Annotated in this window: 32 protein-coding genes and 1 tRNA gene; 19 read left to right on the top strand and 14 right to left on the bottom strand. The window is 40.8% G+C overall.

The annotated features are described in order from the left end of the window. Positions 1–237: 237 nt before the first annotated feature. Together ACT29I_RS22705 and larB are read left to right on the top strand one after the other, a co-directional pair. Positions 238–1,038 (top strand): exoenzyme S synthesis protein B, encoded by an 801-nt coding sequence (locus tag ACT29I_RS22705; protein ID WP_430932950.1) that lies wholly within the window; start codon positions 238–240, stop codon positions 1,036–1,038. 401 nt (positions 1,039–1,439) lie between these two features. Then, positions 1,440–2,180, top strand: a complete 741-nt coding sequence (larB, locus tag ACT29I_RS22700; RefSeq protein WP_430932951.1) for a nickel pincer cofactor biosynthesis protein LarB — start codon at positions 1,440–1,442, stop codon at positions 2,178–2,180. A 379-nt stretch (positions 2,181–2,559) separates the two neighbouring features. On the opposite strand, the gene ACT29I_RS22695 is transcribed toward larB, so the two are convergent. Together ACT29I_RS22695 and ACT29I_RS22690 are read right to left on the bottom strand one after the other, a co-directional pair. Further along, positions 2,560–4,602, bottom strand: coding sequence for a transketolase family protein (locus ACT29I_RS22695; protein ID WP_430932952.1), 2,043 nt, complete (start codon positions 4,600–4,602; stop codon positions 2,560–2,562). Between the two features lie 220 nt (positions 4,603–4,822). Further along, a complete protein-coding gene (locus tag ACT29I_RS22690; RefSeq protein ID WP_430932953.1) occupies positions 4,823–7,816 on the bottom strand; it encodes a basic secretory protein-like protein in 2,994 nt (997 codons plus the stop codon). A gap of 397 nt (positions 7,817–8,213) precedes the next feature. Here ACT29I_RS22690 and dnaE point away from each other — a divergent pair, with 397 nt between their 5' ends. The 3 genes from dnaE to ACT29I_RS22675 all read left to right on the top strand — a co-directional run bounded on the left by dnaE (position 8,214) and on the right by ACT29I_RS22675 (position 14,115). Then, complete coding sequence (dnaE, locus tag ACT29I_RS22685; protein WP_430932954.1) at positions 8,214–12,608, top strand: DNA polymerase III subunit alpha; 4,395 nt, start codon at positions 8,214–8,216, stop codon at positions 12,606–12,608. 201 nt (positions 12,609–12,809) lie between these two features. Further along, on the top strand, positions 12,810–13,604 hold the full coding sequence (locus ACT29I_RS22680; RefSeq protein WP_430932955.1) for a thymidylate synthase: 795 nt from the start codon (positions 12,810–12,812) through the stop codon (positions 13,602–13,604). 16 nt (positions 13,605–13,620) lie between these two features. After that, a complete protein-coding gene (locus ACT29I_RS22675; RefSeq protein WP_430932956.1) occupies positions 13,621–14,115 on the top strand; it encodes a dihydrofolate reductase in 495 nt (164 codons plus the stop codon). A gap of 183 nt (positions 14,116–14,298) precedes the next feature. Here the strand turns inward: ACT29I_RS22675 and ACT29I_RS22670 are convergent, their stop codons facing one another. Continuing rightward, entirely contained in the window at positions 14,299–15,093 is a 795-nt protein-coding gene (locus ACT29I_RS22670) for an ion transporter (RefSeq protein WP_430932958.1), read from the bottom strand. Positions 15,094–15,181: 88 nt separating this feature from the next. Between ACT29I_RS22670 and lpcA the strand changes: the two genes are divergently transcribed. The 3 genes from lpcA to ACT29I_RS22655 all read left to right on the top strand — a co-directional run bounded on the left by lpcA (position 15,182) and on the right by ACT29I_RS22655 (position 17,922). Continuing rightward, positions 15,182–15,760, top strand: coding sequence for a D-sedoheptulose 7-phosphate isomerase (lpcA, locus tag ACT29I_RS22665; protein WP_430932959.1), 579 nt, complete (start codon positions 15,182–15,184; stop codon positions 15,758–15,760). A 76-nt stretch (positions 15,761–15,836) separates the two neighbouring features. Next, positions 15,837–16,478, top strand: a complete 642-nt coding sequence (locus ACT29I_RS22660; RefSeq protein WP_444794488.1) for a hypothetical protein — start codon at positions 15,837–15,839, stop codon at positions 16,476–16,478. Positions 16,479–16,482: 4 nt separating this feature from the next. After that, on the top strand, positions 16,483–17,922 hold the full coding sequence (locus tag ACT29I_RS22655) for a DUF5723 family protein (protein ID WP_444794487.1): 1,440 nt from the start codon (positions 16,483–16,485) through the stop codon (positions 17,920–17,922). Between the two features lie 1,690 nt (positions 17,923–19,612). Here ACT29I_RS22655 and ACT29I_RS22650 read toward each other — a convergent pair. Beyond that, complete coding sequence (locus tag ACT29I_RS22650) at positions 19,613–20,938, bottom strand: cyclic 2,3-diphosphoglycerate synthase (RefSeq protein ID WP_444794486.1); 1,326 nt, start codon at positions 20,936–20,938, stop codon at positions 19,613–19,615. Positions 20,939–21,201: 263 nt separating this feature from the next. Between ACT29I_RS22650 and ACT29I_RS22645 the strand changes: the two genes are divergently transcribed. Continuing rightward, positions 21,202–21,783 carry an acyl carrier protein phosphodiesterase gene (locus tag ACT29I_RS22645; RefSeq protein WP_430932963.1) on the top strand — a complete coding sequence of 194 codons (582 nt, stop codon included), beginning with the start codon at positions 21,202–21,204 and terminating at the stop codon, positions 21,781–21,783. Here ACT29I_RS22645 and prmC read toward each other — a convergent pair. Further along, on the bottom strand, positions 21,780–22,634 hold the full coding sequence (gene prmC / locus ACT29I_RS22640; RefSeq protein WP_430932964.1) for a peptide chain release factor N(5)-glutamine methyltransferase: 855 nt from the start codon (positions 22,632–22,634) through the stop codon (positions 21,780–21,782). The genes ACT29I_RS22645 and prmC overlap by 4 nt on opposite strands. A gap of 93 nt (positions 22,635–22,727) precedes the next feature. On the opposite strand from prmC, the gene ribD reads away from it, so the two are divergent. Continuing rightward, complete coding sequence (gene ribD / locus ACT29I_RS22635; protein WP_430932965.1) at positions 22,728–23,780, top strand: bifunctional diaminohydroxyphosphoribosylaminopyrimidine deaminase/5-amino-6-(5-phosphoribosylamino)uracil reductase RibD; 1,053 nt, start codon at positions 22,728–22,730, stop codon at positions 23,778–23,780. A gap of 65 nt (positions 23,781–23,845) precedes the next feature. Next, positions 23,846–25,309: a cardiolipin synthase gene (cls, locus tag ACT29I_RS22630; RefSeq protein ID WP_430932966.1), complete on the top strand. Its 1,464-nt coding sequence runs from the start codon at positions 23,846–23,848 to the stop codon at positions 25,307–25,309. A gap of 331 nt (positions 25,310–25,640) precedes the next feature. Here the strand turns inward: cls and ACT29I_RS22625 are convergent, their stop codons facing one another. The 5 genes from ACT29I_RS22625 to ACT29I_RS22605 all read right to left on the bottom strand — a co-directional run bounded on the left by ACT29I_RS22625 (position 25,641) and on the right by ACT29I_RS22605 (position 32,150). Beyond that, positions 25,641–26,651, bottom strand: a complete 1,011-nt coding sequence (locus ACT29I_RS22625; RefSeq protein ID WP_430932967.1) for a hypothetical protein — start codon at positions 26,649–26,651, stop codon at positions 25,641–25,643. Between the two features lie 69 nt (positions 26,652–26,720). Further along, positions 26,721–27,953, bottom strand: a complete 1,233-nt coding sequence (locus ACT29I_RS22620; RefSeq protein ID WP_430932968.1) for a nucleoside recognition domain-containing protein — start codon at positions 27,951–27,953, stop codon at positions 26,721–26,723. 196 nt (positions 27,954–28,149) lie between these two features. Then, positions 28,150–28,653 carry a pyridoxamine 5'-phosphate oxidase family protein gene (locus tag ACT29I_RS22615; RefSeq protein ID WP_444794485.1) on the bottom strand — a complete coding sequence of 168 codons (504 nt, stop codon included), beginning with the start codon at positions 28,651–28,653 and terminating at the stop codon, positions 28,150–28,152. Positions 28,654–28,738: 85 nt separating this feature from the next. After that, positions 28,739–30,697 carry a DNA primase gene (gene dnaG, locus ACT29I_RS22610; protein ID WP_444794484.1) on the bottom strand — a complete coding sequence of 653 codons (1,959 nt, stop codon included), beginning with the start codon at positions 30,695–30,697 and terminating at the stop codon, positions 28,739–28,741. 310 nt (positions 30,698–31,007) lie between these two features. Next, positions 31,008–32,150, bottom strand: a complete 1,143-nt coding sequence (locus tag ACT29I_RS22605) for a sodium:calcium antiporter (RefSeq protein ID WP_444794489.1) — start codon at positions 32,148–32,150, stop codon at positions 31,008–31,010. A 383-nt stretch (positions 32,151–32,533) separates the two neighbouring features. Here ACT29I_RS22605 and ACT29I_RS22600 point away from each other — a divergent pair, with 383 nt between their 5' ends. The 3 genes from ACT29I_RS22600 to ACT29I_RS22590 all read left to right on the top strand — a co-directional run bounded on the left by ACT29I_RS22600 (position 32,534) and on the right by ACT29I_RS22590 (position 37,858). Beyond that, positions 32,534–34,819 (top strand): sodium-translocating pyrophosphatase, encoded by a 2,286-nt coding sequence (locus ACT29I_RS22600; RefSeq protein ID WP_444794483.1) that lies wholly within the window; start codon positions 32,534–32,536, stop codon positions 34,817–34,819. 220 nt (positions 34,820–35,039) lie between these two features. Then, entirely contained in the window at positions 35,040–36,719 is a 1,680-nt protein-coding gene (locus ACT29I_RS22595; protein ID WP_444794482.1) for a hypothetical protein, read from the top strand. Positions 36,720–36,913: 194 nt separating this feature from the next. Further along, positions 36,914–37,858 (top strand): pyridoxal-phosphate dependent enzyme, encoded by a 945-nt coding sequence (locus ACT29I_RS22590; RefSeq protein WP_430932974.1) that lies wholly within the window; start codon positions 36,914–36,916, stop codon positions 37,856–37,858. Positions 37,859–38,454: 596 nt separating this feature from the next. Here ACT29I_RS22590 and ACT29I_RS22585 read toward each other — a convergent pair. The 3 genes from ACT29I_RS22585 to ACT29I_RS22575 form a co-directional block, all read right to left on the bottom strand. Further along, positions 38,455–41,349 (bottom strand): TonB-dependent receptor domain-containing protein, encoded by a 2,895-nt coding sequence (locus ACT29I_RS22585; RefSeq protein ID WP_444794481.1) that lies wholly within the window; start codon positions 41,347–41,349, stop codon positions 38,455–38,457. Between the two features lie 97 nt (positions 41,350–41,446). After that, on the bottom strand, positions 41,447–42,634 hold the full coding sequence (locus tag ACT29I_RS22580; protein WP_430932977.1) for a hypothetical protein: 1,188 nt from the start codon (positions 42,632–42,634) through the stop codon (positions 41,447–41,449). Positions 42,635–43,166: 532 nt separating this feature from the next. Beyond that, positions 43,167–45,443 (bottom strand): inorganic phosphate transporter, encoded by a 2,277-nt coding sequence (locus ACT29I_RS22575; RefSeq protein ID WP_444794480.1) that lies wholly within the window; start codon positions 45,441–45,443, stop codon positions 43,167–43,169. 235 nt (positions 45,444–45,678) lie between these two features. On the opposite strand from ACT29I_RS22575, the gene ACT29I_RS22570 reads away from it, so the two are divergent. The 3 genes from ACT29I_RS22570 (at position 45,679) to ACT29I_RS22560 (ending at position 48,096) form a co-directional block, all read left to right on the top strand. After that, a complete protein-coding gene (locus ACT29I_RS22570; protein ID WP_444794479.1) occupies positions 45,679–46,716 on the top strand; it encodes a sensor histidine kinase in 1,038 nt (345 codons plus the stop codon). Between the two features lie 127 nt (positions 46,717–46,843). Continuing rightward, complete coding sequence (locus ACT29I_RS22565) at positions 46,844–47,545, top strand: response regulator transcription factor (RefSeq protein ID WP_430932980.1); 702 nt, start codon at positions 46,844–46,846, stop codon at positions 47,543–47,545. 134 nt (positions 47,546–47,679) lie between these two features. Further along, a complete protein-coding gene (locus tag ACT29I_RS22560; protein WP_430932981.1) occupies positions 47,680–48,096 on the top strand; it encodes an SPOR domain-containing protein in 417 nt (138 codons plus the stop codon). A 12-nt stretch (positions 48,097–48,108) separates the two neighbouring features. Here ACT29I_RS22560 and ACT29I_RS22555 read toward each other — a convergent pair whose 3' ends face one another. Beyond that, complete coding sequence (locus ACT29I_RS22555) at positions 48,109–48,762, bottom strand: HAD family hydrolase (protein ID WP_430932983.1); 654 nt, start codon at positions 48,760–48,762, stop codon at positions 48,109–48,111. Positions 48,763–49,023: 261 nt separating this feature from the next. Between ACT29I_RS22555 and ACT29I_RS22550 the strand changes: the two genes are divergently transcribed. Then, a tRNA-Ile gene (locus ACT29I_RS22550) sits at positions 49,024–49,097 on the top strand. Positions 49,098–49,558: 461 nt separating this feature from the next. After that, positions 49,559–49,744, top strand: a 186-nt coding sequence (locus ACT29I_RS22545) for a GIY-YIG nuclease family protein (protein WP_430932984.1), incomplete at its 3' end; no start/stop codon positions are given.

Here is a 49,744-nt window from a genome sequence, read left to right as displayed (position 1 = left end):
TGACTTAAGATTTAAATAGTGTAATGTATTCTTGCTAAATAAAATCGTTGATTACTTTCGGGAGCATCGTTCTGGTGAGTTGAAATGATGCAGCGAAGTGTCTTGTTTTAAAGTAATATTTCAATGTGTAATAGAATTTCTAATGCATATTGCGGGTTAAACCACGAATTAAGCTAATTTTAACCATGTTTGTATTATATATTTAATTATTGATCTTTGGAACCGGTTTTAAATACTATGCAAAAAATAAATAAACTTATAGAACGGATAAGAGAGATAGGAGAATGCTATCTCATGTTTTCCGGTGGAATGGATAGTTGTGCCATATTGGGTGCCGCGAAGATGGCCCATGTTACGGTAACACCCGTATGGATTGACAATGGATTTGGAAGAGCCAGTGAGTATTTAATCAGGAAACAAGTTGGCCTAATTAGCCATGAAGAATTAAGGATAATCCCGGTAAATCCTATTCCAAAAGCTATAGAAAACCCGACAGATAGATGTTATCATTGTAAAGGCCAAATAATTAAAGCTATACAAGACCTAGGCTCGGATGTGCTGATCATAGACGGAACAACAGGAAGCGATACAGGTTATCGTCCCGGGCGAAAAGCTTTGAGTGAGCACGGAGTTATTTCTCCCTTGGCAGAACTTGGCATTACATCAGCTGAAGCCAAAGAAATAGCAATAAAAATGGGCGCCGACCAAGATATAGCCGATCTGGAAAGTTGTTTGGCTACACGAATCAATTACAACGTTGCCTTATTGGAAAAAACGCTGGATGTAGTTAGAAATATAGAGCAGGCCGTTATTGCGGAAACCCAGGATTATAATGTGAGGTGCCGGGTTGATGATGCCGACCATATAAGGATTGAACTCTCCAATGAAGAAAGTTTTAAGGCCATCGCCAATCGTGAGTTTAGGAATAATTTGATTACTTTAGGTGAACAGTTTGCGATGTTTACTACCATCGATCTTAAACCATCAAGGCCTAATGCGTACGATAGTAGAATCTGCAATTTGGATACGGGAAAATAAAAACTGGAGACTGAAAGTTAGTAGATGGTAAGCTGGAAAACGGGATCCTGAGACCAGTATATTAAAAGTTGAGACCCATCCCTCCATCTTTGATGGAGTATTTCCTTTTTTCTTGAAAAAGGGGGAAAACAAAAACAAAGAGTGTTCATTAAACAGACTATTATTTTTTGAAGATATTTTTTCATTCCAGACAAGCTTTACAGACATGGCCATGGCTATGGCGGAAAAAGTTTAACAACGGACTAAGAAAAACAAGGCGAAAATTGGTTTGGGTATTAGATTCTTCCCATTGGTTTCGGTTCTATTATAGAGAGGTCTTAAAAATGTTCCGGTACCAAATATTAAAGACTTTTGGCCTATCACTATTGACAAATGACTAATTTTCTAATGACTATTTAAAAATGACTTTCGACGAAATTTTTAACAAGATACAAGCAGGGGAAATAACTAAGGAAGAAGCGCAAAAACACTTCTCATTGGATTGGATGGAAACAGCCAGTCGTTATATTTTGGACGTGAACCGAGGAATGCGCACGAATATTCCGGAAATCATATATGGTGAGTACAAATCGCTCGAACAAACCGTGGAGCTTATAGGGGACATCTTAAAAGAACATCCCCGTGTGGTAATCTCCCGCAGTAAATTTAACGATGAGGTGGCAGAACAATTCGAAGGCAGCTATCCTGTTATCAAAAGCGAAAATGTACTGTTCATCGGGGAATTGCCAGACCCTAAGGGACATATTTTGGTGGTAAGTGCCGGAGCCGCCGATCATCCCGTTTCTGAAGAATGTGAAATTATTTTAAAGGCGGTTGGCGTAAATCCTATTGTGTTTGAAGACCGGGGGATTGCCCATCCAACCCGGGTGCTGGAAGCGATTAAACAGGGTGTGGATAAAAATGCCAAAGCCGTTATCGTGGTGGCCGGAATGGAAGGTGCTTTGGCTCCCTTTGTGGCATCTTTGGTGGCGCTTCCGGTTATTGGAGTCCCTACCTCAGTGGGTTATGGCTTTAGGGCCAAAGAGGCGGCTCTAACGTCAATGCTGGCATCATGTGCTCCAAATCTTACCGTAGTTAATATTGATGGCGGTTTAAGGGCTGCCGTGGTCGCTGCCCTTATCGCTAAAAATAGTTCTTCGTAACGTTGCTCCGGCAACACATAAACCATGCGATGACAATATGTATTGATGTGCGGTTTTCCCACCATGTGATGGATGCGATGAACCACGATTAACCGGGATCTGTCATTAAAGGTTTGATAAATTACTTCATGTCAGTATGCATCCGCCGTATCGAGGTAATCGCGATTACAAAAATCTTACATTCCTGTGTTTAAGTAGTGATTATATTTTGATCATCGAATTGGCATTTAGATGAAATCTAATGACAATTTTGGGATTAAACCCGTAATATGTATTAGAAATCCTGTTGCGCACCCCTAGTATTAAAAAGAATAGCAAAAAAAAGCAAGCCTTTTACTAGCTTGCTTTTTTTAATATGATAATATAATAGAATCTACACCTATAAACTTTCAACTAATTTACTCATCATTTCCACTACTTTATTGAACACATTTTCCCCGGTAAAACCGAATTCCTCGTCCAATACAGTATAAGGGCTCGAGTATCCAAAGTGATCCAATCCCCAAACAGAACCTTTCGCACCAACCAAACCTTCAAGCGTTACAGGCAAACCGGCGGTCAAACCAAAACGAGGAACATTCACGGGAAGCACTTCTGCTTGGTAAGCTTCATCCTGGTTACGGAAAACACCTTCTGAGATAACGGAAACAATCTGGATTTTAAATCCTTTTTCTTCTCTTAATTTAGCTGCCCCCTCCACGAGAGTTGAAACTTCGGAACCACTTGCCAACAGAACGACATCCGGCGTACCGGCATCTTTTTCAACAATGTAAGCACCTCTTTTTGCTTGTAAAGCTTGCTCGTAGCTGCTTCCGGGTAAATTTTTAATGTTCTGACGCGATAGGATAAGGGCTGTTGGCGTTTTGGTGTTGTTCAAGGCCATTTCCCAAGCCACGGTGCCTTCTTCAGCATCCGCAGGACGAAGAACCATCATCGAGTTATCGCCGTGGTGGTTTTTCAATTTCTCCATTAATCGTATTTGTGCTTCCTGCTCAACAGGCTGGTGCGTAGGACCATCCTCCCCAACGCGGAAAGCATCGTGGGTCCAAACATATTTAACCGGTAATTGTTGCAGCGCGGCAATACGAACAGCCGGTTTCATGTAATCAGAGAAAACAAAGAATGTACCCACAACAGGGATTACACCCCCGTGCAAGGCCATACCGTTTGCAACAGCTGCCATTGTTAACTCGGTAACTCCGGATTGCAGGAACTGACCAGAGAAATCACCCTTTTCAAAAGCTTTGGTTTTCTTTAAGAAACCATCCGTTTTGTCCGAGTTTGCAAGATCGGCAGAAGAAACAATCATGTTCTCCACCTGGTCGGCAAATACACCTAAAACAGTTGCTGATGCGGCACGTGTCGCAGCTCCCGGCTTTTGCTCAATGGAACTGAAGTCAACTTCAGGGGCCTTACCTGAAAAGAACCTGGCAAACTTAGCCGCCAACTCCGGATTTGCTTTCTCCCACTCAGCTTGTTCTGCTTTTTTAGCAGCCACATAAGCTGCTTTTTTGGCGGTAACTGCAGCATAATACTCGGCAACTTCGTCAAAAACCACAAAAGGATTTTCAGGGTTGCCTCCTAAATTCTTTATAGTGCTATCAAAACACGCTCCGGCAGCGGAAAGAGGCTGGCCATGAGTGGAAACCATTTTTTCGAATGACGAACCATCCTCTTTAACAGCACCTTTGCCCATAATGGTTTTACCGATGATAAGGAAAGGCTTCTCGGTTTCGGCTTGAGCCGCTTCCAATGCCTTACGAATTTCATCCGAATCGTTGCCATCTATAGTCATTACCGACCATCCCCAGGCCTCGTATTTTTTAGCTGTGTCCTCTGTGGTTACAGCTTCCGTTTTTGTAGATAATTGGATGTCGTTTGAATCATAGAACATTACCAGGTTGTTCAAACCCAGATACCCCGCGATACGACCTGCTCCTTGAGAAATCTCTTCCTGGATACCACCGTCCGAAATAAACGTATAGATATTGTGGCTCATCCATTTTCCGAAACGTTCGGTCAGGAATTTTTCGGTGATGGCCGCTCCTACAGCCATGGTGTGTCCTTGCCCTAGTGGGCCGGAAGTGTTCTCCACACCTCTTTCAAAATCAACCTCCGGGTGACCGGGTGTCGGACTTCCCCACTGACGGAAGTTGGCCAACTCGTCCATGGTGTATGCGCCAGTCAAAGCCAACTGTGCGTATAGCATCGGCGACATGTGGCCCGGATCCAAAAAGAAACGGTCTCTGTTTACCCATTTCCTATCGTTAGGATCATAGTTAAGGTATTCAGAATAAAGAATGTTAATAAAGTCGGCACCCCCCATTGCTCCTCCCGGGTGTCCTGATTTTGCTTTTTCTACCATGGCAGCTGAAAGGACTCTAATGTTGTCAGCAGCTCTGTTCACAGTTACATTACTCATTTTTAAATAAAAATTACGTGTTTAACTTTCCATTTACAGTTTTTACCCCTATGATCCTTAAAATGAAATTGTGACAAAGGTAATTCTTTTTTGTAATTGAGGAATAATAAACTGCTCTATCTTAAGGTTAAGAATATATCATAATCAATATTTCACATCGAAACCTTGAAATTAGCGCCCTTGATTGGTTTCTATGAATTGTTTGAATACGACCGTGGAATTACCATCCCGACAAAATATTGATGCCAAAGTTACCTTCGTGTATTTTGCCCTGATGAATTGGGATAGCATAATACGGTTCAACAATCAAAGCACCTAAAAGATTGATGCGTAAGGCAGCTCCTGTACTCATTACCGGAATTCTGGAGTTCTCATTTAACGTGGTAAGGCTCCATACCGGTTCCGAATCACTGTTCCAGGCCAATCCGGCATCATAAAAAAAAGCCAGTTCCGAGAACAAAAAGTTAGACCTTATCCAACCGTATTTTCTAGGTCCGCTAAATGGTATTCTCATTTCAAAGTTAGAAACCATCACCTTCGAGCCCAGGAGTTGGTTGGTTGATATTTTTCCGTCTTCTTCGCTGCCATAAAAGTTGCCGGTTTCGTACCCTCTTACATACCAGGGATAACCAATATAAATGCCGAGTAATTTATCACTTTCACTTTCCTTTCCGTATCTGCCGTAGTGATAAAATCTGAAAGCAAAAGTATAAGGTTTAGCTCTAAAATATTTTCGGAAATCGAGTAAAAAAGTATTCATATTTACCCCGTGCAAGTACCGTTCGTAACCAAATCTTATTCTTTTACCTTCAATAGGTGAGGCCAACCCGTATTTTGAATTATCAATTACATATGCCAAATCCAGAATGCCAACACCAAAAGAAGAAGGAGAATCTACCAACTGTTTTTTTTGGGTAGTGGTGGAATAAAATGAGTTGGGGTTATTTATTCGTTCGGTTCTGTAACTGTAGTAGGCTGCCGAGATCCCTGCTTCAATCCGGTGCGCTTTGTTAATTGGATAGTAACCAAATAAACTTAGTTGATCTACAAAGGTTCGTTGAAATATATAGGATAGCTCATCTTCACCCGAACTTTCATTAGTCTCACTGCGGTAATATCCGGTTCGGTATGGAATATGCGATAGGCTGGTGCCTAATTTAATGGGGCGTTTTTGATTGACATAGGCCACCTGGGCACCAAAATCATAAATCTCTCCGTTTACATTTAATCCGGTATATAGCACATGTTCGCTTAAGATATCACTAAAACGGGCCTCAATGCTTCCTGCCATTCCTGAGCCGAATCTTCCGGTCATTACCCCTACCCCCGTGTTGCCAACATAATCCAGTTTAAATTTGGCTTTGATAGGTTCGGTATAAAAACTATCCGGTTCTGCAGGGGTTTTTAGCTTGTTTACCAACAGGTTAGCATCTACTTCCGAAGGAAATTTTGAATAAGGCATCAGTCTTGAAGCATAACGTTTATGCTGTAAATCTGTTACCTCAACGGCCGTTTTTTCTATCCGGGGGATGTTTGCTTTTAAAATCGAAAAGCGACCTTCCCATAACATGTTGTAATAAAGATACCTGCCCGATATTGTTAAGGCAGGAGATAGGTTGGTCATCCCGGTAATGCCTGTTGGGTATTGTGTCAGCTGTTTTACAGAGCCTGTTCTTTCGTTGAGAACATATAAATTTCGGGTGCCATCCCTGTCCGACAGAAAATAGATTTTTGTGCCATCAGGATCTACTATCGGATTTACATTTTGTGCACCATCAAAAACTGAGTAAACCTTTTTTTTACCTGTCTTTAGATATATGGAGGCCAGATTGTAATGATGGTTTAAATATTTAACCTGTGTTGGAGATGGGGCGTCGGTAACGTAATATAAACAATTACCTTCGTTGTTCCAGGCAGCTTGCAAATTGCACTCATTATCGTTTGTAAGGTTGCTGAGTTCTTTTGTGCTGAAGCTATACAGATATAAATCCGATATTCCATTCCTTAACCCCGTAAAAACCAGCTCCTCCCCATTAGGCGACCAAGCCGGATAGCCTATACCATCGACTTGGTCAAAAGTAATGGCATCGGAGATATCACCTGTTTCGGTATCAAAAATAATTAGGGAACTTTTTCCTTTCACATAAGCCACATAGGCAAAATGCCGACTGTCATTGGACCATGTACCAGCTGTCTCCAAAAAACTGATAGCATCAATATCGTCACTAAAAGTGGAAGAATAAATCTTTTTTAATACCTGACCGTTTTTTGCATCAGCCATAAACAAGTCAAGGCTAAACAAATCCCTTTCTGATAAGAATATAATTTTTTCTCCGTCCGGACTTACAGAAGGAGCCAAGTTGTAATTGCCACTGTTTTTATGAGAAATAATACGTTCGCCATGAACCGAGAAAGTCGAGTCGTTAATATTATTGAGCAGGTGATCTTCGAGTTTGTTTTTCCACAAGGTAGAAAGGGAATCCATGGACATCATTAGCACATCCGAAATAGCCTCTTCCACGCCTTTATTGGCTGTTTCGAGCATTAAGTGCTTGATATACTGTTCTCCATAGGTATGTGCGATATAACTCCAAAATGCCTGTCCGTAGCGGTAGGGCGAATAACTGTAGTTTACGGTCATCTGTTTGAGTGTAGGAAACTTGTCATGAATCAGTGCATCACGCATCCACAGTACCGTATGGCTGTCTGTATTACCGATAGATAGGTATTCGGCCATGCCTTCTATCATCCACAGGGGAATATTTTGGATGGCCGATAATCCCAGGTCAGCTTTTTCCTGGATAATATGATACTGAAAGGCATGCACCATCTCATGACCCAGTACATGATCTGTTTGATGGCCGGAAAAGTTGACGGGCATTACGACCCTGCGTTTAATACCTTCCGTAACCCCTCCAGTACCAACACTGATGTTGCCACTGATTGCTGTAGTCTGCTGAAAATCGGCATGGTTGCTGTAAATCAGCAATGGGTTACGAATAACGAAGGTATCTAATAATATTTGCTGATGGTAATTATACCACTTCTCGCACTGGTTGGCCAGGGCTCTCACCAGGCTGTCAGATTTAAAATAATGGTAAATCTCGAAGTGAGGTGTTTTGTACAGTTCAAATTTAAATTGCTTGTATTGAGGCTTGTTCTGCCCAAAATATTGCGCAAACATGGTTGCCGACACGAATAAAAATAATAACAACCAGAATCCATATTTTAACCGACCCCTGTACATTTCTGCCCCTCATGTAACTATGTGTAAGTTACAAACGGAATGGTTTATACGCAAGAAAATACGAATGGTTTGTTTATTCCGGATGGCATATTTTACAGCGTTTTTGTAAATAAGCAACCTTTAAATATCGGGAAACCTTCAGAAACCCCCTTTGGGATCGCGATGGATGAACATTCAAATAAAAAATTCTGAAGGTTACGATACGATTTTCTTGATCTGAAGCGCAATAATTTCCAAACCATATCAACTACCTATAAATTATTCCATTCTTCTTTTATAAATCACCCCTAAAGTTTCATCCAAAAAATTAACTTTGTAAGTCGCAACTGTAGCAAAACGTTTGATTTTAAAGAGCTGATTTACAATGTTTTTAATATTTGATACCGAAACCACAGGATTACCAAAGAATTGGAAAGCACCCATTACGGATACCGACAACTGGCCCAGGATGGTTCAGTTGGCTTGGCAATGTCACGACATTGAGGGGAACTTCCTTTTCGCCAAAAACCATGTGATAACACCAGATGGATATTCCATTCCTGAAGATGTGGTGGCGGTGCACGGTATCACAACAGAAACAGCGCACGAAAAAGGTGTTCCTTTAAAGGAGGCCTTGGATGATTTTATGGCCGACGTGGCCAAAAGCAAGTTCATCATCGGTCACAATGTAACATTTGACATCAATATTGTCGGTTGTGAGTTGGTACGTTGCGAAATGAATGAGCAAGCCCTGGTGAAGGCGCCGATGCTCGATACCATGACGGGTAGTAAAGAATTTTGCGCTTTAACACGAGGGGGGAAGCTTAAAAACCCCACTCTTACCGAGTTGCATATAAAACTCTTTAAAGTTGCTTTTGAAGAAGCACATAATGCTGCAGCAGATGTGGAAGCAACATCACGTTGTTTCCTGGAGCTGGTTCGTGTGGGTGGACTATCCTTGCAGCTGCTGCAAATGACAGAAGCTGAATTAGAGGTATTTAGAAAAAACAATCCTGACGAAATACAGCTGGTCGGCATAGAATACGAATCTTTTAAAGTAGATGTTTTTGAAGATATCCCGCTCGAAGAAGAGGAACGAATTATTGCCGAAGCAGCTAAAACTGCCGAAACCTTTCCGTTTGTGCATTTACATGTCCATACCCAATATTCTATTCTGGACGGAGCCAATAAAACTGCTGCTATTGCCGCCAAAGCAAAAGAAGATGGTCAGCCCGCGGTTGCTATCACCGATCACGGTGGAATGTTTGGTGTCAAGGAATTTCATGTGGCTTGTAAAAAGAACGATGTTAAGCCCATCATTGGCATTGAAGCCTATGTTGCGCAACGTGGTCATTTGCGTAAGGATGACAAAACGGATTCATCAGGATATCACATTATATTACTGGCCAAAAACTACAAGGGATATCAAAACCTTCTAAAATTAACTTCTGTTGCACATACGGATGGTTTTTATTACAAACCGCGTATTGATAAAGAGTTACTTGAAAAATACAGCGAAGGCGTTATTGTAACCAGTGCATGTTTGGGAGGTGAGGTTGCCCAGCACATTATGCAGGGAAACCTGGATAAAGCCAAGGAAACAATACGTTGGTTTAAGGATGTGTTTGGCGACGATTATTATCTGGAGTTGATGCGCCATATCAATAACGATCCTATCTTAAGACGCGATACCTGGCAAAACCAGGCTAAGGTAAACCGGGTGCTCATTAAATTAGGGAAAGAGTTGGGCGTAAAAGTAGTAGCCACAAACGATTCGCACTTTACCAACGAAGAAGATGCCGAAGCACACGATATGTTGGTATGTTTAAGTACAGGCCGGGATTATACCGATCCAACCCGTATGCGTTATTCCAAGCAGGAGTGGTTTAAAACCAGCGAGGAAATGAGCAAGCTCTTTGCCGATATTCCGGAGGCCATCCATAATACCATTGAAATTGCCGAAAAGGTAGAGTTCTTTGAACTGAACAGTGATCCTATTATGCCTCCTTTCGATATCCCGGAGGACTTCGGAACCTTTGAAAGTTACCGCGAAAAATATGATGAAGCGGCACTGATCGAAGAGTTTGGCGAGGATTCGTATAAACGATTGGGAGGATATGAAAAGGTTGTGCAGATCAAGCTGGAGGCAGATTATCTGGAGCACTTAACTTACGAAGGTGTCAAATTACGTTATCCCGATAATTTTACCGATGATAAGAAAGAAAGAATCGATTTTGAGCTCAATACGATTAAAACCATGGGGTTCCCCGGTTACTTCCTGATTACACAGGATTTTATTAACTGGGCAAAAGATAATGGAGTACTCGTAGGACCCGGAAGGGGATCTGCCGCCGGCGCTGCGGTAGCCTATTGCATAAAAATTACGGATGTTGACCCCATCAAATACGATTTGCTGTTTGAACGATTTCTAAACCCCGATCGTATATCCATGCCCGATGTGGATATTGATTTCGATGACGATGGAAGACAAAGGGTACTCGACTATGTTACCGATAAATATGGGCAGGATAAGGTGGCCCACATCTGTACCTTTGGTACGATGGCCACCAAGAGTTCGATAAAAGATGTGGCCAGGGTTCTTAATTTGGATTTATCCGAAGCCAACCGCTTGGCCAAAATGGTGCCTGAAGCACCAAAAATGAATTTTAAAAAGGCCTTTAAAGAAGTCCCCGAACTTGAGTTGGAAAAAGATTCTTCAGATCCCCTGGTTGCCCAAACCATGAAGTTTGCCGAACAGCTGGAAGGTGCAGTTCGCCAAACCGGCGTTCATGCCTGTGGTGTTTTAATCGGTAAAAATCCGCTGGTCGAACATTTGCCGGTTATGCCAACCAAAGGTGAGGAACTGCTGACCACACAGTACGACGGAAGATTTGTGGAAGATATCGGTCTGCTTAAAATGGACTTTCTGGGCCTGAAAACCCTATCCATATTTAAAGAAGTTCTGGATAATATTAAACTTTCCAAAGGCATTGATATCGATCTGGCCAATATATCCTTGGAGGATGAAAAAACATTTGAACTGTTCGGTAATGGTGAAACAACAGCGGTTTTCCAGTTTGAGTCCCCCGGGATGAAGAAACACTTGCGAGGTCTGCAACCAAACCGCTTTGAAGATTTGGTAGCCATGAACGCCCTGTACCGTCCCGGTCCGATGGAATACATTCCTTCTTTTATCGAGCGTAAGCACGGTCGCGAAGAAATCAAATATGACCACCCCATGATGGAACCCTACCTGAAAGATACCTACGGTATCACCGTATATCAGGAACAGGTGATGCTTCAGTCAAGGGCACTGGGTGGGTTTACCAGAGGTGATTCCGATTCCCTTCGTAAGGCAATGGGTAAAAAGATCATCTCCATGATGGATAAGCTGAAGCTTAAATTTATTGATGGTTGTTTGGCAAGCGAAGAGTTTATGAAGGCTTGTAAAAACGGTGAAACCACCATTCAAAAACCCGAGGACCTCATCGAAAAAATCTGGAAAGACTGGGAGGCTTTTGCCAGTTACGCTTTTAACAAGTCGCACTCAGTTTGTTATGCATACGTTGCCTATCAATCAGGTTACCTTAAGGCCCACTATCCGGCGGAGTTCATGGCCGGGGTACTTAGCCGCAACCTTTCCGACATCTCTAAGATTACAACCTTTATGGAGGAGTGTAAGCGAATGGGAATGGAAGTGTTAGGACCGGATGTAAATGAAAGTTACCGTAAGTTTACCGTAAATAAAAGTGGAGCTATCCGTTTTGGTATGGCAGGTGTAAAAGGTGTTGGTGCGGGAGCTGTAGAAGAAATTATCAGAGTTCGTGAAGAAGGCGGGCCATTTAAAGATATATTCGACTTTGTGGAACGAGTGAATCTGCAAACGGTAAACAAAAAGAACCTGGAAGCATTGGCGGCCGCGGGAGGTTTTGATGGTTTTACAGATTTACACAGGGCACAATACTTTACCACATTACCGGGCGAACAAACCACTTTTGTGGAGAATCTGGCCCGTTATGGCAATCTGTATCAAAACGATCAGGCCACGGCCGCCAGCTCACTTTTTGGAGCGGTAGGAGCAAATGCCGCAATCACCAAGCCGGTGGCGCCTGTGTGCGAGGAGTTTTCCATACTTGAAAAGTTAGCCAGAGAAAAGGATTTGATAGGAATTTACCTTTCTGCCCACCCGCTTGATGTTTATAAGCTGGAGATTAATCACTTCTGCACCACCAAATTCAAAGACCTCGAAGATCTCGAAAAAATGAAAGGTCGTGATATTACCATGGGTGGAATCGTAACTGCTGCGCGCTCCGGTACCACAAAAAAAGGGAATCCTTATGGAATAATGACGGTGGATGATTATACGGGATCCTATGAATTCGCTTTTTTTGGAAAGGATTATCCCGAGTTTGCCAAATTTATGGTAGAGGGATATTACATTATGATTAGGGGCAAAGTTCAGGAGAAGCAATGGACCAAGGATGGTGAGCTGGAAGTGAAAGTGAATAAAATTGAGATGTTGGATGGTGTCAGGGAATCCAGGGTTTCGGGCATCAATATTCAAATTCCGTTGCAATCGCTCGATGAAGCTATGGTGACGGATTTAGCAGAGCTATCAAAGGAGGCAGAAGGGTATGTGACCCTCAAGTTTTCCATTTACGATAAAGAGGAACTAACGCATCAAGCGCAGTTTTTCTCCAGGTCGACCAAAATTAACCTAACCGATGAAATAGTGGAATATTTGGATGCCCATCCGGATATTTCGTTTACGTTGACATAGGATTTCTAGGAGATTGGCACTGACGTATGCGCGGAGTTACGCTGATTTCTTAACTGATATTCCGCGAGACTTTGCGTTTTCATCTGCAGAACTCTGAAAGAAACTTTCAGCGTGAAATAATTAAGACTAAAATAATTTTTTAATTTTGTCACTCATAAAAAAAACAGTACTTTGCGTGCTTGCAAAATTTGGTAAAAGACTATGCGACAATATCTTGATTTGTGCCAACGAGTGTTGGATGAAGGCGTATTAAAAGGAGACAGAACAGGAACAGGAACCACCAGTGTCTTTGGGCATCAAATGAGGTTTAATTTACAAGAAGGCTTTCCTTTGGTGACGACCAAAAAACTTCACCTGAAATCAATTATCCACGAACTTATCTGGTTCTTAAAAGGAAGTACCAATGTTAAATACTTGCAGGATAATGGGGTTCGTATCTGGAACGAATGGGCGAAGCAGGATGGTGAACTGGGACCTATTTATGGTTATCAATGGCGATCGTGGCCCATGGCGAACGGTAAATATGTCGATCAGATTAAGCAGGTACTAGAGTCTATCAAAAGCAACCCTGATTCCCGTCGTCATATTGTGAGTGCATGGAATGTGGGTCAGTTGGACGAGATGCAATTACCCCCATGTCATATTCTGTTTCAGTTTTACGTAGCTGATGGTAAGCTATCATGTCAATTGTACCAGCGCAGTGCAGATTTATTTTTAGGGGTTCCGTTCAACATTGCATCCTATGCGTTGTTAACCATGATGGTAGCACAAGTAACTGGTTTGGAATTGGGTGATTTTGTGCACACGTTAGGAGACGTGCATATCTACAACAACCATTTGGAACAGGTAAAATTGCAGGTTTCTCGTGATACAAGGCATTTACCGACTATGACACTGAACCCTGATATAAAACATATTGATGAATTTAAGTACGAAGATTTCACCTTAAGTAATTACGACCCCCATCCACATATTAAAGGAGCTATCTCCGTGTAAAATAAATATTTAGCCAATGACAAAAATTTCAATGATTGTGGCCATAGCCAAATTAAACTCTATAGGCCAAAACAACGATTTGTTAGCATATATTCCTAGCGATTTAAAAAGGTTTAAGGCACTTACAACAAGTCACACTATTATTATGGGCCGAAAAACATTCGACTCTTTGCCTAATGGTGCATTGCCAAATCGCAGAAATATCGTGATTTCAAGAAACGAAGCCTTAAAGCTTGAAGGGGCTGAAGTGGTTCACTCACCGGATGCAGCCCTTGAACTTTGCAAGGAGGAAAAAGAGGTGTTTGTAATTGGTGGAGCTACCATATATGAAACCTTTTTACCTAAAGCAAGCAAGCTTTACCTTACGCTCATCGATCAGTATTTTAACGATGCGGACACTTTTTTTCCGGATTTTAATGAGTCTGAATGGAAAGAAACGTACAGGGAAGAAGTGACGGATGATAACCAAAACGACTTTAACTACACCTTTTTAGAATTAGAAAAGAAATAAATTAGATTGCATTCACCCTAGTTATCATTTGAAGCGAGGTGACATCCAAACACCTAAAAGCAAATTACTACCGGAGGGACTTACAATGAAGCTAATGACCAAAAACTAATTTACTGTTGAGTAACCATTAAATGCAGCATTAAAATATGATACAAGAAGTCATGTTTTGGTGCTTTTTTGTTTTTATAACTTTTCCCCGCAAAACTTGCAGTATCTGGCATCTTTATCATGTCCTTCCTGCAAGCACGATGGGCATACCTGCGTGGTGGTGTCAATGTCCCGTTTACGGGTAAGCTCGGCAGTAACTATACCTGTAGGTACGGCTATTATGGCATAACCCATAATCATAACTATGCTAGCCAGCGTTTGGCCCAGGGCGGTTATAGGAGCTATATCGCCGTATCCAACCGTGGTTAGGGTAACGATGGCCCAATAGATACTGATGGGAATACTGGTAAAACCACTGCCCTCGTTTGATTCGATGATATACATGAGTGTTCCTAAAATAACCACCAGGATAAGAATGGTAAATAAGAAAACGCCAATCTTATTTCGGCTGGCCATCAGTGCTTTCCAAAGCTGGGAGGCTTCGTTTATATATCTTGTTAGCTTAAGTACCCTAAAAATCCTTAGTAATCGTAAAGCTCGTAAAACCACGAGCATGTGTGTTCCACTAAATATCAAACCTAAAAAAGTAGGTATGATAGACAGAAAGTCAATAATCCCATAAAAACTGAGCGCATATTTAAGGGTTTTTCGAACAACCCACAATCGTATCACGTATTCAGCCAAAAAAACAAATGTCACTATCCATTCCAGTACAGCCAAGCGATGGTAAAACGCTTCCGATTGATCCTCAAGGCTTTCCAACATTACACTTGCAACACTTAAAAGAATCAGAACAATTAAAGTGATATCGAATAATTTACCCGCTTTGGTATCTGCCTCAAATATGATGTCGTATAACTTTTGTTTCATCTATGCATATTAAAAATCTATATTCTTTGACTGTAATTATTTCCCATAACAAAATCACATCGTATATTTACCAAAAATAGCAACATTAATGAGTATTGAAAGCATAAAAAGCAATTTTAAGGAAGCCAGGGGTTTATTAGACGATTTTATTGGTGATGACAACAACTGGGAGAACATGAAATCTGCAGGCGATATAATGGTGGATTGCCTGAAGAATGGAGGAAAAATAATCTCGTGTGGTAACGGCGGGTCCATGAGTGATGCCATGCATTTTGCCGAGGAGCTAAGCGGACGATTTAGAGAGGATAGGAAAGGTTTGGCCGCGGTTTCAATATCGGATCCTACACATATTACCTGTGTTGGAAACGACTATGGCTTTGACTCTATTTTTTCGAGATATGTGGAGGCGGTAGGCAAGCCGGGAGATGTGTTGCTCGGTATCAGCACAAGCGGCAATTCGGCCAATGTTTTAAAGGCGGCAAAGGAAGCCCAAAAAAATGGGATGAAAGTAATTGCGCTAACAGGCAAGAGTGGAGGCAAACTAAAAGATAATTGCGATGTAGAGTTACGCATTCCCCATTCTGGCTATTCCGACCGTATTCAAGAGTTACATATTCAAATAATCCACTCCTTTATTCAATATATTGAGATGGAATATTTTAAATGATTTTTAGACTTACGAACATACTAGAACTACAAAATGTTTGTTATTAGTTAAGTGGCATTTATAAATTGCACCAGGTATGATTTTCAAAAGTTTAATTAATTCTTTGTTCATTGCTACCCTTTGTTTGTTATTGCAAGGATGTATAAAGGAAGACCTGAGTAAAATATCTTCGGACTATGAATGGAATGGTAAAATATCATTACCGTTAAGTTCGAAAAAGATTACTGCTGACAACTATGTTGGGATATTAGGCCTGGTGGATGACTATATTAATTCAGGTGGCTGGGGAGTAGTGCATACAACAACTGCCGATTTCAACTTTTCAGATAGATATCCGCATCCTGAATATATTGACAGCATCATGCTCAGGTTTGAGATCACTAATAATTTTCCGGGTAAGTTAGAAAAAATGACCATGTTGTTTTTAGATGAGTCAGAGAGCAGCACGATACCTGCACTTAGTGATTTACCTTTAGAAATGGAAGCTCCTACGCTTAACGAAGCAGGCGACATAACTAGCAAGTCATACTTATTAATTGATCAATGGTTTTCAAAAGAGGATATTCCATCATTAATAGATACTAAGTTCGTATATGTACGGGTTTTGATTAAAGAAATTGATCTTAGAGAGGTTGTGCGGGAAAGAATGGATGAATATAGTATAGATGTTAATATTGCATTGAGGTCGGTTGAGACTGTGCCGGTAGAAGAACTTTAAGCTGATGAGGAACGTTTACTTCGCTATACTTTTATCCTGGATTTCTTGTCATTTAAATGGGCAGCAGAACAACACTTTGTTCTTGATGCACGAGCTTCCGCAGGCTAATATCGTTAATCCGGCCGTACCAATCGACTGTAAGCTCTTTGTGGGTTTTCCGGGCATTGGGTCCACCCATGTCAATGCTTATTCAACCGGGTTTGCATTAAGCGACATCCTCGTTTCCTCAAGTGGCGACTCGTTAAGGTTTGAACTGGATGATGCTATTTCAAACATGAGTAACAAAGAAATGATTGCCACAGAAACGCATCTCTCGCTGCTGTCTGCAGGATATAAATACAAGCAGAACTATTTTACGATAGGCGTAAACGAAAAAGTGAACACATATAGCACTTTGAATAAAAATGCGCTTCGGTTGATTCATGGTGGGAATACGCAATTCGAAGGGCAACTGACCAACCTGAACGGAACACGTGTAAACGCGATACATTACAGGGAATATGCACTGGGATGGGCCAGGGAAATTAGCAAACGCCTCAGTTTGGGTATCCGGTTAAAATTTTTGTTCGGAAAAGCCAATATATATACTAAACCTGCCCGGATGAGTTTATATACCGATGCTATATCTTTTGAAACCTACGTTGCCAGTTCCATGGAAGGAAACATGTCCTTACCGGTGGATGTTACAACGCATACCGATGGAAAACTGGATGAAATGGTTGAGAGAGATAATGTAAAAACAGGAGATTATTTAATGAACAGGGAAAACGGAGGATATGGTGTTGATTTGGGCTTTATCTACGAACTTAATGAAAACACCACCTTGTCGGGAAGTTTATTGGATATGGGATATATAAACTGGAAATCGGATGCTTACGCGTTGGAAAGTTCAGGCTCCATGGATATTACGTTCGAAGCGATAGAGGATGGACTGGGTAACCTGGATGCCGTCACAGATGCCTTGTTGGAAGTTTTTAATCCTGAAGTGGCTGCGGAAGCCTATTCTTCACCCATGCTGCCGGCCTTGTATTTGGGAATAAGCCGTTATATAAACCCCTGGCTAAATGTGGGTGCTGTTTTCCACACAGAACTCTACAGGAACAGATTTCACCCATCGCTCACTTTTTCCGGGAATACGATGATCGCAAAGAATATTTACGGCAGCTTGTCATATACCCTGCAAAACAGACAATTTAATAATATTGGAGCAGGGATAGGTGCACAGTTTGGAATTTTTCATATTCATGCGGTGAGTGATAACGTTCCTGCTTTCTTTAATTTGATGAATGCGAAAAATGTTAACCTGCGTTTTGGGATTAGCATGCTGTTGGGTTGTGGAAGAGAGAGGAAAAATTTTGGCAAGGATAATGGCATAAGAGCTTTGCCTTGTGTTGGTGATCCATACAGTGCCATTAAAAGCAGGAAAAAAAGAAAGAGAAGGTAGTTCGCAGTAGATCTGTCCATAATTACTTTTCATTTGTGCATATCTACCTGCTGAAAAATCTCATTAGCCCCTCCGGCTGGAGGAGTTATGGTTGCAGACAGAACTCGCCCATAATGACACCCCTCCTGCTAAGGCGGGACAGAACATGCCGTAACCGCTACGCGGTAAACTTCGCAACCGTGCCACGTATTCTAAAATGCCGGAACACCCACGGTGTTCATGCGTTGGAGCAATACCGCATAACGCCTGCTGTCGAAAGACAGGGTTGCGGATTGATTAAAAAATAAATTGTGGGTAAATTGTGATGATCTCATTATAATTTAGTGCATCTAAGAAAACTCTCAATTCTAAATTCTCCTTAGTGATTACCTCAAACCCCTAAAGGGGAATTAGCTGTCTATGGGGACTTCTGGCTCTCCCTTTAGAGCCTGTCCCGAACTCGTATTCGGGAGAGTTAGAGGGTTTTTAAAAGAGAATTGTTGCCTTTTCTTATTGCCACTAGTTATTTATTCATGTGGCATTCGATGCCTGCCTGTTGCAGAGCATAGCCGTCAAGCCAAGGGTGAATGCCCGTAAATCGTTATGAGTCTAGTGAATCAGCTCTCCTCCTTAAAAAGGAGGAGTACGGTGAGGTACGAACCGGGAGGTGGTTTTATACGTTTCGTTCTCATATAATCCGAGATCTGTCATTAGGCGCTTACTGGACAACTATTGATAACATGTTAACGATATTTTTTCAAAAAAAAAATTTTCATTTGAGAGGAACGGTCTCCGGAAAAATCTCATTAGATACAAAGCAGGGTCTCAGTAAGACCGGGGAACCCCGAATTTGAATAGGGAGCCCCTCCGGCTGGAGGAGTTATGGTTGCAGACAGAACTCGCCCATAATGACACCCCTCCTGCTAAGGCGGGACAGAACATGCCGTAACCGCTACGCGGTAAACTTCGCAACCGTGCCACGTATTCTAAAATGCCGGAACACCCACGGTGTTCATGCGTTGGAACAATACCGCATAACGCCTGCTGTCGGAAGACAGGGTTGCGGATTGATTAAAAGATAAATTGCGGGTAAATTGTGATGATCTCATTATAATTTAGTGCATCTAAGAAAACTCTCAATTCTAAATTCTCCTTAGTGATTACCTCTAACCCCTAAAGGGGAATTAGTTCTCTATGGGGATTTCTGGTTCTCCCTTTAGAGCCTGTCCCGAACTCGTATTCGGGAGAGTTAGAGGGTTTTTAAAAGAGAATTGTTGCCTTTTCTTATAGCCACTAGTTATTTATTCATGTGGCATTCGATGCCTGCCTGTTGCAGAGCATAGCCGTCAAGCCAAGGGTGAATACCCGTAAATCGTTATGAGTCTGGTGAATCAGCTCTCCTCCTTAAAAAGGAGGAGTACGGTGAGGTACGAACCGGGAGGTGGTTTTATACGTTTCGTTCTCATATAATCCGAGATCTGTCATTAGTACTTGGCTCTCCCCTTTTCCGAAGGGGAGTACTCTACTGAGCCCTTCACCAACCGCGAGTCACCAAAGCTTTTACTGGGGACACAAGGCTGCGGCCGCCGGAGGGAGGTGTGGGGACAGGAATTTCTGTGCTACAGGGCTCTAGTCCGTATGTTCTGCAGTTTACCCTGTGTAAAATACTAATACAGGGTATATTAAAATGCCGGTGAGTCGTAAGTTATCCCTATACTATATTTATAAAGTCATCTAAAACATCGCCTAAAGTTGGCTTGCCAATCTCCTGCAGCGAATAATGAACACGCGTATGCGGCTTTTCTATTTTAAGCACCCTCGTTAAGTCTATCGGGGTCGCAATTACCACCGAGTCGCAAGGGGTGTTTTTAATCGTTTCCTGCAGATCACTTATTTGTTCGTTACTATAACCCATTGCAGGCAGAACTTTGCCTATTCCCGGATAACTTTCATAAGTTTCTTTTATCTTGCCTACGGCATACTCCTTGGGGTCCATTATTTCGGCGGCTCCAAATTTTTCACACGCTATAACTCCTGCCCCTAATTTCATTTCGCCATGTGTAAGGGTTGGGCCATCTTCAATCACCAAAACTTTTTTGCCTTCAATTATATTCGGATTTTCTACTTCAATAGGCGATGCAGCATCAATTATGATGGCGTTGGGATTAATTTCCTTGATGTTTCTGCGAAGCTGAAGTACATCAGCAGCGTCAGCACTATCTATCTTGTTGATGATAACCACGTCCGACAGGCGAACATTCACCTCGCTGGGATAATAGCTTTTTTCATGTCCTACCCGGTGGGGATCAGTCACGGTAATCATTAAATCAGGCTTATAGAAAGGCATATCATTATTCCCGCCATCCCAAACAATCACATCGCACCCCTTGTCGTCATCTTCCGCTTCCTTTAAAATATCGTGGTAATCCACACCGGAATAAATTACATTACCGTTCATGATGTGCGGCTCGTATTCTTCCATTTCCTCAATGGTGCATTTGTGTTTTCGCAGATCCGTAAGCGTTGCGTATCGTTGTACTATCTGTTCTTTCAGGTTGCCGTATGGCATGGGGTGACGTATAGCCACTACCTTTTTACCGCGGCTCATTAAATAATCAATTACCTTGCGCGAAGTCTGGCTCTTACCGCACCCGGTTCGTGTGGCACAAACCGCAATAACGGGTTTTAAACTTTTTAGCATGGTGTTGTTAGGGCCAAGTACCCTGAAATCTGCACCGGCAGCCTGAACCACAGAGGCCAGGCTCATTATACGCTGATAGGAGATATCGCTGTAGGAGAACACACAAACATCTACATTAAACTTTTTAATAAGATAAGGCAAATCGGCCTCTTCCTTAATGGGTATCCCGTACGGATAGTGCTTACCTGTGAGTTCGATAGGATAGTTTCTATTGGAAATATCAGGGATTTGTGTAGCGGTAAAAGCTACCACCTTGTAACTATGGTTGTTTTTAAAATATACGTTGAAGTTATGGAAATCGCGTCCCGCGGCTCCTAAAATGATAACATTTTTCATTGGTCTAACATTTGGAAAAACCGCGATAACCCAGGGCATATTAATTCAATCCTTGGTATGATGATATTATTTGCTTCCTGCCTGCTGCTGACAGGCGGCCATGTCGGTTTCATTAGTTGGTTTTATTTAATGTATAAAGTAAATGAATTTATCCCAAATTTGTCATTATAATAGACAAATTTGCCCGATAGGTTGACGAAAGTTTTGTTTGTCAAATTTTGAGGTGTATGTTATTTCCCCGGCTATATTCCTAACTTTACGCAATGAATTTTTTGGCACACATATATTTATCGGGCGAACCAGGACCTTTGATGATCGGCAATTTTATAGGCGATTATGTAAAGGGAAATCAACTGGAACGGTTCTCTCCTGAAATTCAGAAAGGGATCAGGTTGCATCGTACCATTGATGCTTTTACCGATAGCCATGAAATTGTAAAACAAAGCACTGCACGGTTTAAACCCTGTTATCAACGTTATGCCTCCGTGGTGATTGATGTGATATACGATCATTACCTGGCGCATAATTGGGAAAAATACTCGTCGGTCCCTCTCCACCAGTATGTCAATCAAGTGCATGCCTATTTTTTTCGTCATTACTTTTCGCTTCCTAACAGGGTAAAGGGATTTTTACCGTTTCTAATAAAAAGCAGAAGGTTAGAGAACTACAAGTATATATGGGGAATTGAAACATCGCTGGCTATTATGGCCAACTATAGCTCATTGCCGGCAAAATCGGAATGTGCCGTGAAAGTGATGACCGAACAGTATGATGCGTTGCTCGATGAGTTCACCCATTTTTTTGATGATGTGCAAAAGATGGTAAAGGTTGAACTTCAGGCCTAAATCCCGGCTTTTATCATTCGGTCTTTCCCAAACAGATCTTTACGTAATTCAACCCATTTAAACCCTAATTGCTGGAGCAGCGCACAGGTTTCTTTGCCCAATGCTTCATTGATCTCGAAATATAACAAACCGTTAGACTTAAGCATGTTCTTTGCCAGTTTGCCAATGGAACGATAAAACAGCAACGGATCCTTATCTTCTACAAACAGCGCTAGATGCGGTTCGTGTTTTAAAACATTGTCCTGCATCAATTCTTTTTCCAATGCCCGGATATAAGGTGGGTTGCTGACGATAATATCGTAATGGTGTTTTTTGTCAATAGTAGGGTTAAGAGCGTCGATTAACTGAAAACTGATTTCAACCTGATTTAGGTTTGCATTGCCTTGTGCAACCATCAACGCTTCGGGCGAGATATCCCAGGCGTCCACTTCCGCATTGGGTAAATTCTTTTTCAAGGAGATGGGGATACATCCCGTACCAGTGCCAATATCCAGTATTTTGGGCATGGAAAGGTGATTATCGTCAAGTATCCATTTCACCAGCTCTTCGGTTTCGGGACGTGGAATTAACACATGTTTGTTCACATGAAACGGCAGGCCATAGAACTCAGTGGCACCTATGAGGTGCTGGATGGGCACATGTTGTTGTAGCTTGTCCAATACATTTTTGCAGAATTGCTGTTGGTTAGCGTCCAACACATGCTCTTCCTTCATCATGATATCTACTTTTGAAAAACCCAGGAGGTGCTCAAAAATTATCCATATAAAATTCCTGATTTCCTCTTGAGGATAAATACCCTCTAAGCTATTTTTAAAATGTGCAGATACCTGTTTGATGTTGGTAAACTCCATGAATTGCAAGTATAATTTTTGTAGTGGCGCAAAATTAACCATTTTTGCAGAAGATTAAGCATAAGCCTCTTATTTCTAATCAAGCATTTACAAATGGATACCGATAATAAATATATGCAACGTTGCCTCCAGTTGGCTAAAATCGGACTTGGCAATACCTATTCCAATCCCATGGTTGGATCTGTCATTGTGCATAACGGACGTATTGTTGGAGAAGGGTTTCATCATCGGGCCGGCGAGCCACATGCCGAGGTTAATGCCATAAACTCGGTGAAAGATAAAAGCCTGCTAAGAGCATCCACACTTTACGTTAACCTGGAACCCTGCGCTCATTATGGCAAAACACCACCTTGTTCGTTGCTGATAAAGGAAAGTGGTATCCCTAAAGTAGTGGTTGGATGTACCGATACTTTTTCGGAAGTGGCAGGAAAAGGAATTGAAATGTTGCGCGAAGCGGGTGCGGATGTGAAGGTTGGTGTATTGAAAGATGAAAGCAGGGAACTGAACAAACGTTTTTTTACTTTTCACGAGAAACAACGCCCTTATGTAATTTTAAAATGGGCACAAACACTCGACGGCTTTATTGATATCGATAGAGACAAGGAAAATTATGGCCAGCCCACATGGATCACCAATGAGATAGCCAAAAAGCTGGTGCACAAATGGAGAAGCGAGGAGCAGGCCATCCTGGTGGGAACAAATACGGCGATCAAAGATAATCCATCGCTGACAACACGCGAATGGTCGGGAAATAGCCCGGTTAGAATATTGGTGGACAGGATGGGTAGGGTTCCACAAACCCATCATATTTTAAATGGAGAAGTGGAAACCATCGTATTTACTTCGGTTCATAAAGAAGAATCGGCGAAAATAAGATTTGTAAACATCGATTTTGACCAAAACATCGTACCTCAAATTTTAACCGAGCTTCACAGCAAGCACCTTCAATCCGTGATTATAGAAGGGGGCAAACAGATATTGGAAAGTTTTATAGATGCTAACCTGTGGGATGAGGCCCGTGTTTTTATCGGAAATAAGATCTTTAAAGCGGGTGTTGAAGCGCCGAAGTTAAAGGCATTACCCATTTCGGAAGAAGAGGTTGGGAATAGCAGATTGCAATATATGAGAAATTTCTCCGCAAAATAATCGGTAATAATCACAAATAAACTTATTTTTAAGATTATTCATTTTATATACCGTACCTGTTTATTATGTGGTGGACCGAAAATTGGGATTCTTTGCTATATTCTTTGATTGTAACATCTTATGCCGTTTCAATTCTTTTGGTGATTGGGGTAATGGTGCTCGAAAATCGTAGCCCGTTAAAATCGCTTTCGTGGATATTGGTGTTGTTGTTGTTGCCCTTGTTGGGTGTGGTGCTGTATGTATTTTTTGGGCAAAACCTGCGTAAGCAAAAAATTATTAGCCGCAAAGGGCTTAAAAATCACGATTTTCTTCTGCAGACTGCCAGTATTCAAACCAAGGATCTTTCTCAATTCTACGGACTGAACGACGAAATCTTAGATGAGAAAAAGCAAATTATTCAACTTCAACTGAACAACAGCCATTCGGTGATGACGGCGGGTAATAAAGTGAAACTGCTGAACAATGGGGATGACAAATTTAAAGCACTGATTGAAGATCTTGAAAAGGCCAAACATTTTATTCATCTGCAATACTACATCCTGGAAAAGGATGAGATCGGGAAAAAAATTATAGACCTGCTGGTGCGAAAAGCGCAGGAAGGTGTTGAGGTGCGCGTAATTATAGATGACGTGGGCTCGTGGGAATTTAAAAGAAAGGATTTTCAGCAACTAAGGGAAGCTGGTTTGGAGATATTCTCTTTTTTGACCGTCCGCTTTCCTACGTTTACCAGTAAACTGAATTATCGTAACCACAGAAAAATAGTCATCATTGATGGTTTGATCGGTTTTTTGGGGGGTATCAACGTGGCCGACCGATACATTCATGGTAATCCTAAATACGGTATTTGGCGCGATACCCACCTTAAAGTAGAAGGGGATGCAGTCAACAGTTTGCAGACTATTTTTTCCATCGATTGGTATTTCGTAAGCCAGGTAGAACTTTCGGACCAAAAGTACTTTCCTGCCAAAGAACCCATGGGCAACAAACTGGTTCAGATTAGTCCTAGCGGACCAGATGCCGATTGGCCATCAATTATGATGGGTTTTTTCAAGATTATCACCACGGCAAAAAGGTATGTGTATATCACTTCACCGTACTTTATGCCTAACGAAAGCGTATTGATGGCCTTAAAAACGGCTGCCATGGGCGGCGTGGATGTACGGATCATTATTCCCGAAAAGTCGGATGCCTATATTTCCAAACTGTCCTCCATGTCGTACCTAAAAGAGATGATGCTGGCGGGTGTCAGATTTTATTTTTATCAGAAAGGGTTTATCCATAGCAAAACGATGGTGTCGGATGATATGATTGCCTCGGTTGGTTCGGCAAACATGGATTTTAGAAGCTTTGAGCAGAATTTTGAAGTCACCGCTTTTGTATACGATAAGGAATTTGCGCTTGAGGTAAAAGAATCTTTCATGGAGGACTTTGCCGAAAGTAACGAGGTAATTTTAAGTGAGTGGCGCAAACGGCCCATCAAGCAAAAAGCAAAGGAATCGCTGGCCAGGTTGTTGAGCCCTTTGATGTAAATTATTACTTTCTCGCAGGGTTCCGAAAAAAATCGCAGAGTCTCGAAGAAAAAGTCAGCGGAACTCAGCGTTCATCTGCGCGAAAGATGCCACAGCAGTCGGAAGTAAAACACCAGAATATTATTACGAATTCCTTGATTTCACCAGAACTTGATACCCAAAATCCGTAATCGTACTTCGACCTCGAATTACATGTACCGGGATCTACCAATAGGAATTTAAAAAATATGGGATAAAAGAAAATATTGAACTGCGCAGCAACCTCTATTATTTGCAACAATACGCTAATAGCAGGATTTAGCCAGATTTTAAAAGCGAATTATCAATACCTTTACCAACTTATAAAATAAGTAAGCCCAACGTTGGTATAGCCACTCCAGTTTACTTCGATGTAGGAGGGTTGGTTAACCGGGCGAAATGCCGAGAATCCCAAACTAATCACAAAATCACCCCAATAATAGTAGGCAGGGATTGTAAATCCAATATTGTTGAAATTAAAACTTTTTTGTTCTTTGAATAAATCCCACAGAACCAAATCGTCGGGTAATGCCTTCAGCTTTCTTAATCTTGTAATTAAGGTTTTCTGTTGATTGGTGAGTTGGCTGCTTGTATTGTCCTGATTCAATCTTACCAATCGCTTAACGATTCTCTCCGATAATTCAGCTGTAGTTGCTTCCGGGAACAATTCGGCATATTGATAAGCAAAGAGATACGAGGTGTAGGCCTCTACATTATAATAGCTGATATCTCCCATATACGCTGAAACCATTGGTTGGAATGACAGGGAATTGCCTTTTTTAAAAACATGATCGAAGTGAATGGTAGCTCCTGTTTCAAATGCCACAAAAAGTTCCTCTACCTTTCCTGTGTAATACCCAGCCATGACATCTGTCACCCACCAACCTACTTCGCTGTAAAGCCCTGCCGATACTAAATTTTTATAGACCGAACGTAAGGAATGGGAATCGTGACTGTAAAAGTAATGCCCGTACATGGCCGAACCGCTTAACCATTCCGTAAAATCGATATTATAACCCAGGGATAGACCCAACGATTGAGTAGAACTTTCGTTTCTTTCATCTGAATTCCATATATTAGAATAAGATGTAGAAATGTCGAAACCTGATTTATGGTAGTAGCCAACCATACCTGCGAGGGTCGGTTGATTTTTATAGACACTCAGACGCCCGTTAATATCGTGATCGGTCATAAAATCCAGACTAAAACTAGCCGATGAAAATTTATCATCAGCAGCGCTAACCGGTTGTCCGAATGCTTCAATACAGCCCAGTAAAGCGACAAAACACCATATTTTTTTTAATATATCTCCTATAACAGGCATAGCAACAAATGTAAAATAAACATATGTGTTACGATAATAAGTTTATCATGTTATCTAAACAAGCACATATCACGCAAAAAATATATACCCAATCACAATTGAAGCAATTATTCCCGCAAAATCTGCGATCAGACCACAACCTATTGCATGGCGTGTGTTTTTAATGCCCACCGAACCAAAATAAACCGCAATAATGTAAAAGGTGGTATCGGTAGCTCCTTGCACGGTAGAAGCAATTTTGGCGGCAAAGGAATCCACACCAAATGTATTAAATGTTTCAACCATCATCCCACGGGCACCACTTCCGCTTAAGGGTTTCATAAAAGCAGTTGGCAAGGCATCCACAAAACGGGTATCCAAGCCCAGCCATTGGCACAAAACTTTAATTAAATCGGTGACATAGTCCATCGCTCCCACTTCTCTGAAAACGCTGACAGCTACCAAAATGGCTATCAAAAATGGAATAATTCTGACGGCTATCTGAAATCCTTCCTTGGCCCCTTCCACAAAAGCATCGTACACATTTACCTTTTTATAAGTGGCCATCCCAACAAACAGAATCATAATGGAGAAAAGTATAAAATTACTTCCCACGTTGGATATCAGCTTAACCTGTTCCTTATCCATCAGCGAAACACCATAGATGGTTCCTATCACCAATAAGGTCATCCCTCCCAGATAAGTCAATATAATTGAATCGGCCAGGCGAATTTTCTGCACATAGGACACGGCCAATAAACCTGCCAGCGTAGAAAAAAATGTGGCCAAAAGTATGGGTAGAAAGATATCGGCCGGATTTAAAGCATTGTATTGTGCCCGATACACCATAATGCTAATGGGAATCAAAGTCAGGCCGGAGGTATTGAGCACCAGAAACATGATTTGTGCGTTGCTGGCAGATTCTTTGTTTTTGTTTTCCCTTTGCAACTGTTCCATGGCTTTTAAACCCATTGGAGTGGCGGCATTATCCAATCCGAGCATATTGGCAGATAGATTCATAATCATGGTTCCAAACGCCGGGTGGTTTTTGGGCAAGGATGGAAACAGGCGGTTAAAGAACGGGGCGATTAACCTGGAAATAACGTTGACCATGCCCCCTTTTTCTCCAACCTTCATCAATCCCAACCATAAGGAGAGCACTCCTGTTAATCCCAATGAAATCTCGAACCCTGATTTGGCGGCCTCATTAATAGCATTTACCAAATTTGGGAATACTTCCATATCACCAAAGAAGATTAACCTGGCCAATGCAACAATAAATGCAATGAAAAAGAAACCTATCCAAATGTAATTTAAAACCATATTAATTAGACAATTAGATAATTCATTAGAGATCAAATACGGGTTTTAGTTATTTACCCATTCGATGATAAAATCACCAGGTAGCTAAACAAAAAACCATTGCCGTAAGATACGCCTATATATTACTTTTTGTGCTGCAGATCGAAACCTATACTTAATGCATCATCTTCTTTTTAAGGGATGCAATAAATTTAAGTTAGTGAGATCTTTTTACGGTATCATCGCCACGGTACTTTTCGTGCGGAGCGCCAAACTCCTTACAAGTAACATTGTCGATAGGTACCTCCCATATTTTTACGTTACGGATGGCGGGGCCTGAGTACTTAAACTTCTTCTCTGAATATTGTTCCATAATGATGTTTAAGGCTTCTTCCTTCCTTTCGAAATCGTCCTGGAACTTAACTTTTCCCCAAGCAATCACACTTTTGGATTTCATACGATAACTGCAGGCCACCTCAGGATGTTGAAAAGCCAGTTCGTGATCCGTACTAAATGTAACGCAAATATTTTTGTTCTTATTCAAGATATCAATTATTCGTCCTTCAGGAGCCGAGTGCAAATAAATGACGTTGTCCTTAAAGCCAAAGTTCATGGGCAACACATAAGGCTTATCGCCATCCACCACACCAATAAAACAAACATCGCATTTTCTGATGATGGTTTCTATTCTTTCGTTGTTTAAATGTTCTACAGTTTTCATTGTTATCTTAATAAGTGACTTTGAGATAAGAGACCTTATTATCTGGCATCCCCCATCTTAAAATGATTATATATTTATTATTTACTTAAACTATTGCCCTATTTCCAAGCTCTTTTGACAAAAGGGATTGCAATTGTTGCAAGCGAACCATGGTTTGCATTATTTCCATCAATTTCGCACTATCCTTATTTTGCTCCGCTAATTTTAATTCCTTTCTGTACTTGTCGATCAGCGATTTCACTTTCTTCAGCTTTAGTTCGTTCATCACTTTGGGAACTAATTTATCCAACATTGTTCCCTCGTCCAAATCACCCGACCCAAACCTTTGGTGAATCTTGCTTAAGGTATATTCCTTGCTCAGCAAATCCGTAGCTAACCGACTTACATCCTGCTCCATGTTACTCACAAAGAATTTAATGGCCTGAAAGCCCTCGTTATCTTTATTTTCTTCGTACAATTTTAATATTTTGTGGTACAACGGGTTTTCACATTCTAACTCATCCTCTTTCAATTGAGCCAAGATATAGTCCCCAACCGTAATCTCTTCTTCTTCCTCTTGTCCTTCCTCGGCCTCCATCATATTGGCATTGCCATATTTTATGATAAATCGTACCAGTTCTTTTTCCTCCTCCTCAAACGGGTTTTGCGATGCAAAGGCAGGATTCCCTATTGTTGCAATTGGCGCAGCCGCAGGAACTTGAATACTTCGGTTATTACTTTTATATTTCTCTTCCCTGTTTTTTCTGGTCAGCTTGCCAATTTCATTATAAAGCACTTGCTCTGTCACATTCATTAGGGCACTGCATTCCTTCACATACTCACCCCTGACAATGGCTTCAGGAATCATTGAAATGGTTCTAACGATATCCTGCAATAAACCCGCTCGTTTAACCGGATCGTTTTCTGCATCCTTTAACAACAACCCCGTTTTAAACTTGATAAAGTCACCCTCGTTTTCGGCTATGTATGCCTGTAATTCCGAGGTGCTTCGATTTTTGGAGAACGAATCGGGATCTTCTCCCTCAGGGAGCAACAGAACCTTCACGTTCATGCCCTGTTCCAATACCAGATCGATCCCTCGCAACGAGGCTTTGATACCGGCAGGGTCGCCATCGTAAATAATAGTGATATTTGGTGTAAACCTCGCTATCAGCCTAATCTGGTCAACTGTCAACGCAGTTCCAGATGAGGCCACCACATTGGGGATTCCTGCCTGATGAAACGAAATCACATCGGTATACCCTTCTACCAAAAAACACCGGTCTTTTTTTGTAATCTCGGTTTTGGCATGGTAGATACCATACAGGATCTTACTTTTGTGGTAAATCTCCGACTCGGGTGAGTTCAGATATTTGGCTGTTTTTTTATCCGTTTTTAGAATCCGTCCCCCAAAAGCGGTCGGTTTTCCTGAGATGCTGTGGATAGGGAATATGACCCTTCCCCTGAACCGGTCGGCTTTATAATTGTCACGGACGATTGTCAAACCTGTCTTTTCCAGAAACTCCAGCTTATAACTATTCTTCAGTGCCTCATCTGTCAAGGCGCTTTTGGCCTCGGGCGAATATCCCAGCTGGAACTTCTGGATGATATCGTCACGGAAACCGCGACTGCGAAGGTAAGACAGTCCTACGGAACGTCCTTCGTCGGATTTAAGCAACTGGTCGGTAAAATATTTTTGGGCAAATACTGAAACGGCCATCATACTCTCCCGGTCATTTTTTACCTGCTGTTGCTCGGGGCTTAGCTCCACCTCTTCGATATGGATATGAAATTTCTTGCCCAGCTGTTTGATGGCATCGATAAAAGAAATTTGCTCCACATCCATCAGAAAATTTACCGCATTGCCACCTTTTCCACAACCAAAGCATTTATAAATACCTTTGTGCGGGGAAACCGTAAACGACGGGGTTTTCTCGTTATGGAACGGACAGTTGCCCAGATAATTAACCCCTCTTCTTCGCAGCGTCACAAACTCCGACACCACATCTACGATGTTTGCTTGCGAAGTTTCTACTACCCTATCAACTGTACTTTGATCAATCATTAAAATCCTATCCTTCTAAAAAATGAGAAACACAAAGATAAGAATTGATTGGATAAATATCTGAGGTATAGTATCCGAGTTATAAACAAGGCATCATAAATATTAGTAATGCGTTTACAAAGTTATCAAGTGACGCAGTGTTTTTAATTGTTTCCATAGGCTTACGTCATTATTTCTGTTTCAATTAATCAAATTCAACTTATTGAACGCATTACAAATAATGTTTCGATTACACCCGGATATTGATGGGTAGTTCTTCGTTTACGGTCGATACATCCAGTGGTGTTTTTCCTTTAAAAATGCACAGCTTCTACCACCCTGAGGTAATCCCATTCGCTACTTTTTGAAGGGATTCGTTGATTCCGCCTTCTTTATTCAAAAAGTCGATAAATTGTCCGGCCCATTGGGCTAAAATATCATCCCCCCCTGCTCCATAGGATGCCGCTCCTATGGCATATAGGATAAAGATTATATATAAAACAAATAGGTAAAAAACATGTATTCGTTTCAGTTCTTTGGAAAAATAAAACACGGCCATGGTTACAATCGTCACAACAACCAACATAATACGGATATCGATTAAGGTTGGCCCAGCTTCCCGAAAATCGATTTTGTACCCAGTAACCAAGAGGTAAACGGCCAAAGGCAAACCCATGCTAATTGTAATATCAAAAATATTGGACCCCAACACATTTGAGAGTGCGTCATCATAGTTTCCCTTTTTACCATCTTTGATTGAAATAATGGTATCCGGGACACTGCTTGCAGCCGCCACCAGCACCAAAGCAATAAACAGCGGGTTTATATGTATAGAATCGGCCATTCCGATACAACTCTCCACCAAACCGGCACAAGCCAGGGCTATTACAGCTGTAGAGCCCAGTAATAGAACCCAACTGCGAATACTTCTCCCTTTTTTATATTTTAATTGATAACGTGTGTACCAGTTTTCAGGTTCAAAGTGATGGTCAGGCTTTCCTTGCTGGTCTCTTTTCATCGACAATAATGTATACGCCAAATAGAATACATAAAACAACGTAAATGCCCAACCATGCCATTGGGTTATATAGTCACTCGATAAAAGAACCAACAGAACCAACTCTGCTCCAATCAGAAATAGCCCATCCCTTAAAATCACTTTTTTAGCAATCTTTACCCCTTTTACCCCAGCGACCGTAGCGACAACTATCCAAATGACGAGCATGGGAATTACAATACTGTTAAAAATGGCTGATCCGGTATTGCCACCCACACTTGCCGCCAAATCCCGTCCTAAATTGGCACGGCTGGCCAAGGTTAAGAAAAACACAGTAGTAAGCAGTTCCGGCATGGAAGAACCAATCGCATTTAAAGTTGCCCCCTTAACACCTTCGCTTAAATTTCTGCCCAAGTATTCGGTTGAAGCTTCAAATACATCACAAGCTTTAGCCATAACAATAGATGAAATGATCATCAACACCAGACCCCCATACCAAGTATGAAAAAACAATTCGTAAATCCCCATCAGCTAAAGAATAATAATTTCCAAGGCAAATATACTCTTTTATAATTCTTACTATTTTTTTACAACCGCATTTCATATCCAATCTTTATTCAATCTACATTAAAATGCCGATTGTTAGACTAAAGCGGTTTAATTTTTATTATATTGAGCATTCGAAAAACAAACACCTGAAAATCCCTTATAGCCTTAGGTGTTTAACCCAAAAATTAGCTTTAAGGCTCTAACGTGAGCTGTAGTTTTTATTTTTATCTGATTACATATTTCAATTGACTAGCAAGTAATTAAAATAATTTACTCATATAAATCAAAAACAAATTAAATCTATTGTTATTATGATTACACAATTATTTTGGATCATACCAGTCGCATCCGTTGTGGCATTGGTGTTTGCATGGCTCTTCTTTAAGAGCATGATGAAAAGTTCCGAAGGGACAGATAAGATGAAAGAAATCGCCCAACACGTAAGAGATGGTGCAATGGCTTATTTATCCCGACAATATAAAGTTGTAGGAATTGTTTTTCTTGTTTTATTGGTAATCCTTACCATTCTTGCCTATATGGGTGTTCAAAACCCGTTTGTCCCCATCGCTTTCTTAACAGGGGGTTTCTTCTCGGGGCTTTGTGGTTTCCTGGGAATGAAAACCGCCACTTTTGCTTCGGCACGCACGGCACAAGGTGCTTCCGAGTCTTTGAACAAAGGACTTAAGGTGGCTTTCCGAAGCGGTGCCGTAATGGGACTGGTTGTGGTAGGTTTTGGGCTATTGGATATTTCGCTTTGGTATGTACTGTTAACTAAGGTAGTTTATACGGCCGAGCATATGTCTGCCGGTTTACACTTCATAGGCCTCGACTTAGTGCATGCAGGAATGGAAGAGTCGCAAAAATTAATGGAGGTTACTGCTACCATGTTAACCTTTGGAATGGGTGCTTCCACGCAGGCGCTGTTTGCACGTGTAGGTGGTGGCATTTACACCAAGGCTGCCGATGTAGGTGCCGACCTTGTGGGTAAGGTGGAAGCGGGAATCCCTGAGGATGATCCGCGCAACCCGGCCACCATAGCCGATAATGTTGGTGATAACGTTGGTGACGTAGCCGGTATGGGTGCCGACCTTTACGAATCGTATTGTGGTTCTATTTTAGCAACCGCCGCATTGGGAGCCGCCTTAACGGTTAACAATACCGGTGCGGATATGTCAGGAAAAGTAATTGCTCCAATGTTAGTGGCCGCTATTGGCATTGTGCTTTCTATCATTGGTATCTTTATGGTTCAAACCAAGGAAGATGCAACTGCAAAAAGTCTTTTGAACTCATTATTGATAGGTACCGGAGGTAGTTCGGTATTAATTCTGGTCGCCATTGCGGGAATGGCTGCCCTGGATTGGATTTCGTGGGGAATATTTGGTTCAGTTGTTTCTGGTCTTGTTGCCGGTGTTATTATTGGACAAGCTACAGAATATTATACATCTGACGGGTACAAACCAACACAAGGTATAGCCAAGCAGGCACAGCAGGGACCTGCTACCACTATTATTGATGGTGTTGCTGTAGGTATGTATTCAACGTGGATTCCCGTGGTAACTATTGTGGGTGGTATTATTGCTTCCTTCGGTTTTGCGGGTGGCTTCAGTAATTTTGCCGAAGGTGTATACGGAATCGGGTTTGCTGCTGTAGGTATGCTTTCAACTTTAGGAATTACCCTGGCCACGGATGCTTTTGGTCCTATTGCCGATAATGCAGGTGGCAACGCTGAAATGTCAAATCTTCCTAAAGAAGTACGCGAAAGAACAGATGCCCTGGATATGTTGGGAAACACAACGGCTGCCACTGGTAAAGGATTTGCAATCGGTTCTGCTGCCTTAACAGCTATGGCCTTGATGGCCGCTTATATGGAAGAAATTAAAATTTGGCTGAAGCGTGATTTAAAGGAAGGCGAAGTAGTGATTCAGAATTCGATTCAGTTTGTAGAGAACGCTTCAACTCAAGTAGCGGAAGGCGTTAAAGCCGTTGTTATCTCGGAAGCTACCCTAAAAGACTTTTCTACATTCTACGATTTATCATTATTCAACCCAATGTTACTGGCCGGTTTGTTTCTTGGTGCCATGATGGCCTTTGTATTCTGTGCCATGACCATGAAAGCTGTTGGTCGTGCGGCCGGCTCCATGGTAGACGAAGTGCGTCGCCAGTTTAAGGAAATACCAGGAATTCTGGAAGGAACAGGAACTCCCGAATATGCCAAATGTGTGGCTATCTCTACTAAAGGTGCCCAGCGCGAAATGTTGTTGCCATCGCTATTGGCCATTATTGTTCCGATCGTTGTAGGAATCGTATTTGGAGTAGCTGGTGTTATTGGTTTATTAATGGGTGGATTAACCACGGGGTTTACTTTGGCTATCTTCCTGAATAACGCTGGTGGAGCATGGGATAACGCTAAAAAATACATCGAAAAAGGAAACTATGGCGGTAAAGGTAGCGAAGCCCACAAAGCCGGTGTGGTTGGCGATACCGTGGGTGACCCCTTTAAAGATACATCGGGCCCTTCATTAAATATCCTGATCAAATTAATGACCATGGTAAGTGTAGTGATGAGCGGATTGACCGTAGCGTATGCCATCTTCTAAACCTTAAGATACAATAGCTTTTCTGCTATTAAAAAATATTTATCGAACCCCAAATAAGTCTTTAAAAACAGACTCGTTTGGGGTTTTTTCTTTTTGAATCCCTATATAATTTAAAGGGGATTACACAAAATATACTGGATTTCAAACTTCTAATTCACTATATTATATGAGCTAAACCCCCAAAATACATTAGATAATCTATTAAAAAAACAAAATCATCATGGCTAAAGTTATTTTAACCATCATTTTAGGATTGGTAACTGTTTTTGTTTCTGCAAACTCTGGTTTTACGGAACTCGTGAATGAACTCAAAACCAAGGTTCAAACAGTACAGGTTAAATCGGGGGAGTTTGACCAGGGAATTCAAGAAACCATTCCCGGTATCATTCAGGTCAAAAGCAATTTCATCAATAACAAAGGAGAAAGCAAAACGACCGAGTTCACCATTAATTTGGCCGACATTGATATTTATATGGTCAAAGAAATTACCGTGAAGGATGCCATCCATGTTCAACTTAAAGTTAATGACGGGCAAAAGTTTATCCGGGTAACTTCAGACGGAGAGTTACTGCCTTATGTCAGCACGGCAAAAATTATGGCTAAGGACAAAGATAATGCACGCGAGATCAGCGCCATTATAAAAAAAATGATTCCTCTCGGCAAAGAAATTCTATCCACTAAAATCGACATTCCAAGTTATGAGGATAAAGTTTCATTTTTGCAGGAAGGTGTCACCGAAGTTAACCTCCCGGGTGCCAGTTTCGATCAAAAACTACGAACACTGGAAAGTGTTGCCGGAAATATGTCGCTGGATGTAACGACCACCACAGGCAAGAAAACAGATGATGAGCAATATGTTTTTAATCTGGCCGACATCGAAGAAAATTCGGTGATGATTGACGTTAAGGGAAACAAGGTGCAACTGGTGTTTGAAATGAAGCACAGGAAGAAACTGGTTCACAAGGTAAAAAATGGAAATCAGGTGCCATTTGTTGCCAAAGTCAGTATGCTGGCCAACCAAGTTGATGCAGCACGCGATCTTAGCATCGTACTAAAAAGATGTATACCGCAGGCGCGCACGAAAGTACACGAGAGCTTACCAAGTGTAAGTGAACCAGGGCAGATACTAGATATGATCAACTCCCGTATAGCAGAGTTATCGATAGATGAGAATACATATCTGCAAGCCTTTACCAACAGTTGCTTATCCAATTTTGAAGTAACAGAAAATACGCCTAAGGGGACAACTACATCAAGTTATCAATTCAATTTCTCCGATATTCGCGAACAATCTATTGACTACATTATCAGCGGAACAAAAATGCAAATAGGGTTTTCAACCCTAGCGAATCAAAAGCTTATCCGAAAAGAAAAAGATGGAGAAATTGAAGGATACAGCAATAAGTTAGTGCTGATTTGCAGCAGCAGTTATGACGCAAAAATAATTAGACATTTACTGAAAAAATTGGTTGAAGTTTGTAAAGAACGTCCAAACCGTTTGATCCCTCAAACAAACGCAAAGGAAAAACTTAAATGGCTAATGGATCATATAGTTGAGGTAAACGTAGACAAAAAAACGTATGTGCAAGTATTGAAAAAATCGGAAAACGATCCTAAAAAAATTGAGTTCAAACAATTAATTTCCGCTGGTTCCAATGCCACTGAAATGCTTTACGAGTTTAACATGAATGATATCGACAGTAAAAACATAAATTATAACATCACAGGAAAATCATTGTCGGTTGAAGTTAACGCTAACTATAATTCAAAAGTGATAAAAACCTACAAAAATGGTGTAGTGAGCAATTACACCAGTAAAATAAAAATTTACTTTGATGATATTGAAATGGCTAAAAATTGTATGTTGGCTTTTCAGGAGATCATCGAAGAATCAGAATAAGCCCAAATGGCCGATGGCCAGGCGCAGCCAGGGACTGGATGATGCAATAGATATACTGCCTGCTATTCTTCAGGTAGCTTAAAGCAATAATGATGGAGATTATCACGTAAAAAGAGGATAAGAATTGTATCTTGTAATGTCCAATTGGATCAATAACACCTGTTGCCTTATTAAATGCCCATAATATAAATAATATGAAAAAACCTACTTTTACAGACATTGAGGACGCCTATGTCCGTATCCAGCCTTATATCCATTTCACCCCTGTTTTAACGAGTGCCTCTATTAACAAAATAACAGGAGCAGAGATTTTTTTTAAATGCGAGAATTTTCAGAAAGCCGGTGCTTTTAAGTTTAGGGGAGCTTGCAATGCTGTTTTTTCCTTAAGCAAAGAACAGATTGCCAACGGAGTTGGAACGCATTCCTCAGGCAATCATGCTGCGGCTTTGGCATTGGCCTCCAAACTTCGCGAGGCACATGCCTATATTGTGATGCCCAAAAACTCTCCCGAAATAAAAAAGAAGGCGGTAGGCAGCTATGGCGGGGTAATCACGTTTTGCGAACCTACACTACAATCGCGCGAGCAAACATTGGAAAAAATATTGGAAGAGTCAGGTGCCATAATGGTTCATCCCTACAACCAGAAAGAAATAATTGCAGGACAAGGTACATGTGCCTTGGAATTCATGCAACAACAAAACGATTTAGACGCCATCGTTGCGCCAGTGGGCGGTGGAGGTCTCTTAAGTGGCACTTCTATTGCGGCCAAATATATTAATCCTGATATTGAGGTTATCGGGGCAGAACCCGAAGGCGCCGACGATGCTTCCCAGTCCTTTCTGAACAAGCAACGCATGCCGTCTATCAAGCCCAACACCATTGCCGACGGGCTGTTAACAGCACTCGGTGAGCTTACCTTTGAAATCATTATTAAAAATGTCGATGATATCATCACCACTCCCGATAGTTCTACGATTAAGGCGATGCGATTAATATGGGAACGCATGAAAATAATTGTTGAACCTTCCAGCGCAGTAGCCTTGGCCGTTATCATGGACAACAAAGAGGCTTTTAAAGGGAAAAAAGTGGGCGTTATCTTAACGGGCGGGAATGTGGATCTGGCAAAATTGCCATTTTAGGTTTCCCGTAAATGGTTTCCCACAGATGAACGCATGGTTGAACGCTGAGTTCCACTGATTTTTTTTCAGCGAGACTCCGAGATCTTATTTGCCGAACTCTGCGCGAAAAAGTCATGGGTTGCTTTTAAGTGCTTTATACAAATCCCTTTTCGTATAAAAATCATAAATGATTGTGCCTATCCGGGTTTGCTACAAAATACTTTAAAAGACGTATAGAACGAAATAACCTTCAGTTATGGGCTATTTCTCAATGTTAAATAAAAATAAATCATTTATCATAGGTGTCTGGTAAACCTTTTTTGATTAACTCTCTAACCCAATGTTTACAGGGTGTTGAGAAATTTTTAATTAGTGTAGGGCTTACATCCGCCTCAAAGAATTTCTGTGAATAAAATCAGGTTAGCTGGCGTTAAAAAATCTGGGTTGTTTGAGCGCAGCGAGTTTCCGGATTTTAGCCAACTAGTCTGATTTTTAGTAAATTATCTGCAGCGGCGGTCTTTTTTTCTTACTTTTTGGGGCTGTAGCCATAAAGTAAGTGCCTGTGCCGCTAGAGCGCTAAATTAAAATGAATTGTTTCACCGGACAATAGTGATCATTTATATTTTATATTTAAAACCAATACTAAATGATCTTCCTGGGTTATACCGCTTAAACGTCTGATCTTTTGCCTTATAAGATTTAAATATTTCTTCCACCTCATTTCCAAGAATATTGGAAGCTTTAAACTCTACCAGCATTCTTTTTTGTGCGCCAATTTTTTTATTTAAACTGAAATTCAGACTATGGAAAGGTTTCGTATAAACGTCCGGAAATACGCCACCACCTACAAGTGTAAGCGTTTCTCCCTTAACATTGTAGAACAACCCAACATCCAGTCCTGATTCTTGCTTACCGTAAACAATACCTGCATTAACCAAATAGGATGCCTGCCCTGCCATAACACGGTTATTATCTATTGATTGACCATCCCTTGCCTGTCCTTTTCTTGAATCGAGTTCCGTATCGGTCATTTCAATTTTTGAATCAACCATGGTAACGTTACCATTTACGTTTATATTATTCAATGTCAGAAAATCTAAATTTTTCCTGAATTCGAATTCAATACCGAATAGCTGACCGTCTCCAACATTTCTGGGCTGATATTCTGTACTTGTTTGTTGTTCAGGTATACGTACCAGTTCAATTGGGTCTGTAAAAGACTTATAAAATCCACTAAGAGAGACCATCTGACCTTTACGCATAAACAACTCCCATCTAAGATCAGCATTATTGATATACGTTGAGACCAGGTTTCCGTCCCAATCGCCATACGCATGCAAACCACCATTAAATATACTATTAGAGATAGGATCAATGATTTGTGCATATGAAAGTTCCTTAAAAGATGGTCGAGCAGTTGTCCTGGAATAAGCCATTCTCAAGTTCTGCTCATCAGTTATCGAATAAATAAAGTTTAACGAAGGAAATAAATCAAACGAATCCAATACCTTTTCATTAGCCAATACGTTACCATTTGAAGATCCCCTTGCTCCTGCCTGATCCCGGCCAGTATGATGTAACGTAAAGCTCTCAACACGCAAGCCTATGGTTGTTGTAAGCTTTGGTAACACTTTAAACTCGTTAGACGCATAAAACGCCATATTGCTTGCATTGGACTCGTACTCATTGGCATTGGGGTTGCTATAATCCGTTTGATAATATAACAAGTGCCCATTAGGATACATGTTTTCCGGCAACAACACCTGATTTGCATCTGAGGTTGGCCAACTCGTATTTCCTCCAAAAGTAACTATATCAAACTTGACTATCTCGTAGCTCCTGTTTTTATAGGTATAACTGGCACCAAACTTAACTTTTGCGTCTAAGCCTTTAAACGTATACTTTTTAGTAACATCAACTTTATTACTGAGGTTAATTTCGTTAAGTGCCCTCCAAATTCTGGATGGGTTACCGCCTTCACCTGCACTAAACTCAAATCCATCCCCAACTATCGAGAATGGCGTTTTACGGATGTCCGGATCTTCAGATCTAGATAACGTGGGGGATACTCTCCAATCCAATTCCCAACCTTTTTCATTCAATACATGTGTGCCGTTTAATATGGCATTGGATAAAGAGCGTTGATTATACTCAAGGTTATGCGTTTTAGCCAAATAACCTGATTGACCAATTGCTTCTGGATTATTATCTACGTGAAAAAAACCTGCTTTGCTTTCTCCACTTTGAAGATGCATGGCCGTAAATCGAAATTTTGATACATTAGTTTTATAGGCTACACCACCAAGCAATCCAATTAATACCTCTTGCTCCCCCAAATCGCCGGTTCGAACTGTTGAGTATACAAGCTCGTTCACATTTGGCTCTTTATTAAGTTGATATTCTCCATATTTTCTATCCTCGTAAAACCTATTTTTACTTTTATAGGAAGCAGAGAACACATAACCCAGTTTGGGTGATTTTTCTTGACGCTTTTCATTACTTGGCGCAAGATCAACTTGATTACCAAGGGTCAGCCCTAAACTAAAATCCATTAAGCTCGTTTCCTTTGTCGCACCTAGTTCCGGATCGAAACTGTTGATAAAACGTGTTACCTCTTGCGAACCGTGTCCTGAAATTGGTGAAGGTATATTTTCAACCCTGGCTCCTGTTGGCATGGACCTCGATCCATCATCCAATCCTAAAAAGTCCAGATCGCCACCCTCATAACTCAGGTTATTCGGTTTGAAATGCATATCGGGATTATAAGAAGAACCAACGGAGACACTAAAGATCTTTCTTTCAGGAAAATCCTTGGTTTCCACGTTCATAATACCCCCGGTAAAGTCCGCAGGCAGGTCCGCCGTAAAGTTTTTGCTGACCACCATATTGTTGATCAAGTGGGTAGGAAAGATATCCATTTGTATTGAATTCCGATCCGGATCCAACCCGGGAATTTCCATCCCATTTAATGTAGTTTTTGAATAACGGTCTCCCAAACCCCTAACGTAAACATACTTCCCGTCCTGAATGGATACACCCGTAATACGTTTTGCTGCTTCAACAGCGGTTGCGTCGCCAATCAATTGAATTTTACCAGCAGAAATCCCGTCCAGCATAACGGTTGATTTCTTTTTCATAGTCTGCAATGCCGTTTCTGTTGTCCGAATCACCTTCGCTTTAACAACAACCTCTTCAATATCCTGTATGTTTTGGCCTAATCGCACATCTCCGATTACGGTAACATCATTTTCTTTTACCTGAACCTCCTCTATTACTGTGGTTTCATATGAAATATATGATACCTGAACATCATATGTCCCTTCCGGAAGATCTATCGAGAACCTCCCATCAAGATCTGTAATGTTTCCTGTAGTTGTTCCCTTAATAAAAACGGTAACACCTACCAACGTTTCCCCGGTAGCATCCTCAATAACCGTACCTCTTATCTTTCCGTTTTGAGCCTGGGATAACATGGATACAAATACGAAAAAAACAATCCATAAATTCTTCACTTTGACCTCCTAAAAATTAAATAATAACAGACCCGAACCTGAAATTACGGGTCTGTTTAATGATTAGTATTTGATGTTCTTCATAAAAGAACCCATATTAAAATTTACCAGCTTGAGAAGCCCAGGTCCATGAAAGAACCGCTTCATTCGTTGTTTCAGTAGTACCAGCCATTACCGACGCAGGTACAGTTCCATCAACGTGATCGGCCAGGTTAGCAGCATCAACATCAATATAGATGTTGGCCAAAGTTACTGCAGCAGCACTAACAGAGTTACTGTTAATCTTCTGATCAATGACTTCTGTAAAGAACAGGTTGCTTAAGTTAACCATTGAGTTAGCGTCGGTGTTGATTAAATCTTTACATTTTGTATCGGCATCTACTGAAGCAATGATAGTACCGTTAGTGATATTGTGTGTTCCTTCGGCAGTTCCTTCTGGCCCGTCTAATTCGAAAGCATGTCCGGCAGGAGTAATAACCACGAAGTTGTCCAAAGTGCCAGTCCAAGCCTGATCTGTATCGATACCGTCGTCACCCACATTCCATACCACCACGTTAGACACGTTTACAGATCCACCGAACCACTCGATACCATCGTCCTGGTTAGAAACGATTTCGATGTTTGAGATCGTTGTTCCAGTGCCAACACCGCCTAAAGAAAGCCCGTTGATTTCGTTCCCCGAACCAATGTTAGTACCTCCGTGACGGATAGACACATATTGGAACTTACCTGAGTTGTCAGCCGCGTCAGAACCACCATATAAACCGTTTGTATCTGAAGTTGGAATTCCTTCAATCTGAACTTCAGAGATATCTGCGTCACTATCGTTAGAAGCAGAGATAGGAGCATTACCCAAAATGATAACACCACCCCATAGACCGTTAACTGTTGGTTCCAGGTTAGGCGATACGAAATTTCCCGTGGCAACTTGTTCAGGCGAAATTTCATCGGCAACTGAAGTAAAAATAATTGGCAAAACCGCAGTACCAACCGCATCAATCATACCTCCGCGAGCAACTACCAACGCTGTTGCATTAGAACCGGTTCCTGCTTCACCTTTAATCACTGTGCCGGGCTCAATGGTTAACGTAGCGCCGGCTTCAACAGCAATCCTACCACCTAACTGATAAACTTTATCAGCTGACCAAGTCGTATTTTCTGTAATATTGTCAACAATTACAATATTATCAGTTTGTACTTCAATCATATTGCTGTCATCATCATCACTACAAGCAGTTAACAAAGCCGCAACTGCCAATCCGAATAATAAAACCGTCTTTTTCATTTTAAAAGATATTTAAATATTAGTTTTTCATATTTACCCATCACGCGCTCTAGTCTGTGTGAGTTTTAATTTCGACAGCAAAAATATGTTGCTATGTTGGGCAATCCGATAAGTAAATATTAAGGGTATATGAAGTATAGGTTAATGTTAAGACAGCATTAAACAACAATATATGTGAGACTTAGGTAGGTTTTTATTTTGTTTTTTATTATTCACGATTTTACCCCATAACATTTTGTTAACCTTGCGATAATGTTGTTTGCCCATGGGTGACTAAACAGGTAATTTCAAGGCATTTTTTACACGTTCAATAAGAATTAAAAGCAGGGCATACCTATACTTAGCATAATATCCCAATGCGCATAACAAGCTTACATACTGCGCCAAATGAATACCATCTTGGGATTTTTCATGCTACCAGAACATAACCACTTTCCCATAATCCGTATTCAGAAACTTCAATAAAACTTAAGTGTAAAAAAGAAGGCAGGGATTGCTGCTATCGCGTTTTAATTTAGTAGAATGACTAAGCTTACTTGGAATAATTTGCATGGAAGTCGCGGTGCGACTTTAATAAGTTTATGGTATATAAAATCAAATTTTTTGATTCGGCATAACACTCCAGCAACAGCATACTTGACCTGGTTTTGCCCACACCTTCCATAATTCGTTTGATCTGCTTTATACGCAGTTCCTCAATCAAATCAACAATATACTTTTGTTTTTCGACCATTTCCGGCACCGAATCAAACTTTTGTTCCTTTTCGATATGCGCCAGGTAATTGAAAAAACCGGTTACCTCTTCTAACAAAAGTAAGGCATCCTCCTTTTGACTATTAGAAAGTCCTTTGTGCTGGTTGTCGATATGGTTGTAGATGGGCACTGCAATCTGTTTTAAAGTGCCGGAAAGCTCCCCCAAGTAGTCGATAGCCTGAACAAAATAATGGCCTGAATCAAAATCATCCGCATCCAAATTCGAAAAATTTTCGAACAAATCTTCCTTAATGGATTTCGAAACTTTCTGCAGGTATTTTGTTTTTTCACAGGTTTCGCGGAGCTGTTTAACATTTTCATCTACAAATCCTTGTATAATGAGGATATAAATCTTGGAAGTCTCGAGAATATGTTTCCTGATCCGTTCACTTCCCAACCCCACCATGTTTTCTTTGTCATTCTCAATTTGCTGGTTCCTTTCATGTTTTAATTCTTTTTGCTGCAATCTCGTTTTTTTGTGGTAAGTATTGGTTATATAAATTACGTAAGGTACTGCGAGCACAAGTAAACCGATGGCATATATGTTGCCCCACCAAACAAACAGAGTTATGATAAATGCTCCAACAAAGCCTACGCTGGCCGTAATAAACCAACCGCCCAAGACCGATAGCACCCCGGATATCCGGTATACCGCACTTTCTCTTCCCCACGCCTGATCGGCCAATGATGTTCCCATGGCAACCATAAAAACAACAAAGGTTGTGGACAAAGGAAACCTAAAATAAGTACCCATAATAATCAGAACACTCGCCACCACTAAATTCACACATGCCCTCACCGTATCGAAAAAAACGGGTGTTTCTAAATTTTCTGTAGCCTTGGACGTTTCTTCCCGCTTATATCTTTCCGAGAAGAAATCTGTAATTTTTCCGGGCATCATATTCCGCAGATAATTGTATACCCTTAAAAAGTTTCTTACTAAATGTTTTGAAAGCTGAGATGGTTCAAAAGATTCTTGTCCCGACTCTTGTTTACCCAGATATAACTCGGTATTTGTTACGGTTCGGGCTTTCTTTGAATAAAAAAGTGTTATGGCCATGATGAGTCCCGAGACTACATATATTAACCGATACGTACCGCTTTCCCACACAGTGTTTGCCTGCATACCATCGCCCCATATATCCATTAAAAACCGGCTGGAATCTGTTTCTTGCGAACCGGAAAAAACATTAAATCCCTGAAGGGCCGACAACGGAACACCTATAAAATTAACCAGGTCGTTAGTTGCAAAAGAAAAAGCCAGGGCAAAGGTCCCGCAAAAAACAACAAACCTGGGAATCTCCACATGAAAAACGAAAGTAAGAAAAACAAACACAGATAGGGATAGCATGAAAAAACCGCCCAACACTATTGCCAAATTTCGATGAGCGAGATCAACAATAATTCCTGTGCGTATATTTGTTAAGGCTATGTCGTTTTTAATCAACAAAAATGCAATGGCCGTTAACGAGACAGCACCCCCAATAGAAAACAAGAATTTAAAGCGTTTTTTATAATTAAAGGTAAAAATTACACGGACAATAAACTGGACAATCGCTCCAATGACAAATGCAAAGAATATGGATATAACTATCCCGGCCAGAATAATAAAGACTCTTTGGGTATTGATAAGATCGTCTACAATAAGATGATCCGGATTATCCCCTCCTATAATAATAAGCCCCATAGCTAAGGCGGCACCAAGCATTTCAAATACTATGGCTATTGTGGTAGAAGTAGGAAAACCAAAGGTATTAAACAAATCCACCAACAAAATATCGGTTATCATTACAGCCACAAATACGATGAGCAACTGATTTAAATAAAAATTCTCCGGGTAAAAAACGCCTTTCCTGGCCACCTCCATCATCCCTCCCGAGAATCCCGCACCGATTAATAATCCTGCACCAGCCACCAAATAAATAAACCGTCTATTGGCTACCTTAGAGCCCATTGCCGCGTGTAAAAAGTTGACCGCGTCATTAGATACCCCGACCACCAGGTCGACAACGCCCAACAGCAACAAAATCACGATGATAAGGTATAGGTACTCCATCTATCTAATCAAAATTATGTGCAAATATAATGGTGTAATTGAATAAAACTACAACCATTTTAGCAAATAAACACAGCTTTAATGATTTAATAACATTAAGAAATATAACCTGATATAAAATTAAATTTACTTTTATGCCAGATCAGCATTTCATGTTACATTTGCCTGCAATAAATATGTTTGGAGAGTTCTTAACAAGGAACCCAAAGTCTCTTTTTCCCATATAATAGAGTGTATGAAAAACATTACATCCAAAAAATTAATCGCCCTTTCCACGTCTATTTATTTTTTCCTTACGATATCTTTCTTCCTCGTAAACTATTTTTCACCTGACATCATTGTATCGTTGATTATTTCCATCCCGGCCTTACTACTGATATATGGTTTTTATGCCGGGTATTTTATCAACCGCTTTATTAAATCCAAGGTTAATCCCATTTACAAAACAATCCACCATTTTAAACCATCTGTTTTAGGTTTGGCACCTGATAATGACAAAGATCCTTTTACGGAAGTAAATCGCGAAGTGGCCACCTGGATGCAAGGCAAAACAAAGGAGATACAACAACTTAGGCAAATGGAGAAATATAGGAAAGAATTTTTAGGGAATGTATCGCACGAATTAAAAACCCCCATATTCAACATTCAAGGCTATATATTAACCCTGCTTGATGGTGGAATTGAAGACAAAGATATTAACATGCTATATTTACATCGGACCGAAAAAAGCATTGACCGAATGATCACCATCATCGAAGATCTTGAATCCATTTCGAAACTGGAAGCTGGCGAATTAGAGATAGACCTGGAGGAGTTTAACCTGTTTCAGCTTATTGAAGATGTGTTTGACCTTCAGGAGATACGCGCAACCCATAAAAACATCGAGCTCAAACTTAATAAATCCGGTGAAAAACAATTAATGGTGATGGGCGACAAGCAACGTCTTTTTCAGGTTTTCAGTAACCTGGTGGTCAACTCCATCAACTACGGCAAACTAGGCGGCAAAACTACTGTTAATTTTTACGATATGGATAATCGTTATTTAATTGAAATAAAAGACAATGGAATTGGGATAAAACAATCCGATCTACCCAGGATTTTCGAGCGGTTTTACAGAGCCGATAAAAGCAGATCTCGCGAACAGGGAGGAACAGGATTAGGCCTGGCCATTGTAAAACACCTGATCGAAGCACATAATCAAACCATTAATGTTACCAGCACCTACGGAAGCGGAACCAGTTTCACCATCACGTTGGATAAGGGTAAACATTAGTAAATCATTCACGCGAAAGGCTTGAAGTTAAGATTATATAACAATATATTTACAATCACATAACAAACAGAAAGTGTTAAATTAAATCATTTACGTAACTTTCCGCCCAAATCCAAACGCTGTAAAAATGATAGAAGCAGATAATTTCAAGGTCTTATTGGTAGATGACGAACCGGACATTTTAGAGTTTGTCAGTTACAACTTAAAAAAAGAAGGTTTTCAGGTAATTACTTCTCAAAACGGTAGCGAAGCCATAGAAATTGCTAAAAAAGAACTTCCCCAACTAATTATTCTCGATGTGATGATGCCCGAGATGGACGGCATTGAAACCTGTGAGGAAATAAAAAGAATCCCTCTTCTAAAAAATAGTATTGTGGCGTTTTTAACGGCAAGAAGTGAGGACTATTCTCAAATTGCCGGTTTCGATGCAGGTGCCGATGACTACATATCGAAACCCATTAAACCCAAAGTGCTTATTTCAAGGGTAAAAGCTTTATTAAAAAGATATAACCCAGATACCGGCAAGGCACCCGAGGAGAAATCAGATGTGATCATGATTGGCGATTTGGTTATTGACCGCGAAAAATACATTATCGTAAACAAGGGGGATGAGCTCGTATTGCCTAAAAAGGAATTTGAATTATTGATGTTGCTGGCTTCAAAGCCTGATAAAGTATTTACCAGAGACGAGATATATAATTCTGTCTGGGGCGACAGTATTATTGTTGGAGACAGAACCATCGATGTGCATATTAGAAAGGTTAGGGAAAAAATTGGCCAGAACCATATTAAAACTATCAAAGGGGTTGGTTACAAATTTGTTGAATAGTATTCCATGGCAAATTAAAAATACACAGGGAAACCCAACGGTTTCTCTTTTTTTTTGTCCTACCTTTAAAAAAGATGTAAATTAGCCTATATCAAAATATATTTTCTATTTTAGAAGCGTTAAACAAATGTACCATGACAAATAAACTGTTAATAATACTCATGATTTTTGCTGTTGGCGTATTCAGCTGTGGCAAAAAGAAGGAACAGCCCAAAAAAGAAGTTAAACGCGAAGTGGTAAAACCTGCGGTAGCTAAAAAAGATACCGTTCCTCCGGCGCCAAAACCTAAACCGGTGGTTGAAAAGCCAGAAAATAAATATTTTTTAATAGCTGCCAGCTTTAAGAAAGAAGCTAACGCTATTTCGTTTAAGAACAGCCTGATAGAGCAGGGTTTCGATGCCGAGGTAATTGTTAGAAACACTGGTAAAAACAAGGATTTTTACAAGGTTTCGTACAAAGGTTTCTCCGATAAAAATGAAGCTTACAGGGAACTGAGAAGTGAAAAAAACAAGCCTGATCACGAGGATGTTTGGCTGCTTATTAAAAAATAAACGTATATGAAATTACTGTTTTTTGCTTACTGATAACTGTGAGCTGATCAGTTCTTTCATATTGGGTACCCACTGATCCGGAAATTCTACGAGCCAGGATTCAATTCCCAAACTTTTTGCCGTCTGTACATTTGCAAGCCCGTCATCCAGAAACAGCGTTTCCTCCGCTTTAATATTGGCATCGCGCAATACTTCTTCAAAAATGTCCTTGTTGGGCTTGCTCATATTTAATTCGTAACTGTAATAAACCTTATCGAATAAATTACTTAACGTGCCAACTATAGGAACCCTATTTGCGCATGCCTCAATATGTAATTCATTGGTGTTGCTCAATAAAAAAACGTTGTGTGTTTCCTTTAATTTTATGATCGTTGTAATCCTTTCTTCTTTATAGTCGCCTATAATCGCATTCCAGGCACTTATAACATCTTTATCACTTACATTAGGGTTCATATGTGCTTTTATTCCATTAACAAAGTCATCGGCCGATATTTTTCCCACCTCGAAATCATGAAATATTCCACTTTGTTTGTATTTACCGATAAAATCACCTCCCCGTTCAAAACCAAGTTTACGAAAACGTTCCAAAGTGATATTCAAGTCTATATCCACAACCACGTTGCCTAAATCGAATATGATATTCTTCTTACTTTCCAGATTAGTCATAAATTCTTAAAAATGTATTTGAATTATTCAGATAACTTACTATTTTTGCATCCGCAATATACAAAACGCTTTTTGTATAACAATGCCGGGCCTAGCTCAGTCCCGATAAACAAGAAAATATCCTCGATAGTTTATCGAGGATGCTCGAAAAACTAACAAAACACAGTTTTAAGTTTTTCGGCATTGGTTAGAGCACCTGACTTCCCGATAGCTATCGGGACAGGTGGTTGAAAAAGACAAAAAATAATATTGCACCCAAAAGGGCCTATAGCTCAGTTGGTTAGAGCACCTGACTCATAATCAGGTGGTCCCTGGTTCGAGCCCAGGTGGGCCCACTGGAACAAAGCCTCTTACGAAAGTAAGAGGCTTTTTATTTACTACTACAGTACGTTTCCCAGATAAAATAATCATTCATACGGCAAACACCGTTATACCGCCAAAGCTAAGGATTGGGAATTATTTTCATCTATCAATCTTGAAGATTACGCACATGCAATCCGTATTGAAAGGAAGATAAAATCGATGAAGAGTACCGCATATATAAACAACCTGAAAAAATACCAAGAAATGAGAAATAACCTCATCCAACAAACAAGCACCTGACTCCCCCGATGGCTATCGGGGCAGGTGGTCCCTGGTTCGAGCCCAGGTGGGCCCACTGGAACAAAGCCTCTTACGAAAGTAGGAGGCTTTTTTTATATACTACTATGTACGTTTCCCAGATAAAAAATTAGATACACTGCAAATTGAAGGTAAGGTTAAGAAGTTGTAACTTGATAGCTTTAGCATATAAATTATGTCAGCATCTTGTTATATTCTCTTTAGTGCTTCTTTAGACAGGTTTTATATCGGTGTTACCCAACATAATGTAGCATCAAGAATCCTTAAGCACAATAATCATTCATACGGGAAACACCGTTATACCGCCAAAGCTAAGGATTGGGAATTGTTTTTATCTATCAATCTTGAAGATTACGCACAT

The sequence above is a fragment of the Saccharicrinis sp. GN24d3 genome, assembly GCF_052400645.1.
Classification (GTDB): domain Bacteria; phylum Bacteroidota; class Bacteroidia; order Bacteroidales; family Marinilabiliaceae; genus Saccharicrinis.
The sequence above is the reverse complement of the archived record's forward strand: the minus strand, read 5'-3'. Positions and strand labels throughout refer to the sequence as shown.

Excerpts from the sequence above, each read along its gene's own strand:
- ACT29I_RS22705 (WP_430932950.1), top strand. The coding sequence starts at position 238 with ATGCAAAAAATAAATAAACTTATAGAACGGATAAGAGAGATAGGAGAA.
- larB (WP_430932951.1), top strand. The coding sequence starts at position 1,440 with ATGACTTTCGACGAAATTTTTAACAAGATACAAGCAGGGGAAATAACT.
- ACT29I_RS22695 (WP_430932952.1), bottom strand. The coding sequence starts at position 4,602 with ATGAGTAATGTAACTGTGAACAGAGCTGCTGACAACATTAGAGTCCTT.
- dnaE (WP_430932954.1), top strand. The coding sequence starts at position 8,214 with ATGTTTTTAATATTTGATACCGAAACCACAGGATTACCAAAGAATTGG.
- ACT29I_RS22680 (WP_430932955.1), top strand. The coding sequence starts at position 12,810 with ATGCGACAATATCTTGATTTGTGCCAACGAGTGTTGGATGAAGGCGTA.
- ACT29I_RS22675 (WP_430932956.1), top strand. The coding sequence starts at position 13,621 with ATGACAAAAATTTCAATGATTGTGGCCATAGCCAAATTAAACTCTATA.
- ACT29I_RS22670 (WP_430932958.1), bottom strand. The coding sequence starts at position 15,093 with ATGAAACAAAAGTTATACGACATCATATTTGAGGCAGATACCAAAGCG.
- lpcA (WP_430932959.1), top strand. The coding sequence starts at position 15,182 with ATGAGTATTGAAAGCATAAAAAGCAATTTTAAGGAAGCCAGGGGTTTA.
- ACT29I_RS22660 (WP_444794488.1), top strand. The coding sequence starts at position 15,837 with ATGATTTTCAAAAGTTTAATTAATTCTTTGTTCATTGCTACCCTTTGT.
- ACT29I_RS22655 (WP_444794487.1), top strand. The coding sequence starts at position 16,483 with ATGAGGAACGTTTACTTCGCTATACTTTTATCCTGGATTTCTTGTCAT.
- ACT29I_RS22650 (WP_444794486.1), bottom strand. The coding sequence starts at position 20,938 with ATGAAAAATGTTATCATTTTAGGAGCCGCGGGACGCGATTTCCATAAC.
- ACT29I_RS22645 (WP_430932963.1), top strand. The coding sequence starts at position 21,202 with ATGAATTTTTTGGCACACATATATTTATCGGGCGAACCAGGACCTTTG.
- prmC (WP_430932964.1), bottom strand. The coding sequence starts at position 22,634 with ATGGAGTTTACCAACATCAAACAGGTATCTGCACATTTTAAAAATAGC.
- ribD (WP_430932965.1), top strand. The coding sequence starts at position 22,728 with ATGGATACCGATAATAAATATATGCAACGTTGCCTCCAGTTGGCTAAA.
- cls (WP_430932966.1), top strand. The coding sequence starts at position 23,846 with ATGTGGTGGACCGAAAATTGGGATTCTTTGCTATATTCTTTGATTGTA.
- ACT29I_RS22625 (WP_430932967.1), bottom strand. The coding sequence starts at position 26,651 with ATGCCTGTTATAGGAGATATATTAAAAAAAATATGGTGTTTTGTCGCT.
- ACT29I_RS22620 (WP_430932968.1), bottom strand. The coding sequence starts at position 27,953 with ATGGTTTTAAATTACATTTGGATAGGTTTCTTTTTCATTGCATTTATT.
- ACT29I_RS22615 (WP_444794485.1), bottom strand. The coding sequence starts at position 28,653 with ATGAAAACTGTAGAACATTTAAACAACGAAAGAATAGAAACCATCATC.
- dnaG (WP_444794484.1), bottom strand. The coding sequence starts at position 30,697 with ATGATTGATCAAAGTACAGTTGATAGGGTAGTAGAAACTTCGCAAGCA.
- ACT29I_RS22605 (WP_444794489.1), bottom strand. The coding sequence starts at position 32,150 with ATGATCATTTCATCTATTGTTATGGCTAAAGCTTGTGATGTATTTGAA.
- ACT29I_RS22600 (WP_444794483.1), top strand. The coding sequence starts at position 32,534 with ATGATTACACAATTATTTTGGATCATACCAGTCGCATCCGTTGTGGCA.
- ACT29I_RS22595 (WP_444794482.1), top strand. The coding sequence starts at position 35,040 with ATGGCTAAAGTTATTTTAACCATCATTTTAGGATTGGTAACTGTTTTT.
- ACT29I_RS22590 (WP_430932974.1), top strand. The coding sequence starts at position 36,914 with ATGAAAAAACCTACTTTTACAGACATTGAGGACGCCTATGTCCGTATC.
- ACT29I_RS22580 (WP_430932977.1), bottom strand. The coding sequence starts at position 42,634 with ATGAAAAAGACGGTTTTATTATTCGGATTGGCAGTTGCGGCTTTGTTA.
- ACT29I_RS22575 (WP_444794480.1), bottom strand. The coding sequence starts at position 45,443 with ATGGAGTACCTATACCTTATCATCGTGATTTTGTTGCTGTTGGGCGTT.
- ACT29I_RS22570 (WP_444794479.1), top strand. The coding sequence starts at position 45,679 with ATGAAAAACATTACATCCAAAAAATTAATCGCCCTTTCCACGTCTATT.
- ACT29I_RS22565 (WP_430932980.1), top strand. The coding sequence starts at position 46,844 with ATGATAGAAGCAGATAATTTCAAGGTCTTATTGGTAGATGACGAACCG.
- ACT29I_RS22560 (WP_430932981.1), top strand. The coding sequence starts at position 47,680 with ATGACAAATAAACTGTTAATAATACTCATGATTTTTGCTGTTGGCGTA.
- ACT29I_RS22555 (WP_430932983.1), bottom strand. The coding sequence starts at position 48,762 with ATGACTAATCTGGAAAGTAAGAAGAATATCATATTCGATTTAGGCAAC.